Origin of the sequence: Flavobacterium sp. UBA2787, assembly GCA_002352205.1 — a bacterium.
GTDB lineage: Bacteria > Bacteroidota > Bacteroidia > Flavobacteriales > Flavobacteriaceae > Flavobacterium.
Map to the genome: position 1 here is coordinate 173,015 of DEHZ01000003.1, position 47,175 is coordinate 220,189.

The 47,175-nt window shown below is 34.6% G+C and carries 44 protein-coding genes and 2 tRNA genes (1 of these 46 running past the window's edge); 27 read left to right on the forward strand and 19 right to left on the reverse strand.

Annotated elements, in window-relative coordinates:
• From B4N66_RS02635 to purT, 3 genes are all read left to right on the forward strand, one after another.
• Window positions 1-147: the end of a fatty acid desaturase family protein gene (locus tag B4N66_RS02635; protein WP_291092188.1), read on the forward strand. The gene continues 948 nt to the left of window position 1, outside the view; the window shows 147 of its 1,095 coding nt (coding positions 949-1,095); its start codon lies off the left edge, out of view; its stop codon occupies window positions 145-147.
• Window positions 148-190: 43 nt separating this feature from the next.
• A complete protein-coding gene (locus tag B4N66_RS02640; RefSeq protein ID WP_291092189.1) occupies window positions 191-1,375 on the forward strand; it encodes a pyridoxal phosphate-dependent aminotransferase in 1,185 nt (394 codons plus the stop codon).
• A 233-nt stretch (window positions 1,376-1,608) separates the two neighbouring features.
• The gene (gene purT / locus B4N66_RS02645) at window positions 1,609-2,778 is read left to right on the forward strand and encodes a formate-dependent phosphoribosylglycinamide formyltransferase (protein ID WP_291092190.1); all 1,170 of its coding nucleotides are present in this window, start codon (window positions 1,609-1,611) and stop codon (window positions 2,776-2,778) included.
• Between the two features lie 29 nt (window positions 2,779-2,807).
• On the opposite strand, the gene B4N66_RS02650 is transcribed toward purT, so the two are convergent.
• Window positions 2,808-3,365, reverse strand: coding sequence for a sugar O-acetyltransferase (locus tag B4N66_RS02650; protein WP_291092191.1), 558 nt, complete (start codon window positions 3,363-3,365; stop codon window positions 2,808-2,810).
• Window positions 3,366-3,428: 63 nt separating this feature from the next.
• Here B4N66_RS02650 and B4N66_RS02655 point away from each other — a divergent pair, with 63 nt between their 5' ends.
• The 4 genes from B4N66_RS02655 (at window position 3,429) to B4N66_RS02670 (ending at window position 6,256) form a co-directional block, all read left to right on the forward strand.
• Complete coding sequence (locus B4N66_RS02655; protein ID WP_291092192.1) at window positions 3,429-4,004, forward strand: Crp/Fnr family transcriptional regulator; 576 nt, start codon at window positions 3,429-3,431, stop codon at window positions 4,002-4,004.
• A gap of 125 nt (window positions 4,005-4,129) precedes the next feature.
• The gene (locus B4N66_RS02660) at window positions 4,130-4,843 is read left to right on the forward strand and encodes a pirin family protein (RefSeq protein WP_291092193.1); all 714 of its coding nucleotides are present in this window, start codon (window positions 4,130-4,132) and stop codon (window positions 4,841-4,843) included.
• Between the two features lie 220 nt (window positions 4,844-5,063).
• Window positions 5,064-5,936 (forward strand): ACP S-malonyltransferase, encoded by an 873-nt coding sequence (gene fabD / locus B4N66_RS02665; RefSeq protein WP_291092194.1) that lies wholly within the window; start codon window positions 5,064-5,066, stop codon window positions 5,934-5,936.
• Window positions 5,937-5,995: 59 nt separating this feature from the next.
• Window positions 5,996-6,256, forward strand: a complete 261-nt coding sequence (locus B4N66_RS02670; RefSeq protein ID WP_291092195.1) for a hypothetical protein — start codon at window positions 5,996-5,998, stop codon at window positions 6,254-6,256.
• A 93-nt stretch (window positions 6,257-6,349) separates the two neighbouring features.
• On the opposite strand, the gene galE is transcribed toward B4N66_RS02670, so the two are convergent.
• Together galE and B4N66_RS02680 are read right to left on the reverse strand one after the other, a co-directional pair.
• Window positions 6,350-7,363, reverse strand: coding sequence for a UDP-glucose 4-epimerase GalE (gene galE / locus B4N66_RS02675; protein WP_291092196.1), 1,014 nt, complete (start codon window positions 7,361-7,363; stop codon window positions 6,350-6,352).
• A gap of 13 nt (window positions 7,364-7,376) precedes the next feature.
• Complete coding sequence (locus tag B4N66_RS02680; RefSeq protein WP_291092197.1) at window positions 7,377-8,507, reverse strand: DegT/DnrJ/EryC1/StrS family aminotransferase; 1,131 nt, start codon at window positions 8,505-8,507, stop codon at window positions 7,377-7,379.
• Window positions 8,508-8,650: 143 nt separating this feature from the next.
• On the opposite strand from B4N66_RS02680, the gene B4N66_RS02685 reads away from it, so the two are divergent.
• From B4N66_RS02685 to B4N66_RS02705, 5 genes are all read left to right on the forward strand, one after another.
• Complete coding sequence (locus B4N66_RS02685) at window positions 8,651-9,913, forward strand: 3-deoxy-D-manno-octulosonic acid transferase (protein ID WP_291092198.1); 1,263 nt, start codon at window positions 8,651-8,653, stop codon at window positions 9,911-9,913.
• Window positions 9,900-10,346, forward strand: a complete 447-nt coding sequence (locus tag B4N66_RS02690) for a GNAT family N-acetyltransferase (RefSeq protein WP_291092199.1) — start codon at window positions 9,900-9,902, stop codon at window positions 10,344-10,346. Before B4N66_RS02685 ends, B4N66_RS02690 begins: the two co-directional genes overlap by 14 nt.
• A gap of 21 nt (window positions 10,347-10,367) precedes the next feature.
• Window positions 10,368-12,515 carry a S46 family peptidase gene (locus B4N66_RS02695; RefSeq protein ID WP_291092200.1) on the forward strand — a complete coding sequence of 716 codons (2,148 nt, stop codon included), beginning with the start codon at window positions 10,368-10,370 and terminating at the stop codon, window positions 12,513-12,515.
• 200 nt (window positions 12,516-12,715) lie between these two features.
• A complete protein-coding gene (locus B4N66_RS02700) occupies window positions 12,716-12,916 on the forward strand; it encodes a hypothetical protein (RefSeq protein WP_291092201.1) in 201 nt (66 codons plus the stop codon).
• Between the two features lie 641 nt (window positions 12,917-13,557).
• Window positions 13,558-14,061 carry a hypothetical protein gene (locus B4N66_RS02705; protein ID WP_291092202.1) on the forward strand — a complete coding sequence of 168 codons (504 nt, stop codon included), beginning with the start codon at window positions 13,558-13,560 and terminating at the stop codon, window positions 14,059-14,061.
• Between the two features lie 189 nt (window positions 14,062-14,250).
• On the opposite strand, the gene B4N66_RS02710 is transcribed toward B4N66_RS02705, so the two are convergent.
• From B4N66_RS02710 to mutS, 3 genes are all read right to left on the reverse strand, one after another.
• Window positions 14,251-14,336, reverse strand: a tRNA-Leu gene (locus tag B4N66_RS02710).
• A gap of 37 nt (window positions 14,337-14,373) precedes the next feature.
• Window positions 14,374-14,446: transfer RNA gene (locus B4N66_RS02715), tRNA-Gly, on the reverse strand.
• 139 nt (window positions 14,447-14,585) lie between these two features.
• Window positions 14,586-17,153 carry a DNA mismatch repair protein MutS gene (gene mutS / locus B4N66_RS02720; RefSeq protein ID WP_414654077.1) on the reverse strand — a complete coding sequence of 856 codons (2,568 nt, stop codon included), beginning with the start codon at window positions 17,151-17,153 and terminating at the stop codon, window positions 14,586-14,588.
• A 182-nt stretch (window positions 17,154-17,335) separates the two neighbouring features.
• Between mutS and B4N66_RS02725 the strand changes: the two genes are divergently transcribed.
• Together B4N66_RS02725 and B4N66_RS02730 are read left to right on the forward strand one after the other, a co-directional pair.
• Window positions 17,336-17,878 (forward strand): RNA methyltransferase, encoded by a 543-nt coding sequence (locus B4N66_RS02725; protein WP_291092203.1) that lies wholly within the window; start codon window positions 17,336-17,338, stop codon window positions 17,876-17,878.
• A 45-nt stretch (window positions 17,879-17,923) separates the two neighbouring features.
• Window positions 17,924-20,059 carry a T9SS type B sorting domain-containing protein gene (locus B4N66_RS02730; protein WP_291092204.1) on the forward strand — a complete coding sequence of 712 codons (2,136 nt, stop codon included), beginning with the start codon at window positions 17,924-17,926 and terminating at the stop codon, window positions 20,057-20,059.
• Window position 20,060: 1 nt separating this feature from the next.
• Here B4N66_RS02730 and folK read toward each other — a convergent pair whose 3' ends face one another.
• The gene (folK, locus tag B4N66_RS02735; protein WP_291092205.1) at window positions 20,061-21,197 is read right to left on the reverse strand and encodes a 2-amino-4-hydroxy-6-hydroxymethyldihydropteridine diphosphokinase; all 1,137 of its coding nucleotides are present in this window, start codon (window positions 21,195-21,197) and stop codon (window positions 20,061-20,063) included.
• A gap of 160 nt (window positions 21,198-21,357) precedes the next feature.
• Between folK and sppA the strand changes: the two genes are divergently transcribed.
• From sppA to B4N66_RS02750, 3 genes are all read left to right on the forward strand, one after another.
• The gene (gene sppA / locus B4N66_RS02740; protein ID WP_291092206.1) at window positions 21,358-23,127 is read left to right on the forward strand and encodes a signal peptide peptidase SppA; all 1,770 of its coding nucleotides are present in this window, start codon (window positions 21,358-21,360) and stop codon (window positions 23,125-23,127) included.
• A 94-nt stretch (window positions 23,128-23,221) separates the two neighbouring features.
• The gene (locus B4N66_RS02745; protein ID WP_291092207.1) at window positions 23,222-23,911 is read left to right on the forward strand and encodes a queuosine precursor transporter; all 690 of its coding nucleotides are present in this window, start codon (window positions 23,222-23,224) and stop codon (window positions 23,909-23,911) included.
• Window positions 23,912-24,052: 141 nt separating this feature from the next.
• A complete protein-coding gene (locus B4N66_RS02750) occupies window positions 24,053-26,659 on the forward strand; it encodes an AsmA-like C-terminal region-containing protein (protein ID WP_291092208.1) in 2,607 nt (868 codons plus the stop codon).
• Between the two features lie 65 nt (window positions 26,660-26,724).
• Here the strand turns inward: B4N66_RS02750 and B4N66_RS02755 are convergent, their stop codons facing one another.
• The 4 genes from B4N66_RS02755 to B4N66_RS02770 form a co-directional block, all read right to left on the reverse strand.
• Complete coding sequence (locus tag B4N66_RS02755) at window positions 26,725-27,249, reverse strand: YceI family protein (protein ID WP_291092209.1); 525 nt, start codon at window positions 27,247-27,249, stop codon at window positions 26,725-26,727.
• 10 nt (window positions 27,250-27,259) lie between these two features.
• Window positions 27,260-28,546, reverse strand: a complete 1,287-nt coding sequence (locus tag B4N66_RS02760) for a hypothetical protein (RefSeq protein ID WP_291092210.1) — start codon at window positions 28,544-28,546, stop codon at window positions 27,260-27,262.
• A 30-nt stretch (window positions 28,547-28,576) separates the two neighbouring features.
• Entirely contained in the window at window positions 28,577-29,146 is a 570-nt protein-coding gene (locus B4N66_RS02765) for a YceI family protein (protein ID WP_291092211.1), read from the reverse strand.
• Window positions 29,147-29,278: 132 nt separating this feature from the next.
• Complete coding sequence (locus tag B4N66_RS02770) at window positions 29,279-30,073, reverse strand: DUF2797 domain-containing protein (protein WP_291092212.1); 795 nt, start codon at window positions 30,071-30,073, stop codon at window positions 29,279-29,281.
• 126 nt (window positions 30,074-30,199) lie between these two features.
• Between B4N66_RS02770 and B4N66_RS02775 the strand changes: the two genes are divergently transcribed.
• Together B4N66_RS02775 and B4N66_RS02780 are read left to right on the forward strand one after the other, a co-directional pair.
• On the forward strand, window positions 30,200-31,726 hold the full coding sequence (locus tag B4N66_RS02775; RefSeq protein WP_291092213.1) for a GH3 auxin-responsive promoter family protein: 1,527 nt from the start codon (window positions 30,200-30,202) through the stop codon (window positions 31,724-31,726).
• A gap of 1 nt (window position 31,727) precedes the next feature.
• Entirely contained in the window at window positions 31,728-31,889 is a 162-nt protein-coding gene (locus B4N66_RS02780) for a hypothetical protein (protein ID WP_291092214.1), read from the forward strand.
• A gap of 19 nt (window positions 31,890-31,908) precedes the next feature.
• On the opposite strand, the gene clpX is transcribed toward B4N66_RS02780, so the two are convergent.
• The 6 genes from clpX to B4N66_RS02810 all read right to left on the reverse strand — a co-directional run bounded on the left by clpX (window position 31,909) and on the right by B4N66_RS02810 (window position 37,265).
• Window positions 31,909-33,141 carry an ATP-dependent Clp protease ATP-binding subunit ClpX gene (clpX, locus tag B4N66_RS02785; protein WP_291092215.1) on the reverse strand — a complete coding sequence of 411 codons (1,233 nt, stop codon included), beginning with the start codon at window positions 33,139-33,141 and terminating at the stop codon, window positions 31,909-31,911.
• A gap of 57 nt (window positions 33,142-33,198) precedes the next feature.
• The gene (gene clpP / locus B4N66_RS02790) at window positions 33,199-33,858 is read right to left on the reverse strand and encodes an ATP-dependent Clp endopeptidase proteolytic subunit ClpP (RefSeq protein ID WP_291092216.1); all 660 of its coding nucleotides are present in this window, start codon (window positions 33,856-33,858) and stop codon (window positions 33,199-33,201) included.
• A gap of 95 nt (window positions 33,859-33,953) precedes the next feature.
• Entirely contained in the window at window positions 33,954-35,279 is a 1,326-nt protein-coding gene (tig, locus tag B4N66_RS02795) for a trigger factor (protein WP_291092217.1), read from the reverse strand.
• A 94-nt stretch (window positions 35,280-35,373) separates the two neighbouring features.
• Window positions 35,374-35,718, reverse strand: coding sequence for a phage holin family protein (locus B4N66_RS02800; protein WP_291092218.1), 345 nt, complete (start codon window positions 35,716-35,718; stop codon window positions 35,374-35,376).
• A 33-nt stretch (window positions 35,719-35,751) separates the two neighbouring features.
• The gene (locus B4N66_RS02805; protein ID WP_291092219.1) at window positions 35,752-36,516 is read right to left on the reverse strand and encodes an alpha/beta fold hydrolase; all 765 of its coding nucleotides are present in this window, start codon (window positions 36,514-36,516) and stop codon (window positions 35,752-35,754) included.
• Between the two features lie 35 nt (window positions 36,517-36,551).
• Window positions 36,552-37,265, reverse strand: coding sequence for a pyridoxine 5'-phosphate synthase (locus B4N66_RS02810; RefSeq protein WP_291092220.1), 714 nt, complete (start codon window positions 37,263-37,265; stop codon window positions 36,552-36,554).
• Window positions 37,266-37,364: 99 nt separating this feature from the next.
• Here B4N66_RS02810 and B4N66_RS02815 point away from each other — a divergent pair, with 99 nt between their 5' ends.
• The 8 genes from B4N66_RS02815 to murI all read left to right on the forward strand — a co-directional run bounded on the left by B4N66_RS02815 (window position 37,365) and on the right by murI (window position 45,579).
• Window positions 37,365-38,024: a CBS domain-containing protein gene (locus B4N66_RS02815; RefSeq protein WP_291092221.1), complete on the forward strand. Its 660-nt coding sequence runs from the start codon at window positions 37,365-37,367 to the stop codon at window positions 38,022-38,024.
• Window positions 38,025-38,026: 2 nt separating this feature from the next.
• Window positions 38,027-38,911, forward strand: a complete 885-nt coding sequence (locus B4N66_RS02820) for an NAD kinase (protein ID WP_291092222.1) — start codon at window positions 38,027-38,029, stop codon at window positions 38,909-38,911.
• A 143-nt stretch (window positions 38,912-39,054) separates the two neighbouring features.
• Entirely contained in the window at window positions 39,055-39,738 is a 684-nt protein-coding gene (locus tag B4N66_RS02825; protein WP_291092223.1) for a DUF6089 family protein, read from the forward strand.
• Between the two features lies 1 nt (window position 39,739).
• Window positions 39,740-40,480 (forward strand): isoprenyl transferase, encoded by a 741-nt coding sequence (locus B4N66_RS02830; RefSeq protein WP_291092224.1) that lies wholly within the window; start codon window positions 39,740-39,742, stop codon window positions 40,478-40,480.
• On the forward strand, window positions 40,413-43,133 hold the full coding sequence (locus B4N66_RS02835) for a BamA/OMP85 family outer membrane protein (protein WP_291092225.1): 2,721 nt from the start codon (window positions 40,413-40,415) through the stop codon (window positions 43,131-43,133). Before B4N66_RS02830 ends, B4N66_RS02835 begins: the two co-directional genes overlap by 68 nt.
• A 41-nt stretch (window positions 43,134-43,174) precedes the next feature.
• A complete protein-coding gene (locus tag B4N66_RS02840; RefSeq protein WP_291092226.1) occupies window positions 43,175-44,209 on the forward strand; it encodes an OmpH family outer membrane protein in 1,035 nt (344 codons plus the stop codon).
• Window positions 44,210-44,224: 15 nt separating this feature from the next.
• On the forward strand, window positions 44,225-44,725 hold the full coding sequence (locus B4N66_RS02845; RefSeq protein WP_291092227.1) for an OmpH family outer membrane protein: 501 nt from the start codon (window positions 44,225-44,227) through the stop codon (window positions 44,723-44,725).
• Between the two features lie 77 nt (window positions 44,726-44,802).
• Entirely contained in the window at window positions 44,803-45,579 is a 777-nt protein-coding gene (gene murI, locus B4N66_RS02850; RefSeq protein ID WP_291092228.1) for a glutamate racemase, read from the forward strand.
• A 2-nt stretch (window positions 45,580-45,581) separates the two neighbouring features.
• Here the strand turns inward: murI and B4N66_RS02855 are convergent, their stop codons facing one another.
• Both B4N66_RS02855 and B4N66_RS02860 read right to left on the reverse strand, forming a co-directional pair.
• Window positions 45,582-46,097 (reverse strand): gamma carbonic anhydrase family protein, encoded by a 516-nt coding sequence (locus B4N66_RS02855; RefSeq protein WP_291092229.1) that lies wholly within the window; start codon window positions 46,095-46,097, stop codon window positions 45,582-45,584.
• 40 nt (window positions 46,098-46,137) lie between these two features.
• Window positions 46,138-47,148, reverse strand: a complete 1,011-nt coding sequence (locus tag B4N66_RS02860; RefSeq protein ID WP_291092230.1) for a PorP/SprF family type IX secretion system membrane protein — start codon at window positions 47,146-47,148, stop codon at window positions 46,138-46,140.
• Window positions 47,149-47,175 lie beyond the last annotated feature (27 nt).

Genomic DNA, 47,175 nt, shown 5'->3' on the forward strand with positions numbered 1-47,175 from the left:
GTTCACTACGGTAAAATTGCTGATATTGTGAGAGAAACTGCCAAAGAATGTAATCTTCCTTATCACGAATTCAAAACCATGAGAGCTGCGGTTATCGCTCACTTTAAACATTTGAAAGAGTTGGGTCAAGAACCACAACTGGCATAAGCAGATTACTTTTTAAAATTTAAACACACAAAACACAACTATAATGAATTCGTTATCGGATAGAATTAACAATTTATCTACTTCTCAAACCTTAGCTATGGCAGCATTGGCGAGAGAATTAAAAGCTCAAGGAAAAGATATCATCAGTTTAAGTTTAGGCGAACCTGATTTTAACACGCCCGACTTTATTAAAGAAGCGGCAAAAAAAGCAATCGACGAAAACTACAGCACTTATTCGCCTGTTGATGGTTATGCCGAACTAAAAGAAGCCATCTGTCGAAAATTCAAAAGAGATAACAATTTAGATTATAAACCGGCAAACATTGTTGTTTCCACCGGTGCAAAGCAATCACTTTACAACATTGCTCAATGTATGTTGAATGATGGTGATGAAGTAATTTTACCCGCTCCATATTGGGTGAGTTATTACGAAATCATCAAAATGTCAGGAGGAATTCCAGTTGAAGTCCCAACTTCCGTAGAAAGTGATTTTAAAATCACCGCCGAACAATTAGAAAAAGCTATCACACCAAAAACCAAGATGATTTGGTACAGTTCGCCTTGCAACCCAAGCGGATCTGTTTATAGCCGTGAAGAATTTACAGCCATTGCAAAAGTGTTGGAAAAGTATCCAAACATTTATGTTGTAGCCGATGAAATCTACGAACACATTAATTTCTCAGGAACTTTTTGCAGCATTGCTTCCGTTCCGGGAATGTTTGAAAGAACTATTACAGTAAATGGTGTCGCCAAAGCATTTGCGATGACAGGATGGAGAATCGGTTACATCGGAGCACCGGAATTTATCGCGAAAGCGTGTACAAAAATGCAAGGCCAAGTGACTTCAGGAGCCAATTCTATTGCTCAACGAGCTACGATTGCCGCTGTGGATGCCGACCCAAAAGTGTTGAATTACATGGTGGAAGCTTTCCATAAAAGAAGAGATTTAGTCGTAGGTTTAATCAAAGAAATTCCGGGTCTAAAAATCAACGTTCCGGGAGGTGCATTTTATGTATTTCCCGATGTATCGTCCTTCTTTGGAAAAACATTACGCGGAACCTTAATCAAAGACGCAACCGATTTCTCGATGTATTTGTTAGCCGAAGCCAACGTAGCCACCGTAACCGGAGATGCCTTTGGAAACCCCGATTGCATTCGATTTTCTTATGCAACCAGCGAAGAATTACTCACCGAAGCAATGCGAAGAATCAAAGGAGTTTTATCATAATATTTAGTTAGCCTCAAGGAAACTTGGGGCTTTTTTAATAACTTTGGCGTGACCACAAGGGTCGGGCTTCCTGCCTGCCGGCAGGCAGGTTCGTTGCAAGTCCTCGTCCAAAGGTTGGTTTTTGTCGGGTTGTGCTCGGCTTCTTTGGTCGCCGGCACAACCCGCAAAAACTCAACCTTTGGGCTGCGGGCTTTCCACTACTATCCCTCACGCAAACCCTGCTAAATTAAAATATGAAAACAAAAATCCTCCTACTCGGTTCCGGAGAACTCGGAAAAGAATTTGTCATCGCCGCACAACGAATTGGCCAAACCGTCATTGCAGTCGATAGTTATGAAAATGCTCCCGCAATGCAAGTGGCACACGGTTTTGAAATCATCAATATGCTAGACGGTGCCGAACTCGACCGAATTGTAGCCAAACACCAACCCGATTTTATCGTTCCCGAAATAGAAGCCATTAGAACAGAACGCTTTTATGACTACGAAAAACAAGGCATAAACGTTGTTCCGTCTGCCAAAGCAGCAAATTTCACTATGAACCGAAAAGCCATTCGTGATTTAGCAGCAAAAGAGTTAGGATTACGAACGGCAAATTATCGCTATGCCACTTCAGCAGATGAATTAGAAAAAGCAGTTTCAGAAGTTGGAATTCCTTGTGTAGTGAAACCATTGATGAGTTCATCCGGAAAAGGACAATCAACCATCAAATCAACCGAAGATATTGCCAAAGCTTGGAACTATGCTGTGGAAGGTTCTCGTGGTGATGTGGTAGAAGTAATCGTTGAAGCTTTTGTCAATTTTAATTCCGAAATCACGTTATTAACCGTGACTCAAAACAATAATTTACCTACTTTATTTTGTGCTCCGATTGGACACCGACAAGAACGAGGCGATTATCAAGAAAGTTGGCAACCTGCAAATGTTTCAGAAAAAGACATTTTGGAAGCTCAAGAAATGGCTCGCAAAGTGACAGAATCCTTAGGCGGAGCCGGATTATTTGGAGTCGAATTTTTCCTAACGAATGAAGGCGTTTATTTCTCCGAATTATCACCAAGACCACATGACACAGGAATGGTTACCTTAGCCGGAACACAAAATTTCAATGAATTTGAATTGCATTTAAGAGCCATTTTGAGTTTACCAATCGCTGAAATCACCTTAGAAAAAGCCGGAGCAAGTGCGGTAATTTTAGCTGCTGAAAATTCATATCATCCTACTTATTCCGGTATCGAAAAAATTGCTGCTTTGCCTAAAACAGATTTCAGAATTTTTGGAAAGCCTACTTCACGACCGTACAGAAGAATGGGTGTTGCCTTGGTAAATGACACATTAGAAACTCCGATGGAAGATATTGTAAAAAAAGCAGAAACAGCCGCTAAAATGGTTTCTGTTCATTCATAAATCAACATAAATTTTTACTCTAACATCTACTAAAAATCTAAGTTTTTTATCACTTTTGCAGGATTTCCAACCGCCAATGAATTATCGGGAATATCTTTTGTAACAACCGAACCGGCACCGATTGTACAACCATTCCCGATTGTAACACTCGGACAAATCACTGTATTTCCGCCTATCCAACAATCATTGCCAATAGAAACTGGTTTGGAAAATTCAACCGTTCGTCGTTCAATTGGATTTAGCGGATGTGTTGCTGTGTAAACATGAACGTTTGGACCAAAGAAAACATTGTTACCAATCGTTATTTTCATCGTGTCTAAAACGACACAGTTGACATTGAAATACACATTTTCTCCTGCATAAATATTGTAACCATAATCACAGTGAAATGGCGGTTCAACATAAAGCCTTTTATGAGCGTTTGGCATCAGTTGATGAAGAATATTTCTTGCATTTCCATTCATTACATATTCGGTCACATTTAATTTATGTAATAACTTTTTGGCTCGTAATCGTTCTGCAACTAAAACTTTATCATTTGCAAAATAAATTTCGCCGGCTAACATTTTATCTTTTTCGGTTTTCATTCTTTAAATTTCAATCTTTCAAAGATACCATTTCTATAAAATTAAAATTGTATTTTTGACTTAATGAAATCCATTCTTGAAAACATTTCTAAACACATTTCCTTAACTTTAGAAGAGGAACAATTGTTTTTATCAAAAATTGAAGTTCACCACTTCAAAGCAAAAACCATTTTGCACAATGCCGGAGAAATTTGCAAACATTCTTATTTTGTCAATTCGGGATTACTGAGAAGTTTCAACATCAATGACAATATTGTGGAACATGTTCTTCATTTTGCCTGCGAAGGTTGGTGGATTGGCGACATGTACAGCTTGCTTTCTCAAAAACCGGGCAATTTGTTTATTGAAGTTTTAGAAGATTCGGAAGTGGTTTTGTTGTCCAAAGAAAATCAAGAGCAATTGTATTTTGAAATTCCAAAACTGGAACGTTTTTTCAGAATTTTAACCGAAAACTCATTGGTTGCTCATCAAGAACGATTGATGGATAACTTAAGTTTATCTGCCGAAGATCGTTTTGAAAAATTCTGCAAAAAATATCCAACACTCATTCAAAAAGTACCTCAAAAACAGATTGCTTCTTATATAGGTGTAACTCCTGAGTTTTTTAGTAAGATGAAAAGTCGGATGCTTAAGAAGTAGGCAGTCGCAGTCTCAGTTTACAATCTGACAACCGACAACCGACAACATTTCTTAATCTACATTAAGTGCAAAACCTTTCTTATGGTTGTAAATTTGTACTGTAAATAACAACAAATCTATTAGTTATGAAAAATACAGTTTTACACAAAGCCAATGAAAGAGGTCATGCTGATCACGGATGGTTGAATGCTTACCACAGTTTTAGTTTTGCCAATTGGTACAATCCGGATAAAGTTCAGTTTGGTGTTTTGAGAGTTTTGAATGATGACACGGTTGCTGGTGGAATGGGTTTTGGAATGCATCCACACGATAATATGGAAATTATAACTATTCCGTTGGAAGGTGATTTGGCTCATAAAGACAGTATGGGAAATTCAGAAACCATCAAATTTGGCGATGTTCAAGTGATGAGTGCGGGAACCGGAGTTAGACATAGTGAATTTAACCCAAATGCTGACAAAAGAACGAAATTATTGCAAATTTGGTTGTTTCCGAATAAGCAAAATGTGGAACCTCGTTACCAGCAAATTACGTTGGACGTAAACGATCGACAAAACAAATTACAACAAATTTTATCGCCAAATCCGGAAGATGCCGGTGTTTGGATTCATCAAGATGCGTGGTTTCATTTAGGTAAATTTGAAAAAGGATTGACTGAAAGTTACACTATAAAAAGAGAAGGAAATGGCGTTTATGCGTTTGTGATTTCCGGAAGTGTAACGATTAACGGTCAAACGTTAGAAACCCGAGATGCTTTAGGTGTTTGGGATACAGAAAAATTAGAAATTACTTCAACTTCGGATGCAGAAATTTTGTTGATGGATATTCCGATGGAGTAATTGTTTTGATTGATTGATTTTGAACCCGGCAAATTTGTCGGGTTTTTTGTTTCCAAAAATGCGAGTAATTTCCTTTCTGCTCCCGCTGTCCGTTTCAATCTTTNNAAAGATTGAAACGGACAGCGGGAACTGCGATTCCAAAAAAGCCCAAACGCTGCGGCTCCAAAAAAAATAAATAGTACTTTTGTTATAACTTTGATGAACTAAATTTAAAATAAATATGAAAGCATACGTTTTTCCGGGGCAGGGAGCTCAGTTTACCGGTATGGGTAAAGATTTATATGAAAACTCGGCTTTGGCCAAAGAATTGTTTGAAAAAGCCAATGAAATCTTGGGTTTTAGAATTACAGACATTATGTTTGAGGGTTCTGCGGAAGAGTTAAAAGAAACAAAAGTCACACAACCAGCGGTGTTTTTACATTCGGTGATTTTGGCAAAAACGTTGACCGATTTTAAACCGGATATGGTGGCGGGACATTCGTTAGGCGAATTTTCGGCTTTAGTTGCCAATGGAGCTTTGTCATTTGAAGACGGCTTGAAATTGGTTTCGAAACGTGCATTGGCCATGCAAAAAGCGTGTGAAATTACGCCTTCTACAATGGCTGCGGTTTTGAATTTAGAAGATAAAATTGTGGAAGATATTTGTGCTTCGATTGATGGTGTTGTGGTGGCGGCCAATTACAATTGTCCGGGACAGTTAGTGATTTCGGGCGAATATAAAGCGGTGGAACTGGCTTGCGAAAAAATGAAAGAAGCAGGTGCAAAACGTGCGTTGATTTTGCCTGTTGGCGGAGCTTTTCATTCGCCAATGATGGAACCAGCGAGAGAGGAATTGGCGGCTGCGATTGAAGCGACGACTTTTTCTACACCGATTTGCCCAGTGTATCAAAATGTAACAGCGAGTGCGGTTTCGGATGCGGAAGAAATTAAAAAGAATTTAATTATTCAATTGACGGCTCCGGTGCGATGGACGCAATCGGTTCAACAGATGATAGCCGACGGTGCCACAAGCTTTACAGAGGTTGGGCCAGGGAAAGTGTTGGTTGGATTGGTGAATAAAATAAACAAAGAAGTGGAGACAATTTCGGCTTAATAATAGTTTGGCACTTGATTTGATAATTAGGATTTATTAACTTTTAAAACATAAACAAAATGAAAAAAACACTTTTAGGATTAGTATTGATGGGAGCTTTATTTGTTGTTTCTTGTAAAGAAAAAACAACAGAGGAAAAAGTAGAAGATGCAGTTGAATCTGTTGGAAACGACATTGAAAATGCTGCAAACGAAACCGGAGATGCAATTGAAAATGCAGCTGACAAAACTGGTGAAGCAGTTGAAAACGCCGTTGATAAAACAGGAGAAGCTCTAGAAAATGCTGCTGATAAAACGGAAGAGGCTTTGAAAAAAGACTAATTACTTTCAGAATAGTTAAAAATTATCCTCACTGTAAAAGGTGAGGATTTTTTATTTTATTAAATTGGTTATTGTAGAATGATTGCTTAAAACTTAACTTCTTATTTTCTGTTCCCATTTCCAAGCACTCGCCAAACTTTCTTCTAACGTAGATTGTGCTTTCCAGCCTAGAACATTATTTGCTTTGTCTGTGTTGGCATAAGCCGATGTAATATCACCTTCTCTTCTACCCACAATTTTATAAGGCAATTTTTTACCGGAAACTTTTTCAAAAGCAGTAATTACTTCCAAAACAGAACTTCCGGTTCCCGTGCCTAAATTGAACGTTTCAATTTTAGACAAATTTTTCTTTTCGATTAATCGTTGTAAGGCAACAACGTGAGCTTTTGCTAAATCGACTACGTGAATATAATCGCGAACGGCGGTTCCGTCAGGTGTTGGATAATCATCTCCATAAACAGATAGTTCTTGTCGTAATCCAATTCCGGTTTGTGTTATAAATGGTACTAAATTCTGTGGAACTCCAATCGGTAATTCACCTATTTCTGCTGTTGGATGAGCTCCAATCGGATTAAAATAACGTAAAAGAATTGAATTGATATTCGAAACCTTAACCACATCAGAAATAATTTCTTCACCAATTTGTTTTGTATTTCCGTAAGGCGACATCGCCGGTTGAACGGATGCATCTTCGGTAATTGGCATCTTTTCGGCTTGACCGTAAACAGTGCATGACGAACTGAAAATAAAATGAGCTTCTTCTTTTTGTTGTAATTCTTGTAATATATAAACCAACGCATTGATGTTATTTTCATAATACAACAAAGGGTTTTCAACACTTTCGCCTACTGCTTTGGAAGCGGCAAAATGAATTACACCCGAAACATCATTGTGCTTTTTGAAGAAATTTTGTACCGAAGTTTTATCTCTTAAATCCATTTGTTCAAAAAGTGGTTTCTTTCCGGTAATGTTGGTAATTCGATCTAACACTTCAATGGAAGAGTTTGATAAATTATCGATAATAACAGGTTCAAAACCTACATTTTGTAATTCTACAACAGTGTGAGAACCAATAAATCCAAGGCCTCCGGTTACAAGTACTTTCATGTTTTTTATATGATTAGTTGAAAAATTCTAAAACTGAATCGGTAATAAATTTAATTTGTTCATCATCCAATTCAGTATGCATTGGAAGAGAAATCACTTCTTTTACTAATTGATTTGTTACCGGAAAATCTTCTTCCTTATATCTAACATCTGCATACGCTTTTTGAGAATGTAACGGAATTGGGTAATAAATAGCACACGGAATTCCTTTGCTTTGCAAGTGATCCATCAACGCATTTCTATCAGCATCGATGATTCGTAAAGTATATTGATGAAAAACGTGACAATCACACACTTCACAAATGGTTGGTGCAACAATATTTTTATGCCCTTCAAATGCTTTTGAATAACTTCGTGCTGCATTTTGTCTGGCGGCATTATAACTAACCAACAATGGCAATTTTGCATTTAAAACTGCGGCTTGAATACTATCTAAACGCGAATTAACCCCAACCACGTCGTGATGGTAACGTACATACATTCCGTGATTTACAATACCACGAATCGTATGAGCCAAAGCATCATCATTCGTAAAAATCGCTCCACCATCACCATAACATCCTAAATTTTTTGAAGGAAAAAAAGAAGTTGCTCCCACATGACCAACTGTTCCGGCTTTCTTTTTTGTTCCATCAGAAAAACGACAATTAGCTCCAATGGCTTGTGCATTATCTTCGATAACATATAAATTATGTTCGTTGGCAATTTGCATAATCGCTTCCATATTGGCGGCTCTTCCAAATAAATGGACAGGAACAATAGCTTTAGTTTTTGGTGTAATTGCTTTTCGGATTCCGTCTAGCGAAATATTCATATTCAACATATCAACATCTACCAAAACAGGCGTTAATTGCAACAAAGCAATTACTTCTACAGTAGCCGCAAAAGTGAAATCGGCTGTAATTACTTCATCTCCTGGCTTTAAATCCAATCCCATCATAGCAATTTGAAGAGCATCAGTTCCATTTGCACACGGAATCACGTGCTTTACACCTAAATAATCTTCTAAGCTTTTTTGAAATTCATGAACTTTCGGTCCATTGATATAGGTTGTGGTTTCTAAAACTTCTTGAATTGAAGCATCAACTGTAGTCTTAATTTTATCGTATTGACTTTTTAAGTCAACCATTTGAAGTTTACGCATTACTTTTTATTTAATTTTAAAGTGCAAGATGTTTTCATTTTGAATGAGTTCACCTTAATAATATAACAAAAGTAATTATTTAGGAAGTTATAACAATGAAAATTCTTTAAAGTGATGTATTTTAGCGACACAATTTATGCTATATGTTTTTTTTATATAATTTATTGGTTCATTTTGTCGGATTTTTACTGAAAATCGTTGCTCTTTTCAATCCGAAAATGAAACTTTTTGTCGATGGAAGAAAAAATGTTTTTGAAATAATCAAACAGAAAATCTCTTCGAATGATAAAACGATTTGGTTTCACGCGGCTTCTTTAGGCGAGTTTGAACAAGGAATTCCCGTGATGGAAAAAATCAAAATTAAATTTCCCAACCATAAAATTATTGTAACCTTTTTTTCTCCTTCGGGTTTTGAAGTTAGAAAAAACAATTCAATGGCTGATTTGACTATTTATCTTCCACTAGATACGCAACAAAACGCTAAACAATTTTTAGAATTAACTCATCCTGAAATGGTGTTTTTTATTAAATATGAATATTGGCCTAATTACCTCAACGAACTCAAAAAAAGACAAATAAAAACCTATTTAATTTCAGGAATTCTTAGAAAAAATCAGGTGTTTTTTAAATGGTATGGCGGATTTTACAGAAAATGTTTAACTGCTTTTGATTTCTTTTTTGTACAAAATGAATCATCCAAAAAACTATTACAATCGCTAGGTTATCAAAATGTAAAAATTTCAGGTGATACTCGTTTTGATCGCGTAGTTTCAATTTTAGAAAGAGATAATACATTAGATTTTATTGAAGAATTCAAAAACAACACAACCACCATTGTCATTGGAAGTTCGTGGCCAAAAGATGAAGAATTATTGGTGAATTTCATTAATAATTCATCTGAAAATGTGAAATTTATCATTGCTCCACATAATATTAAATCGGAACAAATTTTGGAATTGCAAAAATCGATTACAAAAAAATCAATTTTATTTTCGGATTATTCGGATTCCTTACAGACGTTGCATGCAATGTCTCTACAGCAATATAATGTATTCATTATCAACACCATAGGTATCTTAACCAAAATCTACAACTACGCTGACATTGCTTACGTTGGCGGCGGCTTCGGAAATCCAGGTGTGCACAACATTTTAGAACCCGCAACATTTGGCATTCCAATTGTAATCGGACCCAATTATTCTCATTTTGCAGAAGCGACAGCATTAGTAAATATGGAAGGTTGTGTTTCAATTTCCAATCAAAATGAATTGAATGAAACTTTCGCCACCTTACTTTCCAACGAAGATATCCGACACGAAAAAGGTCATATTTGCAGCACTTTCGTGCAAATGAACAAAGGAGCAACAGACATTATTTTAAATCATTTAGATAATGACAACCTTTAAACCATTATCAGTTTTAGAGATTGATGAAATTCTTCAAATGATGGAGGAATTTTATTCCATCGACAATTATCCTTTTGAAATTGAAACATCCAAAAAACTCTTTCATCAATTTCTTGAAGATGAAAACCTCGGAAAAGCATGGCTAATTTTGAATGAAAATGAAATCGTTGGCTATGTCATTCTCACCTTCGTTTTTAGTTTTGAATACCTAGGAAGAATTGCCTTCTTAGACGAATTATTCATCAAAAAAACTGCACAAGGAAAAGGCTTTGGCAAACAAACGCTCAATTTCATTCGTCAAGAAGCTCATAAATTATCGTTAAAAATCATTTATTTGGAGGTAGAACCGCACAATCATCCTGCTCAAAAATTGTATATTGCAAACGATTTCGAAGAACACAAACGAAAATTATTCAAACACACTGTAAAATAAGAACTTACTAAACAACTCATTATGAAATTTTTACGATTACTCATCCTGTTTCTTTCCTTTTCTGCATTTGCCCAACAAGGCGGCATGTGGATTCCGTCACTTTTGGAAGGAATGAACGAAAAAGAAATGAAATCGCTCGGTATGAAAATGTCTGCCAAAGATATTTACGATGTAAACAAATCGAGCATGAAAGACGCTGTACCGCATTTCAACAACGGCTGTACATCGGAAGTGATTTCTTCTAAAGGACTTTTATTAACCAATCACCACTGTGGTTACGGTGAAATTCAGTCGCATTCCACCGTTGAAAATGATTATTTGGAAAAAGGTTTTTGGGCAATGAGTTTAGACGAAGAACTTCCAAACGAAGGATTAGTGGTTACGTTCATCGTAAAAATTGAAGATGTCACTTCAAAAGTATTGGAAAACACACAATCCATTTCCAACGAAGCCGACAAACAGAAAAAAATTCAAGAAAATATTTCCGCATTAACTACTTCTTTACCCAAAGAAAGTTGGCAAGAAAACCGAATCAGAACGTTTTACGACGGAAATCAATACATTTGGTTTGTAGTCGAAACATTTAAAGACGTTCGTTTAGTTGGTGCACCACCATCATCCATCGGAAAATTTGGTTCTGATACCGACAATTGGGTTTGGCCACGTCACACCGGAGATTTTTCGTTGTTCAGAATTTATGCAGACAAAAACAATCGTCCGGCAGAATATTCCAAAGACAATGTTCCATATACTCCAAAACACTTTTTCCCTGTTTCTATTGACGGTGTAAAAGAAAATGATTTTACCATGGTTTTTGGTTATCCGGGAAGAACGCAAGAATATTTGCCTGCTGTTGCAGTAGAACAAATTGTAAACGAACTCAATCCTGCCAAAATCGAAATTCGTGATGCCGCTTTGAAAGTGCAAGACGGTTTTATGCGAAAAGATAAAGCAATTAAAATTCAATATGCTGCCAAATACGCATCAGTAGCTAACTATTGGAAAAAATGGATTGGCGAAACCAAAGGTTTAAAAAAATCTAATGCGGTTGAAATCAAGAAAAATTTCGAAAAAGATTTTATGAATAAAGTGGCGAAAGCCGGAAAACAAGCCGAATACGGCAACTTACTTTCAGAATTTGAAAAAAATTACGCTGAAATCGCTCCGTATGCATTAAGCCGTGATTATTTTATGGAAGTCGTAATGCGTAACACAGAATTATTAAGTTTTGGTTACCGTTTGGTTCAATTGGAAAATCTTCACAAAACTAGAGGCGAACAAGCTTTTATGGATAGAAAAGAAAATTTCATCACCGGATTTGCCGATTTATACAAAGATTTCAACGCTACTGTTGACGAAAAAGTAATGGAGCAATTAATTGAATTATACGCAATCAAATCTCCAAAACAATTTTTACCCGAAGCTTTACTCAACCAAGATTTAAAAGCCAAAACAGCTGAAATTTATAAAACTTCAAAATTAACCAACTACAATGGTTTGAAAGAATTGTTAACCGGCGATGCCAAAACCGTTCTTGAAAAATTAAACAACGACAGCGGATTTGCATTCGTAAAAATGTTGTCCGAAGCCTACACCAAAAACGTAGTTCCAAAATACGAAGAAATCAACCTTAAAAACACCGCTTTGCAACGCACGTATATGAAAGGAATTTTGGAATTAAGTCCAAAAGAAGCCCGCATTTTCCCTGATGCCAACTCAACCTTACGTGTAACCTACGGAAAAGTAAAAGGCTACGCACCAAGCGATGCGGTTTATTACAGTTCGGTGACCTATTTAGACGGTGTGATGGAAAAATACGTTCCAGGCGACTACGAATTTGATGTTTCACCAAAATTAATTGAACTCTACAACAACAAAGATTACGGACAATATGCCGAAAACGGAAAACTTCCGGTCAATTTCATCGGAACAAATCACACGACAGGCGGAAATTCAGGAAGTCCGGCAATTGACAAAAACGGAAACTTAATCGGCTTAAATTTCGACCGCGTTTGGGAAGGAACCATGAGCGATATTTATTATGATCCGGCCATTTGCAGAAATATTATGGTCGACATTCGTTACGTACTTTTCGTGATTGACAAGTATGCCGGAGCGAAACATTTGATAAATGAAATGAAAGTAGTTGGCAAAAAAGCAAAAAAATAAAATTTTCAGACTAAAATCTTACATAAACCCCTTTCAAAAAAGGGGTTTATTATTTAAAAACACCCTAAAAATAGGGACTCAAACGTTTGAAACACAAATAGTTTATTTTTTTTTAAAAATATTTCGTAAAATATTTTGTTGAACCAAAAAATTTATATCTTTGCTCCGAATTAATAATTAACCTTTTATAATTTAGTAAGATGAAAAAAGTAATTTTAAGTTTAGTATTTGTTGCTGCTTTAACAGTAGTATCTTGTAAAGAAAAAGAAGCTGAAGTAGTAGTTGACGAAACTGCAACTGAAGTTGTTGAAGAAGCTACTGAAGTAATTGAAGAAGCTACTGAAGTAATTGACTCTACAGTTCAAGCTACTGAAGCTCCAGCTGAAACTCCAGCTCAGTAATTAGCAACAAGCTAACAAAAAAACTAATCCCGACTTGTTCGGGATTTTTTTTGCCTTAAAGTGAACGAAAACAGCTGTTTTTTAGTAAATTATTTCACCAAAAGTTCAGAATTAAGAGTCAACTTGAAACCTGAAACTTTTAACTTTAAACAAAAAATTTGGGCGTGCCCCTTCGCAAGCTCCGGGTCGGGCTATCCGCTACAAGTCCTCGTTCGTCGTGCCTCCTCTCTGTGGGCTTTTCGCTGCTATCCCTCACGCGGATTCAGTGCAACAAAGCATTTCAAAAGAAATTGATTTTCAAAAGAGTTTTAGTTTTCAGTCACAGTCGCAGTTTTCAGTATCTGCATCTCCAATCTTGTCATCCTGACGAAGGAAGGATCTCATCATTTTAGTCTTCAGTCACAGTTATTAGTCTAAACTTCCTCAACCTTGTCAATGTGAAAGACGACAAAGTTGAAATAACAATCTTTAGCCTTGGCGAGTGGCTATCATTCATGTAACTGACCATAAACTTTGTAGCAAAATGAAAATTCAACAGACATATATCTTTGTCAAAGTTTAAAACTTTGACAAAGAATCGCAAAAAATTTATATTTTTATTTAATAAAATAGCAAACTGCTAAACCCTGAATTAAAAAAAAATGAAAAACACATTAATATTAATTTTACTCGTATTCACTTGTTCAATTTATGCACAACCATCATATTCTGAATGTTTTATATCAAAAAAAAGAGGTTTTTTGATTCGTCAAAAAAATATTCTTCTAAAAATTAGTGATACAACTTATCTTTTGGAAAGATACACCTCTGGAATGGGAATTTTTTGGGGCGTAACTAAAGATACTCTCAAACTAACCGAAAACAAACTGGTGTCTGATAGTCTTCAAATTGAGTTCAAAAACACAAAAAAATATAAAATAATAACAAAACAAAGTAAAAAAAATTATCGTTTTAAAATTCTTGATAAATCTAATCCAGACATTTTATACACAAGAAACCTAGTATTCAGAGAAGAAATAAAATATAAAATTAAAGACAAAGAATTAGCTTCTGAATTTGTAAAAAAGACGAATGATCTTATCCGCAAACTTGAACACGAAGAGTTCAAAAGTAAAGTTGAAGCAATAGTAAAAAGTATGGAATAATTGATAAACAACAAAGATTTGATGCTTCCACAAGATTGTTATTACAACTAAGTAATCTTTTATTTAAATACAAATTTCATCTTTGTTAAAGTTAAAAACTGTGACAAAGATTTCTGCTTAATTATCAAATAAATTTCAAAATAAATCAATAAAAAAAAGCTCCACTTGTAAAAACAAATGAAGCTTTTGTACTCAAGGCGGGACTTGAACCCGCACGGGCATTACTGCCCACTGGATTTTAAGTCCAGCGTGTCTACCAATTCCACCACTCGAGCCTGATGCGAGCAAACTGCTTGCATTATAAGATAGAAGAGCGAAAAACGGGATTCGAACCCGCGACCTCCACCTTGGCAAGGTGGCGCTCTACCAACTGAGCTATTTTCGCGTACAGGTTTTTTAAAAGAACAGCACTACTTGTTTAGCAATGCGGATGCAAATGTACTATAATTATTTACTTTTACAAGCGTTTTTTGCAAAAAAATTTACTTCAAAAACTAATGTTTTGAAAGTTAAAGTTATAGCATTTATTTTTTGGTTAGCATTCGCTTAATTTCATTCAATTTCATTAAAGCTTCAACCGGAGTTAAAGTGTTTATATCTAAGTTTAGAATTTCTTCTTTGATTTCTTCCAACAAAGGATCATCCAAATTAAAAAAACTAAGTTGTAATTCATCCTTCGAAGATTTTATGCCGGATAATTCTTCACTCGAATGATTTTTTTCTAATTTCTTTAAAATCTTTTGTGCTTTTTGAATCACGGTTTGTGGCATTCCCGCCATTTTGGCTACATGAATACCAAAACTGTGTTCGGTGCCGCCTTTCACTAATTTTCGAATAAAAAGAACGGTATCTTTCAATTCTTTTACGGAAACATTAAAATTCTGCACTCGGTCAAACGTGACTTCCATTTCATTTAATTCGTGATAATGTGTGGCAAACAACGTTTTTGGACGATTAGGATGTTCGTGCAAATATTCCGCAATGGCCCACGCAATCGAAATTCCGTCATACGTGCTGGTTCCTCGCCCGATTTCATCCAATAAAACCAAACTTCTTTCAGAAATATTATTCAAAATTGAAGCGGTTTCATTCATCTCAACCATAAAAGTCGATTCACCCATCGAAATGTTATCGCTCGCTCCTACTCTGGTAAATATTTTATCCACTACGCCCATTCGCACCGCTTCTGCCGGAACAAAACTTCCCATTTGAGCCAACAGCACAATTAGAGCCGTTTGTCGCAAAATAGCCGATTTACCCGACATATTCGGACCGGTAATCATAATAATTTGTTGCGAATCTCTATCCAAAAAAACATCATTTGCAATATAAGGAACACCAACCGGCAATTGCTTTTCAATCACAGGATGACGACCGTTCGTAATTTCTAATTCATACGAATCATCCAAAATTGGTCGAACATACTTGTTTTCAATCGCCAATTGCGTAAACGAATTCAAACAATCCAACTGAGCAACCAAAGCCGCATTCAACTGAACGGGTTTGATATAGGTGCCAATCCAAATCACCAATTGTTCAAATAATTGCGATTCTAATTGATGAATTTTATCTTCTGCTCCTAAAATTTTAGTTTCATATTCTTTTAATTCCTCCGTAATGTATCGTTCGGCATTTACTAAGGTTTGCTTTCTAATCCATTCAGTTGGAACTTTATCTTTATGTGTATTTCTGACTTCAATATAATATCCAAAAACATTATTAAACGAAATTTTCAATGATGAAATTCCGGTTTTTTGCGATTCTCTGAGTTCAATTCCTTCCAAATATTCTTTTCCCGAAGTGGAAATCGCTCTTAATTCATCTAAGACGGGATGAATTCCCTTCGCAATCGCATTTCCCTTGTTGATGGAAACCGGAGCATCGTGATTCAAAGTCGATTTAATTTTTTCACGCAATAAATCACACGCGTGCAAACTATCGCCTATCGCTTTTAACGATTCATTTGAACTAGCCAAAGCCAAGGTTTTGATTGGAATAATGGCATCCAACGAATGACAAAGATTCATCACTTCACGAGGAGAAACTTTTCCGGTTGCGACTTTGGAAATCAATCGTTCCAAATCTGATATTTGCTTAATTTGGTATTGAATTTTCTGTAAAACTTCTGAATTATCTTTTAAAAAACTCACCACTTCGTGGCGTGATCGAATTTTAGCTTCATCTTTCAAAGGCAAAGCCAACCAGCGTTTCAGCAATCGTGAACCCATCGGCGAAAGGGTTCTGTCAATCACATCCAATAACGTGACCGCGTTGGGATTGGTGCTGTGATACAACTCTAAATTTCGAATTGTAAAACGATCCATCCACACATACGCATCTTCTGCAATGCGTTGAATCGATGTAATATGCTGAATTTTATTGTGTTGTGTTTCCGATAAATAATACAAAACTGCACCCGAAGCGACGATCCCTTCTTGCATTTCTTCAATTCCAAATCCTTTTAAAGAATTGGTTTGAAAATGTTTTGTCAATACTTCATTGCCATAGTCTTCATTATACACCCAATCTTCCAGAAAAAAAGTGTGATAATCTTCGCCAAAAACTTCTCTAAAATGTTGTTTATGATTTTTGGTTACTAAAATTTCACTTGGACTAAAATTTTGTAATAATTTGTCAATGTATTCTTCATTTCCTTGAGATGTCAAAAATTCGCCTGTTGAAACATCCAAAAATGAAACGCCAATTTGCTTCTTACCAAAATAAACTGAAGCTAAAAAATTATTCGATTTGGATTGCAATACCTCATCATTCATTGAAACGCCTGGAGTGACTAATTCGGTCACACCACGTTTCACAATAGTTTTAGTCATTTTTGGATCTTCCAATTGATCGCAAATCGCAACCCGAAGTCCGGCTTTGACCAGTTTTGGTAAATACGTATTTAACGAATGATGTGGAAAACCCGCCAAGGCAGTTTCAGTTTCAGAACCGGCACCTCTTTTGGTTAAAACAATGCCTAAAATTTGAGATGCCCGAACGGCATCTTCGCCAAATGTTTCATAGAAATCACCCACACGAAACAACAAACAAGCATCAGGATATTTCCGCTTGATTTCGTTGTATTGCTTCATTAAAGGTGTTTCTTTCGGTTCTTTGACGACGGTAGCTTTGGCTGACAATGGGTTCGGTTTTAGGTTTGGTTTCAAAAATACGGAAATAAAATTTCAATGGCAATGGGAAATTCAATGACAATCGCAAAAATCAATTTCAATATCAAATATAAAAATTCAAATTCATTACTTATTTTTGCAAGATGAGAAAATTAGCCAATTCTGAACTGGAACGCAAAAATATTAATGAGTTTAAAGATGCTCAAAAAACACCCATCATCATTATTTTAGATGACATTAGAAGTTTGCATAATATTGGTTCGGTTTTTAGAACTTCGGATGCTTTTTTGATTGAAAAAATATATTTGTGTGGCATTACAGCGACTCCTCCCAACAAGGAAATTCACAAAACGGCTTTAGGTGCAACTGATACGGTAACTTGGGAATATCAAAAAGAGGTTTTGACGGTGATTGATCAATTGAAAGCTGAAAATATCTCCGTTTTTGCTATTGAACAAGTTGAAAATTCGATTATGTTGAATGAGTTTGAAGTTGAAAAGGAAAAAAAATATGCTTTAATTTTTGGCAACGAAGTCAAAGGCGTTTCGCAACAAGCCATTGAAAAATGTGATGGTGTGATTGAAATTCCGCAATTGGGGACAAAACATTCGCTGAATATTTCAGTTAGTGCCGGAATTGTCGTGTGGGATTTATTTAAAAAGTTCACCGTTTTAGAAGGAAATTAGCAATTGTTTATTCAATTTTTGTTCTCAATTTCTTACTTTTACAAAATGAACGGATTTTCGATACTTCGCTACACTTTTATACTTTTATTTTTATGCTTTGGCTACTTTTCGCCTTTGATGAATATAAATTCTTCATCAAATCAAAAAGAAAAAAAACCTACAATTTTAAATGATGCTCCAATTTTAGTTGCAACCGGAAATCAAATTTATTGTCCGGGTTCGCAGATGAAAATAGTGACTAACATGACAATTACCGATCCAGATGATACTGGAATTGACGCAATATACATTCAAATTTCATCGGGATATGTTAATGGTCAGGATATATTAACTTTAACAGGAACTCATCCAACCATTGCCACAAGTTGGGATGCATTGACAGGTAAACTTACACTTACAGGAATTTCTGCTCAGCCAACTTATGTAGATTTAATTGCTGCTATAGAAGATGTTGTTTTTTCAAACTCATCAGCAAATCCTACAGGTGTTAGAACTTTTTCCATTACGGTAGGACAAGCCAATTATCTGCCTTCAAATGGTCATTATTATGAATATGTTCCGAATATTGGAATTACTTGGTCTGCTGCAAGAACAGCAGCAGCTAACAGGACTTATTACGGTTTACAAGGCTATTTAGCTACCATTACAGCTCCAGACGAAGCTCAGCTTTCTGGTGAGCAAGCTGCCGGTGCAGGATGGATTGGCGGAAGCGATGAAGAAATCGAAGGGATTTGGAAATGGATGACTGGGCCCGAAATAGGGAACATTTTTTGGAACGGTGGAGTAAATGGTTCAACACCCACTTATGCCAATTGGAATAATGGTGAGCCAAATAATGCCGGTAATGAAGATTATGCTCATGTAACGGCTCCCGGTGTGGGCATTCCTGGTTCGTGGAATGATTTATCCAATACTGGTGAAGCGAGTGGCGATTATCAACCCAAAGGATATATTGTGGAATATGGCGGAATGCCCGGCGATCCGGTTTTGCAGATTTCAACAAGCACAACCATCACTATTCCGAGTATAACTTCTTCATTAGGTCAATCAAGTTGCGGAAATGGTTCGGTAACACTAACCGCCAATGCTTCTGCCGGAACAATAAAGTGGTATGCAACACAAACCGGAGGAACACCTTTGGCTACCGGAAACAATTTTACAACACCAATTTTAACTGAAACAACAACTTACTATATCGATGCGTTTGAGATTGGTTGTGCAACCGGAACAAGAACAGCCGTAACGGCAACAATAAATCAAATTCCGACAGTTACAATTGTTGATCCGAATCCGGTATGTGGAGAAAATTCAACTGTCTTAACTGCTTTTACAACTGCGGGAACAATCAATTGGTATGCTGTTGAAACGGGAGGAACTATTTTAGGAACGGGAACTTCATTCACAACTCCAATTATTTCAGAAGATACTACGTTTTATGCAGAAGCAATAAATAATGGTTGCTCATCTGGAAATAGAATTCCAGTAGATGTCTTTGTTTACGATTTGCCGGATGTGGAAGACGAAACGGTAACTCTTTGTGAAGGAACTGTCATCACCTTAAATGCGGGTGTGTCAAATGCTACGTATCTTTGGTCAACCGGAGAAAGTTCACAAACCATTCAAGTTAATAACAATTCGAATTATTCGGTTGTCGTAACTTCTTTGGCAGCAGGAAATTGTTCTAAAACAAAAAATTTTACCATCGTTCAATATGATATTCCGGTAATTGAAACAGTTGTTGTGAAAGACAATTCAGTTGAAATTATTGCTTCAGGGAACGGTGAATATGAATATTCAATTGATGGTTTTACTTACCAAGATTCAAATTTGTTTACTGTTAGCGAAGGCGGATTATACACAGCCTATGTGCGGGAGAAAATCAACAATTGTGGTTATTCCGACGAGGAAACCTTCGTTGTGCTTTTGGTTCCACCTTTTTTTACACCTAATGGCGATGGTCAAAACGATGTTTTCTATTTGAAAGGGATGGAGTTTTATCCAAACTCTTCTATGTCCATTTTCAATCGTTACGGAAAATTAATCAAACAAATTGTTCCAAGTAATCCTTTTTGGGACGGAACTTTTGAAGGTGAAAATCTACCTGCCGATGATTATTGGTATGTTTTGAAAATTGATAATGCTACAGCGGAACGAAAAGGGCATTTTTCATTAAAAAGGTAATTTATCCGGCTATTTTTTTCTCTATTTCGTCTAGAATAAAAATATAATCTTCTTGATTATTTACAAAATCTTTATCGGAAACATCAATGATTAAAACGTTCAAATTGGTTTGTGTTTTGATGAAATCCAAATAACCTTGATTGATTTTTTCTAAATATTCTGCCGGAATTTGCATTTCATAACTTCTGCCTCTTTTCTTGATATTTTCTAAAAGTTGATCTGTATTTTGATATAAATAAACATACAAATCGGGTTTTGGCATTTCTTTGTGGATAATGTCAAACATGGTTTTGTAAAGTCTGAACTCATCTTCTGCCAACGTTACTTTTGCAAAAATTAATGATTTAAAAATATGATAATCGGCTACAATGAAATCTTTAAACAAATCAAATTGTGCTAAATCATCCGATAATTGTTGGTATCTGTCGGCTAAAAAAGACATTTCTAACGGAAAAGCATACCGACTTTGATCTTCATAAAATTTAGGCAAAAACGGATTGTCGGCAAAACGTTCTAAGACTAATTTTGCATTAAAATCTTCAGCTATTTTGGATGACAATGTGGTTTTTCCTGCACCAATATTTCCTTCAATGGCAATGTAATTAAACTGTTGAAGATTTATTTTCTCCAGTGGAGCTTCTAATTTCTGGACTACTTTGCAATTACTTTTATCTTCTGCTAATTGAACTAATTCCGGCAAATACTTTTGTAAAATTGGATGTCGCCAATCTAAATTCAAATCACGCATGGGTAACAATACAAACTTTCTGTTTTGCATATGCGGATGAGGAACTTTTAATCTTTCGGTGTTGATGATTTCCTCGTTATAAGTAATTACGTCAATATCAATTATTCTTGGCAGATAACCTTCTTCGTTATTTCGAACTCTTCCTAATTTGGTTTCAAGTTGTAAAACTTCGTCTAAAATTTGTTCTGCTCCTTTTGACGTTTGCAAAACCAATGCACAATTATAGAACGGTTCGCTCTCAAAACCCCACGAAGGTGTTTCATATAACGAAGAAACTTTGACAACTGTAGCAATAGTATTATGAATTGAAATGATAGCCAATTGGATGTTTTCCAGACGGTTACCCAAATTGCTTCCTAAAGATAAAATGACTTGGCTTTGATTATTCATGGTAGAGCAAAATAACTAAAACTATTTCAGAAATAAAGTATCTTTGCCAACCATGTTAATAAGTTTCTGTAATTATGAATTTCTTTCAGCACGAAGTGTAACATAATGCAATGAAAGACTACTAATTAGGAAAACAATATTCAATTAAAAAAAACATAAAATGAAATTTTTAGGAAATGTATTGGCCACCATCATAGGATTATTTGTATTCTTTATGATATTATTTTTTGGCTTAATGATTGTTGGAGCAATTGCCGGAAGCGGTTCTGATGTTGCAAAAGTTGAATCTAATTCTGTATTGGTTTTAGATATGGAAAATGTGTCGTTAGATTACACCGGAAAATTCACCGATCCTTGGGTAACTATTTTAAATGAAGAAGCATCAGTAGGTTTAATTGATGTGCTAAACGCAGTTGACAATGCCAAAACTGATGATAAAATTAAAGGTATTTCAATCTTAAATAGCAACAGTAGTTTAGGTTTGGCTCAATCAAAAGCTTTGAGAGACAAATTGATTGATTTTAAAAAATCAGGAAAATTCATTGTTTCCTATGCGGATTATTTCACACAAGGTGAATACTACATCAATTCGGTTGCCGACACGATTTATATGAATCCTGTGGGCGAAATGGACTTTAAAGGTCTTGCTTCTGAAATCATGTTTTTTAAAGATATTCAGGAAAAAACAGGCGTAAAAATGGAAGTAATTCGTCATGGAAAATACAAAAGTGCGGTTGAGCCGTTTTTGGAAAACGAAATGAGCGAAGCAAACAGAGAACAAATGACTGCTTTGTTGAACTCGGCTTGGAGCTCGATTGTAAGTGACATTTCTAAAAGCAGAAACATTTCGGTAGATTCATTAAACAGTATTGCTAATAAATTATCGGCTAGAACTCCTGAAATGGCCAAATCTAAAAAGCTGATTGACAAAATTGGTTATGAAGATCAATACCACGACGGAATTAAAAAAGCGTTGAAAGTTAAAAAAGATGAGGATTATAAAAGCATAGCTATTATGGATTATGCTAAAAACGTATCAAAAACGCCTCAAAAAATAGATTCTAAAGACAAAATCGCCATTATTTATGCTCAAGGTGAAATCATGGGCGGCGAAGGTGATGTAAATGTAATTGGTGAAGGTGCCATGAGAACGTCATTGCAAGAAGCCAGAAAAGATGAAAAAGTAAAAGCAATAGTGATTCGTGTTGACAGCCCAGGCGGAAGTGCTTTGACATCAGAATTAATTTGGAGAGAAATTGAATTAACCAAAAAAGTGAAACCAGTTGTTGTTTCTATGGGTAATTTAGCTGCTTCGGGTGGTTATTATATTGCTTGTAATGCCGATAAAATTATAGCAGAACCCAATACAATTACCGGTTCGATTGGTGTGTTTGGAGTATTGCCGAATATGACCGAATTGTCTAAGAAAATCGGAATTAGTACTTCGCAAGTAAAAACCCATGAGCATGCTATTGGCTACAGTCCATTTAAACCGATTGATGAAAAATTTAAAGAAGTAACTACCGAATCTGTTGAAAACATTTATACTATTTTCGTAAACCGCGTTGCTACCGGAAGAAAAATGACTTTTGAACAAGTAGATGCTATTGCACAAGGAAGAGTTTGGACCGGAACTGAAGCATTGCAAAATGGTTTGGTTGACAAATTAGGTGGTTTAGATGTTGCGTTGAGCGAAGCCGCTACCTTAGCAAAAATCAAAAAATACAAAACGGTAAACTATCCTGAATTTGATAAAACATTTATGCAGTTTTTAGGAGACCAAAACGGAATTCCTTTTATGAAATCGAAAGAAGCTATGATTAAGGAAGAAATTGGCGAAGAAGCTTATCAAACACTACAACAAGTAAAAAGAGCAACAGCTCGAACCGGCATTCAAACGCTAATGCCTTTTGAGTTAAAAATTAAATAATTACAGAAACCTGACAGCAACTTAAAACTGTCAGGTTTTTTATTTTCGTTAACAACTGTTTCCTTGCTAATTTATTATTTTTGTTAAAAAAATATTGGAAGCAAAAGACAAACTGTTTGCCTATAAAATTTATTTCACGCTGGGAGCCATGTTTATTGCTTCGTTGGTGGTGTCGAATTTAATTTTTCAGAAATTTTTTTATTGGGATTTTTTCGGTCTTTATCGGTTTGAAATTTCGGTGGGAATTCTACCCTACCCTATTACGTTTTTAATTACCGATATTATCTCGGAAGTTTACGGGAAGAAAAAGGCCAATCAAGTCGTGACGGCTGGAATTTTTGCCTCAGTGTTTTCGTTATTGATTATTTATGTGGCAAATGCTGCTCCTGCAATTGAAAATTCTCCGGTTGATGACGCATTGTTTTCCAAAGTGTTTGGCCAGACAGCTTTGGCAGTTTTGGCATCGATGATTGCTTATTTGGCGGCACAATACATTGATATTTATATCTTTCATTTTTGGAAAAAAGTGACCAAAGGAAAAATGCTTTGGGTGCGAAATAACTTTTCTACTTTTACCTCACAATTTGTTGATACATTTGCGGTATTATTTTTGCTGTGTAGTTTTAAAATATTGAGTTGGGATTTGTTTCCCGGATTATTACTGAGCGGTTTTTTGTTTAAAGTGCTGATAGCCATTCTAGACACACCCGTTTTGTATGCTGCGGTTTATTATTTTCAAAAGCGATTTAACCTTGCTCGTGGCGAAGAGCTAAGTTTGGACTAACCGCTGAAAACGAAAATGGAAACCCGTCTAGCCCTGACCGACTGGTTAGCTCTCGTTTGAAAAACGAGACTAGAAAGGAGGGCAGGAATTACGTAACCAAACACAACTATAGATTCGCTCCATATAAATAAATGTAAAATTATGATTAAGAAAATTTTAAAAGGTTTAGGTATTTTTTTGTTGGTAGTCATTATTGCGTTGGCTGCTGCACCGTTTTTGTTCAAAGACAAAATCAAGGCATTAGTGTTGAAATCGATTAACGAAAATGTGGATGCCAATGTGGCGTTTGAAGATGTGAGTTTGAGTTTGTTTAAGAGTTTTCCGCTTGCGAATGTGACTATTGACAAGTTGAGCATTATTAACAAAGCTCCGTTTGAAGGCGATACGCTGTTTTATTCAGGCGAATTGAACCTGAAAATGTCGGTGAAAGAATTGTTTAAATCGGATGGCGAAGCGATGGAATTGGAGTCGTTTTCGAGTGTTGATGGCATTGTGAACATCATTTTTAACAAAGACGGAATTGGCAATTTTGATATTGCTATGAAAGACGATAAAGAAGAAAAACCTTCGGACAGCAAGCCTTTTGCGATGAATATTCAGAGTTATTCGATTGAAAATTTGAAGTTTACTTTTTTGGATGAAAGTTCAAAAATCAAGATGGTTGTTGATAAAATTAATCACACCGGAACCGGAAATTTTGCCGCTTCAAAACTGGATTTAGATACTGAAACCAACGCCATGATGAGTTTGGATATGGATAAAACCAACTATATGAAAGACGTTTCTTTAACGTTGGATGCGGTTTTGGGAATTGATTTGGAAAACAGCAAATATGAGTTTAAAGATAATGAAGCGTTGATTAACAAATTGCCTTTAAAATTTGCCGGATTTATTCAATTGGTGGAAGCCGGACAGCAATATGACTTGACGTTTAACACCCCAACCTCATCGTTTAAAAACTTTTTAGGATTGGTTCCGTCGGCATATAAAGGTGATTTAGATAAAATTCAAACTACGGGAGATTTTAAAGTTTCGGGTTTTGCAAAAGGATTGTATTCTGAGACAACGATTCCGAAGTTTAATTTGGAAATTGCATCTAATAATGCTTCATTTAAGTTTCCCGACTTACCTAAAAAAGTGGAAAACATCGTCATTGATACAAAAATTAAAAACGAAACCGGTTTGATGAACGACACGTATGTGAACATTGATAATTTATCGTTTAAAATTGATCAAGATGTTTTTAATGCGAAAGCAAATATTAGAAATGTTTCAGAAAACCCATTGGTTGATGCCGCTTTGAAAGGAACAATTAATTTAGGAAACCTCAGCAAAGCTTATCCAATTAAGTTAGACACGCCGCTTTCAGGAATTTTAAAAGCAGATGTAACAACAAAATTTGATATGCAATCGGTGGAAAAAGAACAATACCAAAATATTCAAAATGCAGGATTGGTTAGTGTAACCGGATTTAAATATGTGGATGAAAACGGCAAAGGAATGAACATTAGCGAAGCGATTGTTCAGTTTAATCCAAGTACGTTAAACTTACAGAAATTTGCGGCACAAACCGGAAAAAGCGACATTAATGTAAATGGTGTATTAGAAAATTTCTATGGCTATTTATTTAACGATCAGAATTTGAAAGGGAATTTCAACATGACTTCCAATCAGTTGGCTGTAAATGATTTCATGACAGCGGAAGAACCAACCAAAGAAGGTGAAAAACCGAGTGAAGCCATGAAGATTCCTGCGTTTTTAGATGTTACGTTAAACGCAAAAGCAAACACTGTTTTGTATGATAACTTAACGTTGAAAGATGTTTCCGGAAAATTAATTGTGAAAGATGAACGAGTAACCTTAGAAAATGTGAAAACAAACATTTTTGGTGGTATGATTGGTGTGAATGGAAATGTTTCTACCAAAACAAAAGTGCCAACATTTGCAATGAATTTAGATTTAAGTTCTGTAAACATTAGTGAAACTTTTACACAGTTGGATATGATGAAAAGCATTGCTCCGATTGCTAATATCATCAATGGAAAATTGAATTCTACTATTAAACTTTCAGGTAATTTGGATGCGAAAGAAATGACACCGGATTTAAAATCATTAACGGGAGATTTGGTTGGACAATTACTTTCTACAACGGTGAATGCTTCCAACTCAACTTTATTGAGTGCTTTGGACAATCAAGTGAATTTTATTGATTTGAAAAAAGTGAATTTGAATGATTTAAAAACAAGTTTATCGTTTGAAAACGGAAAAGTAAACGTGAAGCCTTTTGACATCAAATACCAAGACATCACTTTGAATGTTGGTGGTTCGCATGGTTTTGATCAAGCAATGAATTATAATGTAAAATTTGATGTACCGGCTAAATATCTGGGAACTGAGATTAATAGTTTAATTGCAAAATTATCTCCGGCTGATGCTGCAAAAGTGGAATCAATTCCGATTACCGCATTGCTTACCGGTAATTTTTCTAATCCTAAAGTAAGCACTGATACCAAACAAGCTACAACAAAATTAGTGAATCAATTGGTGGATTATCAGAAGCAAAAACTTATTAATCAAGGAACTTCTGCTTTGGGCAATTTGTTAAACCAAAACAAAGATCCTAAAGACACTACAAAAACCACAACTCCGGCAACAAAAGAAGAAGTACAAACCAAAACCGAAGAAGTTGTGAAAGACAAAGTAAAAGAAGGTTTAAACAGTTTGTTTAATAAGAAGAAAAAAGAATAAAAAAAGTAACCCCAAATTGAAACGTGCAATTTGGGGTTCTTTTTAAAACTAAATAACTAACTCTACTATTCTGTTTGTAAGCTTACAGACAATTTAATTTCTTCTTTAATTTTTATCATTCCACCAATTTTATTAGGAGGAGTAAGATTGAAATCGCTGAATTGTAATGTTATATTTCCAACTAAGCTATTTTTATTATATTTCAAAGGGAGATTTTTATAGATTTTTTGTTTTCCAACCAAGTTCAAAGTTAAATCGCAACTGTAATTTTCGGCACTCTTTTTAAAATTTGAAAGTTCAATTCTAACGTTTGGAAATTCTTTTTCTTTTAATGTTTTTCTAAAATCATTGTTTAGAATAAAGTTGCCACATCCAAAACTTTTGACCGGAACACTGTGCGAGATTTTTTTTGTTCTATGGGGTTGATTAAAAAACAGCGTGTCTTTAGTATTCATATCGTAGTTACATTCAAAACCTCCAATTGAAGTAGTACCCTGAACAGTGAACTGTTTCGTACTGACCAACAGATAATCTTTAGGTGTTGAAAACAGTACTCCTGTTAAAACTAATATGAGACCAAAAACACGCATATTGTTTGTTTTAGAAAGCAATGACAGCCTCAGCAACAAATCCGTTAAACTTACCTTCGTTTAAGATATTTGTTTTAGCATAACCATCATACTTTTGATTAACATATTCAAATTTAACCAAAATATTTTTAGTCATAAACCAACCACCACCAATATTGAAACGAGTCACGTCTACATCTTCGTTGGCTAGAGTTTCTCCAGTTACGTTGTTGTAACGACCGGCTACATATAGGTTTTCATTTTTACCGAAACGGTAAATTAACTCTGCTCCAAGTTGAGTAAAATCTCTTTCGTCTACTTCAGCTTTGGTTTTTCCGCTTACTTTTTCAACCATACCAAAGAACTCTAATCCTTTGTATTTCACAAACGGGTTAATCATAATCGCTGTCAACTCATTTGTAAATCCAGGAGTAATTAAACCTGAAGAGTAATTTGCAGAAGATGTAGCCAACGTGTTTTCCATTACAAAATAATATCTAGATCCTGCACGGTCACCTCCATAAAGGTATGTTCTTGCAGATTGAGCAGTATTATATAAAGATCCTGTTAATCTGAAACGTAAATCGGTGTTCAATTGTTTATCATACCCTAACTTTGCCATTACTGAAGGACTTGTTACACCAGGAGCGTTAGTTGTTTGGTTTAATTTACCATTGGTAGCTCCAAGCATAGCAATCCAACCATTTTTGCGGTAGTAAACTTCTGCACCAACTTCTGTGGTAAAAGCATCCATGATATAATTACCTACAAATGGATTATAAATTGCTAACGCATTATCTGATCTTCTAAAATGAGCATCACCATAATTGTTTTCCATGTGACCAATTTTGATGGTAAGGTTCTTCATTGTTTCTGCCATAAATCCTTTGCTGATAAAATCTAATTTATCAATTTGGATGTATCCGCCTTTTACATAAGGTTCCGGGTGGTGACGAGAAGAAAGATATGTTCTCAAGTGAAGGTTTACTCCATCATACAAGGCAACATCAATATCAAAATTGGCTGTTGCTAAGTTAAAGTTGTTTCCTAAATTAGCTAATTGATTGGTATTAACACCATTTGTGTTTAAAACCGCATCAGCATTATTTTCATGATCTAATGCTTGATATTGCAAAGCAAATGCACCACCGATTCTCACTTTTACATTTTCAAAAGTGGTAGTTGTATCTTTTGGAGCCTCAAACATGGATAATCCTGTTTTGTCATAAGGTCGCCAATTGTCTAATTGATACTGTTGTTTTTGTGCTATAGCTAATGTACTTATCAATACAAGAGCAAGTGTAAATAGATTTCTCATTTTTTAATTAATTAGAGGTTGATTTTAGAATTATTTGAATTTTAGTGTAAAACTTATTTTAACATCATCACCGGTTTTAACGGTTCCCATTAAAGCGGTTGGTGGCGTGATTTTGTAGTCGGTCAATTTAAAAGAATAACTTCCTTCAAAAACAGGTTGACCTCCTATTGTAGTTTCTTTGATTTTTAGCGTTACCGATTTAGTTGCTCCGGCAATGGCAAAAGTTCCGGTAAAATTCCAAGTTCCATCTGCATTTTTAGTAGATGATTTTAAATCAAATTTTACAGTTTTAAATTGATTTGTTTTTAGTGCTTTGTAGGCATTTTTGTCCATTCCGCCTTTACCACTTTTAATGCTTTCGGCCGGCATTTCTACTACCAGAGAATTAATGGTTATCAATTTATTTCCTTCAGTAGTTGCTACCAATTTTCCGGTAGCCGATTCTGAAACCATATCCCAATCGTGCAAACTGGAAGTTCCGGAAATTTTTAATTGTGGTTTTGCATCAAGTGTAAGTGTCTTTTGAGCGAAACCGAAGGTAGAAGTTGCTATGAAAATCAATAGCAAAATGCCTTTTTCTAGGTTGAATAATCGTTTCATAATTGTGAGGTTTTGAATTATGAGACAAATTTCCGCCCAAATAAGCGTAAAAAACATGACGAATGTCAGTCTTTATTGAGAATATTACATCTAACTTAAAGAATTAGTGTTCGAAATCGTAATAGTTAACAACTAGATTTGAATTTTAACAACATAGCCTTCAAAGGTTCGGATATTAAAAACGGTTCCGTCTTGAAAAAGTAGATATTGTCCTTTTACACCTGAAAGTTTTCCTTTAAAGTTTGGTATTTTATCTAAACTTAGACTCGTTACTTTTTTAGGATAAGCTAATACGGGATAGTGCAGTTCGACTATATTTGGATCTTGATCTGAGAAATATTCTTTTACTTCTTGTGGTAAATAAGTTCCCGCTTTCAGTCTTTCTTGAATTAAGTCAACTTTAAGAATTTCATTTTTAAGCATTTTTTGCCAATTTGTTTTGTCAATATATTGATTTTTCAAGGCAACTTCGGCAATTCCGGCCAAATAGCGATTTGGAACTTCCACAATAGGAATGGCTTGTGAAGCTCCTTGATCTATCCAGCGAGTAGGCACTTGTGTTCCTCTGGTTACGCCAATTTTAACTTCGCTTGAAAGGGCCAAATACAAAACATGCGGTTGCAATTGTACTCTTTTTTCATACGTCAAATCGCGGTCTTCAATGTCTAAATGAGCCGTACTTAACTCTGGTTTCATAATCCAATCACCCACAGCCGGACTCGACATAAAACAATCATAACAAAAACCTTGACGGAAAATTTTCTTTTTCTTTCCACAATTCAAACATTGATAACCTTGAAATGTAATTTCCATTTCTTTGTCTAACAATTGATTGAGGTTTAAAAAACTGTTTTCAAACACCAAATAATATTGAATTGGATTACCGAGTTCGGTTTGCATTTTTGTTAGAACGCCTTCGTATGTCATTAAAAAGAAAGTTTGATAATTAAAGTCCTACGTTCACTAAAAATTATTATTTTTGATGAAGTTGTAAAGTTAGGTTTTGTATTTTCAAATTTCAAAACATTCTTGAACTTATTTAAATAGAAAAAAATGCCACTACCCATTATCAATTCAATAGCTACCTGGATCTTAAAAAAACGGATTCATCAAATTGAATTGTTTATGAAATACCCAAATGAAGTGCAAGAGGAATTACTTCTTTCGTTACTCAGAACTTCGGAAAACACGGTTATTGGCAGGCAGTATGATTTTTACTCCATAAAAAATTATCAAACTTTTTCAGAGCGGGTTACGGTTTCAACCTATGAAGATTTAGAGCCTTTGATCGAACAAACTCGCAAAGGAATGCAAAATATTTTTTGGCCAACTACCATAAAATGGTTTGCCAAATCAAGCGGAACTACCAATGCCAAAAGCAAGTTTATTCCTGTGAGTAGCGAAGCTTTGGAAAACTGTCACTACAAAGCCAGCAAAGATTTATTGAGTTTGTATTTAAACAACAATGAAGATTCGCAATTGTTTGTAGGGAAGAGTCTTCGCCTTGGTGGAAGCAAAGAATTATACGAAGATAATAATACTTTTTTTGGTGATTTATCAGCTATTTTGATTGACAACATGCCTATTTGGGCCGAATTTAGTTCCACACCCAGCAACCGAGTTTCGCTAATGGGCGATTGGGAAATTAAATTGATGGCTATTGTTCAGGAAACCATTTATGAAGATGTAACTAGTCTGGCCGGCGTTCCTTCTTGGATGTTGGTTTTATTAAATAAAGTGTTGGAAGAAACCGGTAAAACAAATTTATTGGAAATTTGGCCACATGCTGAAGTGTATTTTCACGGTGGTGTAAGCTTTGATCCATATCGTGAACAATACAAAAAACTGTTTCCAAGCAACGATTTTAATTATTACGAAATATACAATGCTTCCGAAGGTTTTTTTGCCATTCAGGATTTGAATAATTCCAATGAATTGTTGTTGATGTTGGATTACGGAATTTTTTATGAGTTTATTCCGATGGATACTTTTGGCACACCAGAGCAAAAAATTGTTCGTTTGGCGGAAGTAGAATTGTTTAAAAACTATGCTTTAGTGATTACTACCAATTCCGGTTTATGGCGTTATCTGATTGGCGATACGGTTAGGTTTACGTCTTTAAATCCGTACCGAATTAGAGTTACCGGAAGAACGAAACATTTTATCAATGTTTTTGGAGAAGAATTGATTGTGGAAAACACCGATCAAGCCATTGCAAAAGCTTGTCATGAAACCGAATCGGAAGTAATTGATTACACCGTTGCTCCTATTTTTATGGAAGGTAAAGAAAAAGGAGCTCATGAATGGATAATTGAGTTTAAAAAATCACCTCAAAACATTAACTATTTCAAAAAAGTGTTAGACGATACTTTACAATCACTCAATTCAGATTACGAAGCCAAACGACGAAATAATATGACATTAAATCCATTGGTAATAAATGTCGCCAGACCAAATTTATTTTATGACTGGTTGAAAGAACGCGATAAATTGGGCGGACAACACAAGATTCCAAGGCTTTCAAACGAGCGAACTTATTTGGAGCAATTATTACGAATGCAGTTTGCGGAACAAGTGTAATATGAAAAAAATACTTTTGCTTCTACTTTTATTTACTTTATATTCTTGCGGCCCAAGAAGACTCGGCTGTGGCCCAAGAGGTTGTGATATCAATATTGAAAAGGAAAATCACAACATTAATCCCACAAAAAATCCTGAAGCAAAAACCTCAGGATTAGTTTGATTTAGTATAGTAAGTAATTCTAAGAAACTGCTTTTAATCGTTGCAACATATTTTTGTTCAAAGTGTGTTCTGCATAGCTTTTTTCAATGTGCAAGACTTTTTCATCTGAACTTGGTAAATCATACATAGCATCGGTTAAAATGGCTTCGCACAATGAACGCAATCCACGAGCACCTAATTTATATTCTAATGCTTTATCTACGATATAATCCAACGCCTCTTCTGAAATTGAAAAGGCAACGTCATCCATTTCAAACAATTTTTTGTATTGTTTAATTAAGGCATTTTTAGGCTCGGTAAGAATTGCTCGCAATGTTTCTCTGTCTAATGGATTCATGTATGACAAAACAGGAAGACGACCGATGATTTCAGGAATTAATCCAAAATCTTTGATGTCTTTTGGGATGATGTATTGCATCAAATTATCCTTATCGATTTGATCCAAATTAGCCGAAGCACTATAACCAACCGCTTGACGATTTAATCGTTTTGAAATAATTCGTTCGATACCATCAAAAGCACCGCCGGCAATGAAAAGGATATTTTGAGTATTTACTTCGATAAATTTTTGATCCGGATGCTTTCTTCCTCCTTTTGGTGGAACATTAACGACTGTTCCTTCCAACAATTTCAATAAAGCTTGTTGAACTCCTTCACCTGAAACATCTCTCGTGATGGATGGATTATCGCTTTTGCGGGCAATTTTATCTATTTCATCAATAAAAACGATTCCTCTTTCGGCTTTTGCCACATCATAATCGGCAACTTGTAATAAGCGGGTTAAAATGCTTTCAACGTCTTCACCAACATAGCCTGCTTCGGTTAAAACCGTTGCGTCTACAATTGTAAGCGGCACACCTAACATTTTGGCAATCGTTTTGGCAACCAATGTTTTTCCCGTTCCGGTTTGACCCACCATAATGATGTTGCTTTTTTCAATTTCAACTTCATCATCATGATTTTTTTGCATCAATCGCTTGTAATGGTTATAAACTGCCACAGACATTACCTTTTTGGTTTGGTCTTGACCAATTACATATTGATCTAAAAACGCACGGATTTCTTTCGGTTTTTTAAGTACCAAATCACCCAATCCATGGGAATGTTTGCTTTGCTTTAGCTCTTCTAAAACAATGCCGTGTGCCTGATCGATACATTTATCACAAATGTGAGCATCAATTCCGGCTATTAACAAATTTGTTTCGGGTTTCTTTCTTCCACAGAAAGAACATTCCAACATTTCTTTGGCCATAATTTATGGTAATGGGTTATAGGTTAAAGGTAATTGGTAAAAAACGATTTCCTACAACTATTTTCTTCTTAACACTTCATCAATCATTCCGTATTCTTTTGCTTCATCGGCAATCATCCAATAATCGCGTTCAGAATCTTGGTAAACTTTTTCAATTGTTTGACCGGAATGTTTTGCAATGATTTCGTATAATTCATTTTTTAACTTCAACATTTCTTTCAAGTTGATTTCCATATCGGTTGCAACTCCTTGAGCTCCGCCCGATGGCTGGTGAATCATCACTCTTGAATGAGGTAACGCTGAACGTTTTCCATCGGCTCCGGCACACAATAAAACAGCTCCCATAGAAGCAGCCATACCTGTACAAATCGTTGCTACGTCTGGTTTTACATACTGCATGGTGTCATAAATTCCTAATCCTGCATATACACTTCCGCCCGGTGAATTGATGTAAATTTGAATATCTTTAGAAGCATCAACACTTTCTAAAAACAATAATTGTGCTTGAATAATGTTAGCTACATAATCATCTACTCCTGTTCCCAGAAAGATAATTCTGTCCATCATTAAACGGGAAAAAACGTCTAGTTGCGAAACATTCATTTGACGTTCTTCAATGATGTAAGGGGTCATTCCGCTTACAATTTTATCGTAGTACATGCTGTTAACACCATGGTGTTTTGTAGCAAATTTTTTAAATTCTTTTCCGAAGTTCATCTTTAAAATAGGCTAATTTTTGTTTGCTCTTTTAAACGTAAAAGAGCGTCAAATTGACATTCGACGCCCAAATATACTACTTTTTTTCAAAATATTTATTCTCCGTACATTTCTTTAACGAACTGTTCGTAGGAAACTTCTTTTGACTTGGCTTTTACTTTCTCTTTAAATAACGCAATCATTTTCTCACTCATCACTTGCTCTGATAGTCTTCTAACTTCATCTTGGTTAGAAAGTACGCGGGCTACGATTCCGTCAATGTCCTCTTGAGTAGGATTCATTTGACCAAATTGAGCCATTTGTTTTTTGATTAATTCTGATGTGAAAGCTTTCAAATCCTCAAAAGTAATTTGTAAGTTATTCTCTGTCATTATCTTACCTTCAATCAATTGGTAACGAAGACCTCTTTCCGATTTAGCAAATTCTTCTCTTGCTTCTTCTTCTGTTAATTGCTTTTCTCCTGAATTCTGCAACCATTTGATTAGAAATTCTGATGGTAAATCAAATTTTGTACTTTCTAATAAAAATTCAGTTACATCATTTAAAAACTTTTGATCGGCTTGTTGAACAAATTGTTTTTCAGCATCTTCTTTGATTTTGGCTTTTACGCCATCAACTGAAGTTACATTTCCCTCTCCGAACAATTTATCAAATAATTCTTGATTTAATTCTGCTTTTTCGCTAGTTGTAATTCCTTCAATTTTAGCCGAAACTTCAATATCTAAACCGTGCACTAAATCGTGATCAACTTTTAAATAATCCATTAATTTATGGTCATCATCAAATAAACCTTTGGTTCCGATTTCTACTACATCACCTACTTTTTTGCCAATGAATTTTTTTGCAGTTTTTTTATCTTTAAAAACATCCAAAGAAATCGAAGTTGTATTGTTGATTCCGTTTGCTTCGTTTGTGAACGTTACATTCAAATCGTCTCCTTCTTCAACGGTATCTTTCGAAATTAATTTTCCGTATTGTTTTTGGATTCTCTCTACTTGATCATTCAACATTTTATCATCGGCTACAATTGTATAACTGGTGATATTGTTTTTTGAAGATAAATCAACTGTAAATTCAGGTGCTAAACCTAATTCGAAATCGAAAGTGAAATCTTCTTTATCCCAATCAAAATCTTGCGTTACTTTTGGAAGCGGATTTCCTAAAATATCTAATTTTTCTTCAACTAAATATTTATTTAAATTTTCTTGTAAAACTTTGTTTACTTCTTCCAACAACACTGCTTTTCCATATTGTTTTTGGATTAAACTCATTGGCACAGCTCCTTTTCTAAAACCTGGAATGGAGGCATTTTTACGATAATCGGCCAACACTTTTTCTACTTTAGAAGCATAATCATTTTTAGAAACTGCTACGGTTACTACCGCATTCAAACTATCTACATTGGTTCTTGTAATATTCATTTCTTTACATACTAAAATTGGGTTGCAAAAGTATAACTTTTTTGCAACCCAACCAACAGTAATAACTTGAATTTTAACAAATCAAGTCTAAAAATTATTCATCTCCGCCGGTTAATTTATAAACGACAGATTGAAATACTGATAAAATTATACTAAAAAATAATGCCGTCCAGAACGATTCCACGTGAAATCCACCAACAATATTGCTACATAACAATACTATAAAAGCATTGATTACCAATAAAAAAAGTCCTAAAGTTAGAATGGTTACCGGCAACGTGAACAACACAATGATTGGTTTGATAAATAAATTAAGTAAACCCAAAATGATAGCAACATAAATCGATTGCAGATAACTTCCCACAGTTACTCCCGGTAAAAAATTTGAGATTAACATCACTAATGCTGCGGTGATAAGAATTCGAAGAAGTAAACCCATAAATTTAATTTTTATTAAAAATACAAAAAAATATTAAGGTTTTAAAAATTTCATCACAATTTCAAAAAATAATTGCGGATTTTCTGCGTGCAACCAATGACCTGCGTTTGGAATTGTTTCAAATTCAGCTTTGGGAAATTGTGTTTTAATTGCGTCAAAATCTTCATCTAAAATGTATCTTGAGTTTCCGCCTCTAATGAACAAAGTTGGTTTTTCAAAATGTGATTCTTCCGGAAGAGCTTTTCCTACTTGCTCAATTTCTGTATTAAAAACATCTAAATTAAATCGGAATGCCAATTGTCCGGGTTCTTTCCAATATAAACTTTTCATTAAAAATTGACGGGTTCCAAAATCAGGAATGTAATTCTTTAAAATATCTTCGACTTCGCTTCTTTCGGGTTTTAATGAAAAATCAACTGCATTTAATCCTTCTAAAATGTCTTGATGGTGCGGACGATAATATTTTGGCCCAATATCGGCAACTATTAAATTATCGATCAATTCCGTATGATTTATCGCTAAAAACATCGCCACTTTTCCTCCCATCGAATGACCAATAATATCAATTTTTTCTAATTGATGAAAATTGCAATACGCCACAATATCTTCGGACATTGCAGCATAATTAAATTCATCCGAATGAAAACTTCGACCGTGATTTCGCAAATCGAGCATATGAACTTGAAAACTTTTTTCTGCAAATTGTGTTCCGAGTGTTTTCCAATTATCAGACATACCCAAAAAACCGTGAAGTATAATCAGCGGCTTTCCGTCTCCTTCAATTTTAGAATATAACATTTGAATTTATTTTGATTAAAGATTGAAAAAAAAATCTATTTAAGTTTATGCAAATACATATTGACCACATTTTCGATTCCCAAATAAAGTGATTCGCAAATGAGAGCGTGACCGATGGAAACTTCCAATAAATTTGGAATATTTTCTTTGAAAAATTGAATATTATCTAAACTTAAATCGTGACCTGCATTTACACCCATTTCCAATTGATTTGATAAAATTGCTGCTTCAACATATGAATTAATTCCAGCTTTGTTTCCTAAACTGTATTGATGAGCAAATTCTTCGGTGTATAATTCAATTCGGTCTGTCCCGATGATTTTTGCACCTTCAATCATTGCTAAAACCGGATCAACAAAAATGGAAGTTCGAATGTCATTTCGTTTAAATTCCTGAATAACTTCTATCAAAAAATCTTTGTTTTTGATGGTATCCCAACCGGCATTTGAAGTTAAAGCATCATCGGCATCAGGCACTAAAGTCACTTGAGTCGGCTTTACTTCCAAAACTAAATCGATGAATTTTTGAACCGGATTTCCCTCAATATTAAATTCCGTATAAACAATCGGTTTCAAATCGCGAGCATCTTGATAGCGAATATGACGCTCGTCCGGACGAGGATGAATCGTGACACCGTGAGCCCCAAAACGCTGCACATCTTTGGCAACTTGCACTACATTTGGCATATTTCCGCCTCTGGAATTTCGAAGTGTTGCAATTTTATTGATATTTACGCTTAACTTTGTCATATTAAAAAAATTAATTTAAGAATCTGATTGCAAAAATACAAAGTTAAAGAACCTCAATTGTCGTATTTTTTGATTATTTTGCAACGAAATTAAATGGCTATGTTAGAAATAACGAACTATATAAATAACGATTTTAAACCGTTTGAAAGCAAAGAAACCATTGAAAACATTCAAGATTTTTTTGCCGATTTAACGTTTTCACATTTTCCTGTTCTTCAAGAAGGAATATACATTGGAAGTATTGCTGCCGATGATGTCATCACTTTTGATAATCACAAATCGGTGATTGAATACCGTTATACTTTAGAAGGTTTTTTTGCCCGAAATAATATGATTTGGTTGGATGTTTTGGAAGTTTTTGCACAAAATCACACCAATTTAATTCCGGTTTTAGATGAGCAGAACAAATATTTAGGGTATTATGAATTAAATGATATTGTTCAGTTTTTTGCAGAAACACCTTTTTTAAAGGAACAAGGCGGAATCATTATCGTTAAAAAACCTACCGTTGATTTTTCGATGAGTCAAGTTGCACAAATTATTGAAACCAACAATGGTAAAATTTTGGGAATTTTTATTTCGGAAGCAAATTCGGATTATGTTGAAATTACCATCAAACTTTCGCTTGGCGGAATGAATGAAATTATTCAAACATTCAGAAGATACAATTACGAAATCGTTTCTGAACATCAAGAAGATAATTATTTGAACAATTTGAAAGAACGTTCAGATTATTTAGATAAATACTTAAATATCTAAGCATGAAAATTGCCATTTTCGGACAATATTATCAAAACGATACCCGACCTATCATCAAAGACATTTTTGTTTATTTGAATCACAATCATGTTGAATTAGTGATAGAAGAAGCCTTTTTGAAAATTTTATATGCCGAAGAAATTCTAAAAAAAGAATACAAAACATTTTCCACCTACAAAGATTTAGACAGCAGTTTTGATCTTTTGATAAGTATTGGTGGTGATGGAACAATTTTGAGAGCCATAACCTACGTAAGAAATTCCGGCATTCCCATTTTAGGAGTAAATGCAGGTCGATTAGGTTTTTTAGCAAAAGTTCAAAAAGAAAATATTGAGTTATTTCTGCAGTCCATTCTAAATAAAAATTATACCGTTTCCAAACGAACATTATTAAGTATAGACAGCAGTCCAAAAAACACAGAAATTAAAGATATAAATTTTGCGTTAAACGAAATTTCTGTCAGCAGAAAAGATACCACTTCGATGATTACGGTTGAAACGTACTTAAACGGGGAATATCTAACTTCTTACTGGGCAGATGGTTTAATCATTTCTACACCAACCGGATCAACCGGATATTCGTTAAGTTGCGGCGGACCGGTTTTAACACCGGATGTAAAAAGTTTAGTAATTACACCCATTGCTCCTCACAATCTGAATGCGAGACCATTAGTTATTCCTGATAAAACAGAGATTATTTTAAAAGTTTCAGGAAGAGAACCGCAGTTTTTAGTTTCATTAGACAGTAGAATTGCAACGATGGATAATGAAACTGTTTTAACTATTAAAAAAACGCAATTTAAAATTAATATGGTTGAAATTCAAGACGAAACGTTTCTAAAAACCCTCCGAAATAAATTATTATGGGGCGTTGACAGAAGAAATTAATCTGTTTTGTAAAAAAATAAACCCATTTTACTATACTACTATCCTTTTATTTCCGTTTTTTTTGAAATTAATTTGTGATAAATACCAATTATTTGACTGTAAACTAGTCATAATTGTTATATTTGCACGCTATTTCAAAATCGATGATTAGAATACGAATTGCTATTTTTTTTACACTCATTTATGCTGGATTAAATGCCCAAATTAACGAAATAGGCATTTTTGCCGGTGGGGCGAATTATATTGGTGATGTTGGACCAACCACCTATATTGCACCAAACGATGTTGCTTTAGGAATTATTTACAAGTGGAACAGAAGCACTAGACACTCCTATCGATTTAGCTACACCTACGGAAAAATTTCATCAAATGATTTAGATTCAGATGTAGCAGACAGAAACTTAAGAGGATTGAATTTTAAAAACACTATTCATGAAGCTTCGGCAGGAATGGAATTTAATTTTTTTGAATTTGATTTGCATAGTATGAAACCGCAGTTCACCCCTTATGTTTATACAGGTTTAAGTTATTTTGCATACAAAGAATTATATTACACAGACCGCGAAGCAACCGAAGATTATCAGGATGCAGATTTAGCAATCCCAATGATTGTTGGTTTAAAGACAAAATTGACAAGAGATTTAGTTATTGGCTTTGAGGTTGGAGCACGTTTTACGTTTACAGACAATTTAGATGGAAGCAATCCTAAAAACGAAAATCTAACCCCTCTGCAATTTGGAAATATAAACAGTAAAGATTGGTATATGTTTACCGGGTTTACGTTAACTTATACATTTGGAGAAAACCCATGTTTTTGTCCGGAATAAAATGATTTTAGAAGAACAAATAAATAAAGACAACTTACCAAAACATCTTGCTATCATTATGGATGGCAATGGTCGTTGGGCAAAACAACAAGGAATGCTCCGAGCGTTTGGTCATGAAAAAGGCACAAAATCGGTGAGAGAAACGGTTGAAAATTGTGCAAAACTGGGAATTGAAAATCTTACACTGTATGCTTTTTCAACTGAAAACTGGAATCGTCCAAAATTAGAAGTAGATACTTTAATGAATTTATTAATAAAATCATTAAAAAAAGAATTGAAAACACTTCAAAAAAACGAAATTAAACTAAATTCTATTGGCAATTTATCGCTTTTACCTGCTACTGCACACAAAGAACTTTTAGAAGTAATTAACAAAACAAAAGAAAATAAACGAATGACTTTAACACTCGCTTTGAGTTACGGATCCAGAGAAGAGTTGGTTTCCGCAGTAAAAGCGATAAGTGATAAAGTTAAAAATAATATAATTTCGCCAGAATCTATTGATGAAACAATTATTAATCAACATCTTTACACACACAATCTACCGGATGTTGATTTATTAATACGAACCAGTGGAGAGCATCGAATCAGTAATTTTTTGTTATGGCAAATTGCTTATGCAGAATTATATTTTACCGATGTGCTTTGGCCGGATTTTAGAGAACAACATTTATATGAAGCTATCATTAGTTATCAAAAAAGAGAACGTAGGTTTGGAAAAACAAGTGAACAAATTAAATAATAGAAACGTGTTGAGAAACATTACGTCATTTTTTGCAATACTTTTTTTGGGAAGTATTTTTCAGTTAAAAGCACAAGAATCTTCAGCTTATGAAAGAGGTTCTCAATACATTTTAGGTGGTGTTGAAGTAACCGGAAAAATAACCTTTAATCAACAAACCGTTGTTACTTTCTCCGGATTGGAAAAAGGACAAAAAATTGTTGTTCCCGGTGAAGAAATCAGTACAGCTATAAAAAAACTTGGGAAATTAGGTTTGTTTAGCGATATTGACATGTATATCAATAGTATCAAAGGAGACACCATTTTCTTAGAATTAAACATGGTTGAACTTCCTAAATTAAATGAGGCCAAAATTCAAGGATTAAAAAAGAACAAAGCAGAAACTTTACTTAAAGAAGTTAACTTAACAAAAGGTAAAGTTGTAAACGAAAATTTGATTACTACAACTAAAACTACTATTGAAAATAAGTATAAAAAAGATGGCTTTTATAACGCAAAAGTAGCCATTAACACCATTCCTGACACAACTAGTGGAAACGAAGTGAAAATGGTAATTAATGTTGATAAAGGTAAAAAAATCAAAGTTTCAAGCATAAATATTGAAGGAAACGAAGAAATAAAAGACGGCAAACTAAGAGGTGCCATGTCTAACACCAAAGTCAAATTTCCGGGAAGATTTTGGAAAGGATCTAAATTTATCAAAGAAAAATACAAAGAAGACCTTGTTAGTTTGGTTGACAAATACAAAGAAAAAGGTTTTCGCGATGCACGAATAATTTATGACAGTGTAACTTTTAACAACAAAAAGAATACAGTTGACATTAAAATTAAAGTAGAAGAAGGTAAAAAATATTATTTTGGGGATATCAAATTCTTAGGCAACACCATTTACACAGACGAGGGTTTAAGCCGTATTTTAGGTATTAAAAAAGGTGAAACTTATAACGGAGTGCTGCTTCAAGAGCGAATTGCCAACAAGAAAAACCCAGAAGCCAACGATATCACCAATTTATATCAAAATAACGGATACTTGTTTTCTACTATCAATCCGGTAGAAGTTCGCACGGCCAATGACACCATAGATTTTGAAATCAGAATTCTAGAAGGTCCTCTTGCCTACTTTAATAAAATAACTGTAGTTGGTAACGACAAAACCAACGACCACGTAATTTATCGTGAACTTCGTACAAAACCTGGACAAAAATACAGCAAAGAAGATTTAGTGCGAACCATTCGTGAAATTGGTCAATTAGGATTCTTTGATCCTGAAGCAATTGATCCAAAATTTAAAAACGTAGATCCTGCTGCAGGAACAGTTGACATTGAATATAACCTTGTTGAAAAAGGATCAAGCCAAATTGAACTTCAAGGTGGTTATGGAGGTGGAGGTTTCATTGGAACATTAGGTTTATCATTTAACAATTTTTCTGCTAGGAATATTTTTAAGAAAGATGCCTACAAACCGCTTCCAATGGGAGATGGTCAACGCATGTCGCTACGTTTACAAGGAAGTTCATTCTTCCAAACCTATAGCTTAACATTTTCTGAACCATGGTTAGGTGGGAAAAAACCAATTCAATTTTCTACATCCTTATCGCATAGCAAACAGTTTTTAAATAATTTTCAAACTAGAGATGTAGACAGAAGTAGAAGTTTTAATATAACGTCGCTTTCTGTAGGTATTGCAAAAAGATTAACTGTGCCGGATGATTTCTTCGTATTATCACAATCTGTTAGTTTTCAATACTATGATTTGAATAATTATAACACCGGTTTATTTACGTTTGGAGATGGGTCAGCAAGAAATTTGGCCTATACAATTGGTTTAACAAGAAATAACAAAGGGGTCAATCCAATTTTCCCTGTTTATGGGTCTGAATTTTCCATCAGTGCAAAATTCACTCCCCCCTATTCATTATTTAATGGAATAGATTATAAAAATTTAGGAAATACGAAAGAGTATAAACTAAGAACTACTCAAGAAACAAGCGATCCTGTTACAGGAAATATAATACCAATTGGCACTTTAATTGATGAAAGTGGAACTCCGGTTTCCGAAGCTAACTTTCAAGATGCTGCTGTTGACCAAAGTAAAGTTGATCAAAAAAGATTTAATTGGTTAGAATTTTATAAAATAAAATTGAAAGTTGATTGGTATACCAAAATTGCCGGAACTAATCAAAATGCTCTTGTATTTAGAACCTTAGGCGAATTTGGATTTATGGGAGCTTACAATAACGAAAGAGGATTAGTGCCTTTTGAACGATTCTTCCTTGGTGGAGACGGTTTGGCTAACTTTGCCCTTGATGGAAGAGAAATTATTCAGTTAAGAGGTTATCCAAATCAATCGCTGTCATCAACAGATGGTGGAACAATTTACAATAAATTCACGATGGAACTTCGATATCCAATCACACTAAAATCTGCTGCATCTATTTATGTTTTAGGATTTTTGGAAGCTGGAGCATCCTACAATAATTTTCAAGAATACAATCCATTTAGACTTCAAAGGTCTGCCGGAATGGGTCTAAGAGTATTTATGCCCGCTTTTGGATTGTTAGGAATTGACTTTGGTCACGGCTTTGATGCAGTGCCGGGCCAGACACAAAAAAATGGATGGGAAACACATTTTATCATCGGACAACAATTTTAATTGTTAATTTCTGTTATATTTACATGATAATTTTAAAGAATATGAAGAAATTAGTTTTTTTATTGCTTTTAACACTTTCCGGAGTAGCCACAGAGGCACAAACCAGAGGTGTTAGGATTGGTTATATTGATATGGAATATATCCTTCAAAATGTTCCGGATTACACGGAAGCTAAAAACCAATTAGAACTAAAAGCTCAAAAGTGGAAACAAGAAATTGAAACCAAACAAAATGAAATCAATGCGTTTAAAGAAAGCCTTAACAATGAAAAAGTGCTTTTAACAAAGGAATTGATTGAAGAAAAAGAAGAGGAAATCAAGTTTCTTGAAACAGAACTTATTGAATACCAACAAAAAAGATTTGGTCCAAACGGCGATTTAATTGTGCAGAAAGCTGTATTGATTAAACCTATCCAAGATCAAGTTTTTACAGCTGTTCAAGACTTAGCAGAAGCTAAAAAATTCGATTTTATTTTAGATAAATCCTCTGATTTAACGGTTCTTTTTGCTGCAAAAAGACACAATATTAGTGATCAAGTTATTCGTACTTTAACACGTGCTTCTAAACGTGAGCAAATGAGTAAAAAACAACTTAAAGCATTGGAAGAACAAGAACGTATTGAAGATTATAAAGATGATAATAATCCTGCATTGGAAGAACGTAAAAAAATTCTAGAAGAACGCAAAAACAAACGAGATAGCATTGTTGAAGCCCGTAAAGCACTTGCCGAACAAAAGAAAAAAGACTTTGATGACAAACGTGCTAAAATGAAAGAAGAACGTGACGCAAAAAAGAATGGCACAGTTTCTGATAAAGATGACAAAGAAGAGAGCAAAACAACAGAAAGTAATTCTTCTACTGAAGAAAAAGTAGAAGGAAATACAGAAACAGAAACTGCAAAACCAACAGCAGCGGAAGCAAGACAAAAAGCCGAAGAAGAAAGACAAAAGAAATTAGACGAAAGAAAAAAACAAATTGAAGAACGTAAACAAAAAATATTAGCCGATCGAGAAGCCGCTAAAAAAGCAAGAGAAGAAAAACAAAACGAAAACAAAGAAAACGAAAACAATAATTAATAATAACTAGAAATGATGAAACAATTGAAAACTTTATTTATTGCGACTATTTTATTCTTCAGTGCAAGTCAAACAATTACTGCACAAACAAAAATAGCACATGTAGATACAAATGAGTTGATTACGAAAATGCCTGCTATGATTGAAGCTCAAAAACAATTAGAAACGCTTAGCAAACAATATGATGCAGAATTCAAAACGATGGCTGATGAATATTATGCAAAATTGAAAAAATATGATGAAGAAGCCGGAACTGTAACTGAAAAAGTAAACGAAGAAAGAGCGAAAGAAGTGCAGGATATGGAAAAAAGAATCAGAGACTACAGAGAAACTGCTCAAAAAGAGTTACAACAAAAAGAATCTGATTTGGCAAAACCATTAATGGAAAAAATCAAAGCGTCTATTGCTAAAGTTGGAAAAGCGAAAGGTTTCAACTATGTAATTGATGTAAACTCTGCCATTTTTGCAGACGGAACCGATTTAACTTTGGATGTTAAAAAAGACTTAGGTTTCTAAAAAAAATCTATAAAAAAATATAAAAACTGCTCACCCAAACTAACGGGAATTGAGCAGTTTTTTTTTATTTTTGATGTATGACAAATTCAGCACCGATTGGCTTATTTGATTCCGGGATTGGCGGAACCTCAATTTGGAGAGAAATACACACTTTACTTCCAAATGAAAACACTATTTATTTAGCTGATAGCAAGAATGCACCATACGGACAAAAATCGAAAGAAGAAATCATTGCGTTGAGCAAAAAAAATACTGAATTTTTATTAAATCAAAATGCAAAACTAATTGTGGTTGCTTGTAACACTGCCACCACTAATGCCATAGATGAACTTAGAGCAAGTTATAACGTTCCCTTTATCGGAATTGAACCTGCTATTAAACCTGCTGCAAAAAGCTCTGAAACGCACACTATTGGCATTTTAGCCACCAAAGGAACACTAAGTAGTGAATTGTTTAGTAAAAGTGTTTTAAATTACCCCACAACAAAAATTGTTGAGCAAGTTGGATTTGGTTTAGTTCAATTGATTGAGGAGGGTAAAATGAAATCAAATGAAATGACACTTTTACTTAAAAGCTATTTGGAACCTATGATTAAAGCAAATATTGATTATCTGGTTTTAGGATGTAGCCACTACCCCTACTTGATTCCTCAAATAAAGAAAATCATTCCAAAACATATTAAAATTATTGATTCCGGCGAAGCTGTAGCCCGTCAGACAAAAAATATTTTAATGGAAATTAATTTACTCAGTAGCGAGAAAAAAAGTTCGCAAATCTTCTATACCAATTATAATCCGATGGTTTTAAAATCGATTCTAAAAAATAAATACCTCGTAATTGAAAAAGACTTTTAAAACTATTCGTCCTTAAACCATCCGGAATACATCACATAATTATTCGAAATTCGATCTATTTCTCCGGCAAAATCAGATTGATCAATGTCTTTCACTTTCTTTGCAGGAACACCTGCATAAATAGTTCCGGATTCAACATGCGTGTTTTGGGTTAAAACAGCACCCGCGGCAATAATGGAATTACTTTCAATCACACAATTATCCATTACAATTGCTCCCATTCCGATTAAAACATTATCGTGAACTGTACAACCATGAACAATGGCATTATGACCAATTGAAACATTATTGCCAATAATGGTTGGATGCTTTTGATACGTGCAATGAATTATCGCACCATCTTGAATGTTTACTTTGTTTCCAATTTTAATAAAATGAACATCTCCTCGCACCACAGCATTAAACCAAATGCTACATAGAGAACCTAGCTGAACATCGCCAACGATGGTGGCATTTTCAGCCACATAACAATCACTTGGAATAACAGGAGATTTCCCGTTTACAGACTTAATTATCATAGTTCAAAAAAAATCCCGACAAGAGCCGGGATGTAATTTATTAGTTAATAGCAGGACAATTACATTGATATTTATCTCGCTTGCAGAATAAATTCATACCTAACGTGATTTGGTGGAAACCTGCATTGTCAAATCGAACATTACCAGCCAAATAAGAATAGGTATACGCAAACATAAATTGCTTATAATTTACACCAACTATTGGTGTGAAATATTGCAAACGTTGATCATTAACACTATTTCCATCAACATATTGTGCTCCATCAAAACTTCTTCTATAAGACAAACCTCCCCAAATTTTACCAAAATCTACATTTTTATAAACTTTTAAATTCAAGTCAATTGATTTCTCTTTTGTTTCTTCCACTAATTGAAATAAGATAGAGGGCTCCCATTGCAAACGGTCACTGCTTCCAAAAACATAACCGGCACTCAATAAGAATTTTCTTAAATTATCTGATTCGAACTCAGTATAAATTTCACGTCTTACATTTGCAATTGCATTTTTAACTGTGAAATGAGCATAAAATTCTAAGTAATTATAAGATGCTCCCAAATCTAAATTGAAATAAGAATCTTTTTGATAAATCCCTCCGATGATTGGATCAAAAGGTTGGTTATCGATAAAAGAAGTTTCGTCTAATTGACTCTGAACCAAAGCTCCACTAATACCAAATGACAACTGATTCAAATCAATTTCACTTCTAGAAAACATGATATGGTGAGCATAGGTTAGTTTAATTCCTTTTTGTGAATGATAACCGTTTCTGTCCGAAAACAAAATAGCTCCAACACCGGAACGCTCTCCAACACCAGCATTAAAACTCACTGTACTTAAACTTGGAGCATCTTCTTGACCAAACCATTGTGCTCTACTGGTCACTCTTAGTTTTGCACAATTGGCAGCACCAGCCATAGAAGGGTGGATTAAATAATAATTATCCGTTAAATAATCCGAATACACCGCTATTCCTTCTTGCGAATAAGAAAATTGCGAAATAAACACTAGTAGTAGTAAATAAGATTTTTTTAAATTAAGATTTAGATTCATGGGGTTTCTATCTTTTTAATGAAAAAT

Excerpts from the sequence above, each read along its gene's own strand:
- B4N66_RS02780 (WP_291092214.1), top strand. The coding sequence starts at position 31,728 with ATGAAAAAAATACTTTTGCTTCTACTTTTATTTACTTTATATTCTTGC.
- B4N66_RS02660 (WP_291092193.1), top strand. The coding sequence starts at position 4,130 with ATGAAAAATACAGTTTTACACAAAGCCAATGAAAGAGGTCATGCTGAT.
- B4N66_RS02725 (WP_291092203.1), top strand. The coding sequence starts at position 17,336 with ATGAGAAAATTAGCCAATTCTGAACTGGAACGCAAAAATATTAATGAG.
- B4N66_RS02640 (WP_291092189.1), top strand. The coding sequence starts at position 191 with ATGAATTCGTTATCGGATAGAATTAACAATTTATCTACTTCTCAAACC.
- B4N66_RS02800 (WP_291092218.1), bottom strand. The coding sequence starts at position 35,718 with ATGGGTTTACTTCTTCGAATTCTTATCACCGCAGCATTAGTGATGTTA.
- B4N66_RS02810 (WP_291092220.1), bottom strand. The coding sequence starts at position 37,265 with ATGACAAAGTTAAGCGTAAATATCAATAAAATTGCAACACTTCGAAAT.
- B4N66_RS02755 (WP_291092209.1), bottom strand. The coding sequence starts at position 27,249 with ATGCGTGTTTTTGGTCTCATATTAGTTTTAACAGGAGTACTGTTTTCA.
- B4N66_RS02730 (WP_291092204.1), top strand. The coding sequence starts at position 17,924 with ATGAACGGATTTTCGATACTTCGCTACACTTTTATACTTTTATTTTTA.
- B4N66_RS02750 (WP_291092208.1), top strand. The coding sequence starts at position 24,053 with ATGATTAAGAAAATTTTAAAAGGTTTAGGTATTTTTTTGTTGGTAGTC.
- B4N66_RS02840 (WP_291092226.1), top strand. The coding sequence starts at position 43,175 with ATGAAGAAATTAGTTTTTTTATTGCTTTTAACACTTTCCGGAGTAGCC.
- B4N66_RS02650 (WP_291092191.1), bottom strand. The coding sequence starts at position 3,365 with ATGAAAACCGAAAAAGATAAAATGTTAGCCGGCGAAATTTATTTTGCA.
- clpX (WP_291092215.1), bottom strand. The coding sequence starts at position 33,141 with ATGGCCAAAGAAATGTTGGAATGTTCTTTCTGTGGAAGAAAGAAACCC.
- B4N66_RS02815 (WP_291092221.1), top strand. The coding sequence starts at position 37,365 with ATGTTAGAAATAACGAACTATATAAATAACGATTTTAAACCGTTTGAA.
- B4N66_RS02695 (WP_291092200.1), top strand. The coding sequence starts at position 10,368 with ATGAAATTTTTACGATTACTCATCCTGTTTCTTTCCTTTTCTGCATTT.
- B4N66_RS02655 (WP_291092192.1), top strand. The coding sequence starts at position 3,429 with ATGAAATCCATTCTTGAAAACATTTCTAAACACATTTCCTTAACTTTA.
- mutS (WP_414654077.1), bottom strand. The coding sequence starts at position 17,153 with ATGAAGCAATACAACGAAATCAAGCGGAAATATCCTGATGCTTGTTTG.
- B4N66_RS02835 (WP_291092225.1), top strand. The coding sequence starts at position 40,413 with ATGAAGCTATCATTAGTTATCAAAAAAGAGAACGTAGGTTTGGAAAAA.
- fabD (WP_291092194.1), top strand. The coding sequence starts at position 5,064 with ATGAAAGCATACGTTTTTCCGGGGCAGGGAGCTCAGTTTACCGGTATG.
- tig (WP_291092217.1), bottom strand. The coding sequence starts at position 35,279 with ATGAATATTACAAGAACCAATGTAGATAGTTTGAATGCGGTAGTAACC.
- B4N66_RS02700 (WP_291092201.1), top strand. The coding sequence starts at position 12,716 with ATGAAAAAAGTAATTTTAAGTTTAGTATTTGTTGCTGCTTTAACAGTA.
- B4N66_RS02805 (WP_291092219.1), bottom strand. The coding sequence starts at position 36,516 with ATGTTATATTCTAAAATTGAAGGAGACGGAAAGCCGCTGATTATACTT.
- B4N66_RS02855 (WP_291092229.1), bottom strand. The coding sequence starts at position 46,097 with ATGATAATTAAGTCTGTAAACGGGAAATCTCCTGTTATTCCAAGTGAT.
- B4N66_RS02820 (WP_291092222.1), top strand. The coding sequence starts at position 38,027 with ATGAAAATTGCCATTTTCGGACAATATTATCAAAACGATACCCGACCT.
- folK (WP_291092205.1), bottom strand. The coding sequence starts at position 21,197 with ATGAATAATCAAAGCCAAGTCATTTTATCTTTAGGAAGCAATTTGGGT.
- clpP (WP_291092216.1), bottom strand. The coding sequence starts at position 33,858 with ATGAACTTCGGAAAAGAATTTAAAAAATTTGCTACAAAACACCATGGT.
- B4N66_RS02685 (WP_291092198.1), top strand. The coding sequence starts at position 8,651 with ATGTTTTTTTTATATAATTTATTGGTTCATTTTGTCGGATTTTTACTG.
- B4N66_RS02680 (WP_291092197.1), bottom strand. The coding sequence starts at position 8,507 with ATGCGTAAACTTCAAATGGTTGACTTAAAAAGTCAATACGATAAAATT.
- B4N66_RS02830 (WP_291092224.1), top strand. The coding sequence starts at position 39,740 with ATGATTTTAGAAGAACAAATAAATAAAGACAACTTACCAAAACATCTT.
- B4N66_RS02690 (WP_291092199.1), top strand. The coding sequence starts at position 9,900 with ATGACAACCTTTAAACCATTATCAGTTTTAGAGATTGATGAAATTCTT.
- B4N66_RS02760 (WP_291092210.1), bottom strand. The coding sequence starts at position 28,546 with ATGAGAAATCTATTTACACTTGCTCTTGTATTGATAAGTACATTAGCT.
- B4N66_RS02825 (WP_291092223.1), top strand. The coding sequence starts at position 39,055 with ATGATTAGAATACGAATTGCTATTTTTTTTACACTCATTTATGCTGGA.
- sppA (WP_291092206.1), top strand. The coding sequence starts at position 21,358 with ATGAAATTTTTAGGAAATGTATTGGCCACCATCATAGGATTATTTGTA.
- B4N66_RS02670 (WP_291092195.1), top strand. The coding sequence starts at position 5,996 with ATGAAAAAAACACTTTTAGGATTAGTATTGATGGGAGCTTTATTTGTT.
- B4N66_RS02845 (WP_291092227.1), top strand. The coding sequence starts at position 44,225 with ATGAAACAATTGAAAACTTTATTTATTGCGACTATTTTATTCTTCAGT.
- purT (WP_291092190.1), top strand. The coding sequence starts at position 1,609 with ATGAAAACAAAAATCCTCCTACTCGGTTCCGGAGAACTCGGAAAAGAA.
- B4N66_RS02705 (WP_291092202.1), top strand. The coding sequence starts at position 13,558 with ATGAAAAACACATTAATATTAATTTTACTCGTATTCACTTGTTCAATT.
- B4N66_RS02775 (WP_291092213.1), top strand. The coding sequence starts at position 30,200 with ATGCCACTACCCATTATCAATTCAATAGCTACCTGGATCTTAAAAAAA.
- B4N66_RS02860 (WP_291092230.1), bottom strand. The coding sequence starts at position 47,148 with ATGAATCTAAATCTTAATTTAAAAAAATCTTATTTACTACTACTAGTG.
- murI (WP_291092228.1), top strand. The coding sequence starts at position 44,803 with ATGACAAATTCAGCACCGATTGGCTTATTTGATTCCGGGATTGGCGGA.
- galE (WP_291092196.1), bottom strand. The coding sequence starts at position 7,363 with ATGAAAGTACTTGTAACCGGAGGCCTTGGATTTATTGGTTCTCACACT.
- B4N66_RS02770 (WP_291092212.1), bottom strand. The coding sequence starts at position 30,073 with ATGACATACGAAGGCGTTCTAACAAAAATGCAAACCGAACTCGGTAAT.
- B4N66_RS02765 (WP_291092211.1), bottom strand. The coding sequence starts at position 29,146 with ATGAAACGATTATTCAACCTAGAAAAAGGCATTTTGCTATTGATTTTC.